The 57,671-nt window shown below is 67.0% G+C and carries 45 protein-coding genes and 2 pseudogenes (1 of these 47 only partly in view); 18 read left to right on the top strand and 29 right to left on the bottom strand.

Annotated features, from left to right (window positions below; genetic code table 11):
• Positions 1 to 200: 200 nt before the first annotated feature.
• The 5 genes from prpB to FKV23_RS04915 form a co-directional block, all read right to left on the bottom strand.
• The gene (gene prpB, locus FKV23_RS04935; protein ID WP_141622851.1) at positions 201 to 1,088 is read right to left on the bottom strand and encodes a methylisocitrate lyase; all 888 of its coding nucleotides are present in this window, start codon (positions 1,086 to 1,088) and stop codon (positions 201 to 203) included.
• A gap of 210 nt (positions 1,089 to 1,298) precedes the next feature.
• Positions 1,299 to 3,191, bottom strand: coding sequence for a propionate--CoA ligase (gene prpE / locus FKV23_RS04930; RefSeq protein ID WP_141622850.1), 1,893 nt, complete (start codon positions 3,189 to 3,191; stop codon positions 1,299 to 1,301).
• Positions 3,192 to 3,286: 95 nt separating this feature from the next.
• A complete protein-coding gene (locus tag FKV23_RS04925; RefSeq protein ID WP_141622849.1) occupies positions 3,287 to 3,910 on the bottom strand; it encodes a pseudouridine synthase in 624 nt (207 codons plus the stop codon).
• A gap of 38 nt (positions 3,911 to 3,948) precedes the next feature.
• Entirely contained in the window at positions 3,949 to 6,705 is a 2,757-nt protein-coding gene (leuS, locus tag FKV23_RS04920; protein ID WP_141622848.1) for a leucine--tRNA ligase, read from the bottom strand.
• Between the two features lie 167 nt (positions 6,706 to 6,872).
• Positions 6,873 to 7,415, bottom strand: coding sequence for a heme NO-binding domain-containing protein (locus FKV23_RS04915; RefSeq protein ID WP_141622847.1), 543 nt, complete (start codon positions 7,413 to 7,415; stop codon positions 6,873 to 6,875).
• A 239-nt stretch (positions 7,416 to 7,654) separates the two neighbouring features.
• Between FKV23_RS04915 and FKV23_RS04910 the strand changes: the two genes are divergently transcribed.
• A complete protein-coding gene (locus tag FKV23_RS04910; protein WP_141622846.1) occupies positions 7,655 to 8,989 on the top strand; it encodes a metal-dependent hydrolase family protein in 1,335 nt (444 codons plus the stop codon).
• A 110-nt stretch (positions 8,990 to 9,099) separates the two neighbouring features.
• Here the strand turns inward: FKV23_RS04910 and FKV23_RS04905 are convergent, their stop codons facing one another.
• Positions 9,100 to 9,726, bottom strand: coding sequence for a DUF998 domain-containing protein (locus tag FKV23_RS04905; RefSeq protein WP_141622845.1), 627 nt, complete (start codon positions 9,724 to 9,726; stop codon positions 9,100 to 9,102).
• 82 nt (positions 9,727 to 9,808) lie between these two features.
• On the opposite strand from FKV23_RS04905, the gene trxA reads away from it, so the two are divergent.
• Together trxA and FKV23_RS04895 are read left to right on the top strand one after the other, a co-directional pair.
• A complete protein-coding gene (gene trxA, locus FKV23_RS04900) occupies positions 9,809 to 10,705 on the top strand; it encodes a thioredoxin (RefSeq protein WP_141622844.1) in 897 nt (298 codons plus the stop codon).
• Positions 10,706 to 10,770: 65 nt separating this feature from the next.
• Positions 10,771 to 11,226: a DUF4442 domain-containing protein gene (locus tag FKV23_RS04895; RefSeq protein ID WP_141622843.1), complete on the top strand. Its 456-nt coding sequence runs from the start codon at positions 10,771 to 10,773 to the stop codon at positions 11,224 to 11,226.
• Between the two features lie 7 nt (positions 11,227 to 11,233).
• On the opposite strand, the gene FKV23_RS04890 is transcribed toward FKV23_RS04895, so the two are convergent.
• Positions 11,234 to 12,559: a hypothetical protein gene (locus tag FKV23_RS04890; RefSeq protein WP_141622842.1), complete on the bottom strand. Its 1,326-nt coding sequence runs from the start codon at positions 12,557 to 12,559 to the stop codon at positions 11,234 to 11,236.
• Positions 12,560 to 12,704: 145 nt separating this feature from the next.
• On the opposite strand from FKV23_RS04890, the gene FKV23_RS04885 reads away from it, so the two are divergent.
• Both FKV23_RS04885 and FKV23_RS04880 read left to right on the top strand, forming a co-directional pair.
• Positions 12,705 to 14,705, top strand: a complete 2,001-nt coding sequence (locus tag FKV23_RS04885; protein WP_141622841.1) for a bifunctional serine/threonine-protein kinase/formylglycine-generating enzyme family protein — start codon at positions 12,705 to 12,707, stop codon at positions 14,703 to 14,705.
• Positions 14,706 to 14,795: 90 nt separating this feature from the next.
• Positions 14,796 to 15,470 (top strand): DUF502 domain-containing protein, encoded by a 675-nt coding sequence (locus FKV23_RS04880; protein WP_141622840.1) that lies wholly within the window; start codon positions 14,796 to 14,798, stop codon positions 15,468 to 15,470.
• Between the two features lie 43 nt (positions 15,471 to 15,513).
• Here FKV23_RS04880 and FKV23_RS04875 read toward each other — a convergent pair whose 3' ends face one another.
• Both FKV23_RS04875 and FKV23_RS04870 read right to left on the bottom strand, forming a co-directional pair.
• Positions 15,514 to 16,245, bottom strand: a complete 732-nt coding sequence (locus FKV23_RS04875) for a LytR/AlgR family response regulator transcription factor (protein ID WP_141622839.1) — start codon at positions 16,243 to 16,245, stop codon at positions 15,514 to 15,516.
• Entirely contained in the window at positions 16,242 to 17,330 is a 1,089-nt protein-coding gene (locus tag FKV23_RS04870; protein WP_141622838.1) for a sensor histidine kinase, read from the bottom strand. Before FKV23_RS04870 ends, FKV23_RS04875 begins: the two co-directional genes overlap by 4 nt.
• 142 nt (positions 17,331 to 17,472) lie before the next feature.
• On the opposite strand from FKV23_RS04870, the gene FKV23_RS04865 reads away from it, so the two are divergent.
• From FKV23_RS04865 to FKV23_RS04850, 4 genes are all read left to right on the top strand, one after another.
• A complete protein-coding gene (locus FKV23_RS04865; protein ID WP_167284978.1) occupies positions 17,473 to 18,414 on the top strand; it encodes a TolB-like translocation protein in 942 nt (313 codons plus the stop codon).
• An 83-nt stretch (positions 18,415 to 18,497) separates the two neighbouring features.
• The gene (locus FKV23_RS04860) at positions 18,498 to 20,357 is read left to right on the top strand and encodes a DUF885 domain-containing protein (RefSeq protein ID WP_141622836.1); all 1,860 of its coding nucleotides are present in this window, start codon (positions 18,498 to 18,500) and stop codon (positions 20,355 to 20,357) included.
• Between the two features lie 266 nt (positions 20,358 to 20,623).
• Positions 20,624 to 22,189, top strand: coding sequence for a FecR family protein (locus FKV23_RS04855; RefSeq protein ID WP_244244103.1), 1,566 nt, complete (start codon positions 20,624 to 20,626; stop codon positions 22,187 to 22,189).
• Positions 22,186 to 23,862 (top strand): CHASE2 domain-containing protein, encoded by a 1,677-nt coding sequence (locus FKV23_RS04850; RefSeq protein WP_141622834.1) that lies wholly within the window; start codon positions 22,186 to 22,188, stop codon positions 23,860 to 23,862. Before FKV23_RS04855 ends, FKV23_RS04850 begins: the two co-directional genes overlap by 4 nt.
• 12 nt (positions 23,863 to 23,874) lie before the next feature.
• Here FKV23_RS04850 and FKV23_RS04845 read toward each other — a convergent pair whose 3' ends face one another.
• On the bottom strand, positions 23,875 to 25,191 hold the full coding sequence (locus FKV23_RS04845) for a DEAD/DEAH box helicase (protein ID WP_141622833.1): 1,317 nt from the start codon (positions 25,189 to 25,191) through the stop codon (positions 23,875 to 23,877).
• A 325-nt stretch (positions 25,192 to 25,516) separates the two neighbouring features.
• On the opposite strand from FKV23_RS04845, the gene FKV23_RS04840 reads away from it, so the two are divergent.
• From FKV23_RS04840 to FKV23_RS04830, 3 genes are all read left to right on the top strand, one after another.
• A complete protein-coding gene (locus FKV23_RS04840) occupies positions 25,517 to 26,890 on the top strand; it encodes an MBL fold metallo-hydrolase RNA specificity domain-containing protein (protein WP_141622832.1) in 1,374 nt (457 codons plus the stop codon).
• Between the two features lie 197 nt (positions 26,891 to 27,087).
• A complete protein-coding gene (locus tag FKV23_RS04835) occupies positions 27,088 to 29,166 on the top strand; it encodes a M13 family metallopeptidase (protein ID WP_244244154.1) in 2,079 nt (692 codons plus the stop codon).
• A 205-nt stretch (positions 29,167 to 29,371) separates the two neighbouring features.
• Positions 29,372 to 31,393, top strand: coding sequence for a M13 family metallopeptidase (locus FKV23_RS04830; protein WP_407067646.1), 2,022 nt, complete (start codon positions 29,372 to 29,374; stop codon positions 31,391 to 31,393).
• A gap of 91 nt (positions 31,394 to 31,484) precedes the next feature.
• Here FKV23_RS04830 and FKV23_RS04825 read toward each other — a convergent pair whose 3' ends face one another.
• Together FKV23_RS04825 and FKV23_RS04820 are read right to left on the bottom strand one after the other, a co-directional pair.
• Entirely contained in the window at positions 31,485 to 32,150 is a 666-nt protein-coding gene (locus tag FKV23_RS04825; RefSeq protein WP_141622829.1) for a rhomboid family intramembrane serine protease, read from the bottom strand.
• A 232-nt stretch (positions 32,151 to 32,382) separates the two neighbouring features.
• The gene (locus tag FKV23_RS04820; RefSeq protein WP_167284975.1) at positions 32,383 to 32,790 is read right to left on the bottom strand and encodes an MGMT family protein; all 408 of its coding nucleotides are present in this window, start codon (positions 32,788 to 32,790) and stop codon (positions 32,383 to 32,385) included.
• Between FKV23_RS04820 and FKV23_RS04815 the strand changes: the two genes are divergently transcribed.
• The gene (locus FKV23_RS04815) at positions 32,759 to 33,169 is read left to right on the top strand and encodes a hypothetical protein (RefSeq protein WP_141622827.1); all 411 of its coding nucleotides are present in this window, start codon (positions 32,759 to 32,761) and stop codon (positions 33,167 to 33,169) included. The two genes, FKV23_RS04820 and FKV23_RS04815, sit on opposite strands and share 32 nt — an antisense overlap.
• Before the next feature lies 1 nt (position 33,170).
• On the opposite strand, the gene FKV23_RS04810 is transcribed toward FKV23_RS04815, so the two are convergent.
• Positions 33,171 to 34,298 (bottom strand): inorganic phosphate transporter, encoded by a 1,128-nt coding sequence (locus tag FKV23_RS04810; protein WP_141622826.1) that lies wholly within the window; start codon positions 34,296 to 34,298, stop codon positions 33,171 to 33,173.
• Positions 34,299 to 34,310: 12 nt separating this feature from the next.
• Positions 34,311 to 34,937, bottom strand: coding sequence for a DUF47 domain-containing protein (locus FKV23_RS04805; RefSeq protein ID WP_141622825.1), 627 nt, complete (start codon positions 34,935 to 34,937; stop codon positions 34,311 to 34,313).
• Positions 34,938 to 35,246: 309 nt separating this feature from the next.
• Between FKV23_RS04805 and FKV23_RS04800 the strand changes: the two genes are divergently transcribed.
• Together FKV23_RS04800 and FKV23_RS04795 are read left to right on the top strand one after the other, a co-directional pair.
• Positions 35,247 to 36,578: a hemolysin family protein gene (locus tag FKV23_RS04800; RefSeq protein WP_141622824.1), complete on the top strand. Its 1,332-nt coding sequence runs from the start codon at positions 35,247 to 35,249 to the stop codon at positions 36,576 to 36,578.
• On the top strand, positions 36,565 to 37,269 hold the full coding sequence (locus FKV23_RS04795; RefSeq protein WP_141622823.1) for an exopolysaccharide biosynthesis protein: 705 nt from the start codon (positions 36,565 to 36,567) through the stop codon (positions 37,267 to 37,269). Before FKV23_RS04800 ends, FKV23_RS04795 begins: the two co-directional genes overlap by 14 nt.
• 80 nt (positions 37,270 to 37,349) lie before the next feature.
• On the opposite strand, the pseudogene FKV23_RS17770 reads toward FKV23_RS04795, so the two are convergent.
• From FKV23_RS17770 to FKV23_RS04780, 4 genes and pseudogenes are all read right to left on the bottom strand, one after another.
• A pseudogene (locus tag FKV23_RS17770) lies at positions 37,350 to 38,105 on the bottom strand (putative bifunctional diguanylate cyclase/phosphodiesterase); the annotation flags it as partial.
• Positions 38,106 to 38,180: 75 nt separating this feature from the next.
• Positions 38,181 to 38,894: pseudogene (locus tag FKV23_RS17765) on the bottom strand (diguanylate cyclase domain-containing protein); the annotation flags it as partial.
• 593 nt (positions 38,895 to 39,487) lie between these two features.
• Positions 39,488 to 40,426, bottom strand: coding sequence for a phosphate/phosphite/phosphonate ABC transporter substrate-binding protein (locus FKV23_RS04785; protein WP_244244102.1), 939 nt, complete (start codon positions 40,424 to 40,426; stop codon positions 39,488 to 39,490).
• A 109-nt stretch (positions 40,427 to 40,535) separates the two neighbouring features.
• Entirely contained in the window at positions 40,536 to 41,336 is an 801-nt protein-coding gene (locus FKV23_RS04780; protein WP_141622821.1) for an RNA methyltransferase, read from the bottom strand.
• A 231-nt stretch (positions 41,337 to 41,567) separates the two neighbouring features.
• Here FKV23_RS04780 and FKV23_RS04775 point away from each other — a divergent pair, with 231 nt between their 5' ends.
• Complete coding sequence (locus FKV23_RS04775) at positions 41,568 to 42,398, top strand: inositol monophosphatase family protein (RefSeq protein ID WP_141622820.1); 831 nt, start codon at positions 41,568 to 41,570, stop codon at positions 42,396 to 42,398.
• A 465-nt stretch (positions 42,399 to 42,863) separates the two neighbouring features.
• On the opposite strand, the gene secF is transcribed toward FKV23_RS04775, so the two are convergent.
• From secF to FKV23_RS04730, 9 genes are all read right to left on the bottom strand, one after another.
• Complete coding sequence (gene secF / locus FKV23_RS04770) at positions 42,864 to 43,826, bottom strand: protein translocase subunit SecF (protein WP_141622819.1); 963 nt, start codon at positions 43,824 to 43,826, stop codon at positions 42,864 to 42,866.
• A gap of 16 nt (positions 43,827 to 43,842) precedes the next feature.
• Entirely contained in the window at positions 43,843 to 45,708 is a 1,866-nt protein-coding gene (gene secD / locus FKV23_RS04765) for a protein translocase subunit SecD (RefSeq protein WP_141622818.1), read from the bottom strand.
• A 59-nt stretch (positions 45,709 to 45,767) separates the two neighbouring features.
• A complete protein-coding gene (gene yajC / locus FKV23_RS04760; protein WP_141622817.1) occupies positions 45,768 to 46,106 on the bottom strand; it encodes a preprotein translocase subunit YajC in 339 nt (112 codons plus the stop codon).
• Between the two features lie 250 nt (positions 46,107 to 46,356).
• Positions 46,357 to 47,484 (bottom strand): tRNA guanosine(34) transglycosylase Tgt, encoded by a 1,128-nt coding sequence (gene tgt, locus FKV23_RS04755; protein WP_141622816.1) that lies wholly within the window; start codon positions 47,482 to 47,484, stop codon positions 46,357 to 46,359.
• 214 nt (positions 47,485 to 47,698) lie between these two features.
• Positions 47,699 to 48,685: an ABC transporter ATP-binding protein gene (locus tag FKV23_RS04750; RefSeq protein WP_141622815.1), complete on the bottom strand. Its 987-nt coding sequence runs from the start codon at positions 48,683 to 48,685 to the stop codon at positions 47,699 to 47,701.
• Positions 48,682 to 50,373, bottom strand: coding sequence for an ABC transporter permease (locus FKV23_RS04745; protein ID WP_208543241.1), 1,692 nt, complete (start codon positions 50,371 to 50,373; stop codon positions 48,682 to 48,684). Before FKV23_RS04745 ends, FKV23_RS04750 begins: the two co-directional genes overlap by 4 nt.
• 9 nt (positions 50,374 to 50,382) lie before the next feature.
• Positions 50,383 to 51,468 (bottom strand): Fe(3+) ABC transporter substrate-binding protein, encoded by a 1,086-nt coding sequence (locus tag FKV23_RS04740; RefSeq protein ID WP_208543240.1) that lies wholly within the window; start codon positions 51,466 to 51,468, stop codon positions 50,383 to 50,385.
• Between the two features lie 89 nt (positions 51,469 to 51,557).
• Positions 51,558 to 52,601, bottom strand: coding sequence for a tRNA preQ1(34) S-adenosylmethionine ribosyltransferase-isomerase QueA (queA, locus tag FKV23_RS04735; protein ID WP_141622814.1), 1,044 nt, complete (start codon positions 52,599 to 52,601; stop codon positions 51,558 to 51,560).
• Between the two features lie 82 nt (positions 52,602 to 52,683).
• Positions 52,684 to 53,115, bottom strand: coding sequence for an Lrp/AsnC family transcriptional regulator (locus FKV23_RS04730; protein WP_141622813.1), 432 nt, complete (start codon positions 53,113 to 53,115; stop codon positions 52,684 to 52,686).
• A gap of 122 nt (positions 53,116 to 53,237) precedes the next feature.
• On the opposite strand from FKV23_RS04730, the gene FKV23_RS04725 reads away from it, so the two are divergent.
• Together FKV23_RS04725 and FKV23_RS04720 are read left to right on the top strand one after the other, a co-directional pair.
• Complete coding sequence (locus tag FKV23_RS04725) at positions 53,238 to 54,731, top strand: aminotransferase class III-fold pyridoxal phosphate-dependent enzyme (protein WP_141622812.1); 1,494 nt, start codon at positions 53,238 to 53,240, stop codon at positions 54,729 to 54,731.
• Between the two features lie 190 nt (positions 54,732 to 54,921).
• Positions 54,922 to 56,112, top strand: coding sequence for a hemolysin family protein (locus FKV23_RS04720; protein WP_141622811.1), 1,191 nt, complete (start codon positions 54,922 to 54,924; stop codon positions 56,110 to 56,112).
• A 25-nt stretch (positions 56,113 to 56,137) separates the two neighbouring features.
• Here the strand turns inward: FKV23_RS04720 and FKV23_RS04715 are convergent, their stop codons facing one another.
• On the bottom strand, positions 56,138 to 56,719 hold the full coding sequence (locus FKV23_RS04715) for an inorganic diphosphatase (RefSeq protein ID WP_141625050.1): 582 nt from the start codon (positions 56,717 to 56,719) through the stop codon (positions 56,138 to 56,140).
• Between the two features lie 50 nt (positions 56,720 to 56,769).
• Positions 56,770 to 57,671, bottom strand: the 3' portion of a protein-coding gene (locus FKV23_RS04710) for a fibronectin type III domain-containing protein (protein ID WP_167284972.1). 517 nt of this gene lie beyond the right edge of the window; the window shows 902 of its 1,419 coding nt (coding positions 518-1,419); its start codon lies off the right edge, out of view; the stop codon is at positions 56,770 to 56,772.

The following is a 57,671-nucleotide window of genomic DNA, read 5'->3' as shown; positions in this document are numbered from 1 at the left end:
GCCGGTATTCGAAGACCCGGGCGTTGTCCATCAATGACAGCGCACAGGCCTGGTTGCGACCCGGGGCAATGGGGCGCCGGCTGCGGAGATCCAGGAAGTCCCTGCCGCAGCCAATGGGGCGGATGGACGCGCCGGCGGAGATCGCGCAGGGGGCCCGCAGGTCGGGAATCTGTTCGCTCCGTCGGCCGACCGCCACCCGGCTACTTCCCCTCGCTGGCAAACAGCGCGTCCAGCTTGTCCTCGTAGGCGTGGTAGCCGAGAAAGTCGTACAACTCGGCGCGCGTTTGCAGGGTGTCGACGATGTTCTTCTGGGTCCCCTCGCGGCGTACTGTCTCGTAGAAATTCAGCGCCGCCTTGTTCATCGCCCGATACGCGCCGCAGCAATAGAGCGCGATGTCGACGCCTGCTTCGCGCAGTTCGTCGGTGGTGAAGAACGGAGTCGAACCAAACTCGGTCAGGTTGGCGAGGATCGGCACCTTCACCGCCGCCTTGAACCTGCGGTAGTCGTCGAGCGAATTCATCGCTTCGGGAAAGATCATGTCGGCGCCGGCCTCGACATAGGCCACTGCGCGCTCGATCGCGCTGTCGATGCCCTCGACCGCCGCGGCGTCGGTGCGCGCCATGATCACGAACCCATCATCGGTGCGTGCGTCGACCGCCGTCTTGACCCGATCGACCATCTCGTCCTTCGACACCACTTCCTTGCCGGGACGGTGGCCGCAGCGCTTCTGGCCGACCTGGTCCTCCATGTGCACGGCGGCGACGCCTATGTTGATGAACGAGCGGATCGTTCGGGCGATGTTGAACGCGCCGCCCCAGCCGGTATCGATGTCGACCAGCAGCGGCATGTCGGTGGCGTCGACGATGCGGCGGGCATCGGTCAGCACATCCTCCATCGTGCTGATGCCGAGGTCGGGCACGCCAAGCGAATTGGCGGCAACGCCGCCGCCGGACAGGTACAGCGCCTTGTAGCCGGTGCGCTTGGCCATCAGACCGGCGTAGGCGGTGATGGCACCCATCACCTGCAGCGGGGATTCCTCGGAGAGAGCAGCGCGGAAGCGGGCGCCGCGGGAGTTCGCGGTGGTCATGGCATCTCCTTTTGAACACGCCATTTTAAAGCAGGCCATTCTAGCCGAGGGGCGGGATTGCCGCGGCAACCCTCAACACTTGCCATCTCCCGGACCCAGCTCCGCCCCCCGGTTCTCGGGCGTAGCCTCCGGGCGCACTTTGGTGCGCCAGCCATCGGCTCTCAAACTCGTCTCATCGCCCCGAGGGGAGAGGGAGCCCGGAAGCTCCGCTCAGCTCCCCGCGTCCGCTCCCCGCGCCAGTGCGCGTCGCACCTCCTCCAGCGCCCCAGGATCGTCGAGGGTGGACAGGTCGCCGGGGTCGCGCTGCTCGGCCAGGGCCTGCAGCGAGCGCCGCAGCAGCTTGCCAGAGCGGGTCTTGGGCAGCGCGTTGACCACGTAGACCCGGGCCGGCCGCGCAACCGCCCCGAGTTGCTCGACCACCCGCGTCCGCATCGCCTCGGCCTCGACCGACGCGTCGGCATCGGCCTGCTTGAGGGTGGCGAAGACGACCGGCACCTGCCCTTTCAACTCATCCTGTACACCGATCACCGCCGCCTCGGCTACGCCGGGAAGGGTCGAGCACGACTCCTCGATCTCGCGCGTGCCCAGGCGGTGGCCGGCAACATTGATGACGTCGTCGGTACGACCGAGGATGAAGGTGTAGCCCTCCTCGTCGCGGATCGCCCAGTCCAGCGAGCTGTACAGCAGTTCGTTGAAGTGGCTGAAGTAGCTCTGCATGAAGCGGGCGTCGTCGCCCCACACCGTGGTCAGGCAGCCCGGTGGCAGTGGTGGTTCGATCACCAGCACGCCCTTCTCGCCTGGCCCGACCTCGGCACCGCTCACGTCATCGATCACACGCAGCCTGTAGCCCGGCGCGGGCAGGCCAGGCGAACCGAACCTGACCGGCTTCATGTCCAGCCCCGGCATCAGCGCCAGTACCGGCCACCCGGTCTCGGTCTGCCAGTAGTTGTCGATGATGGTCTTGCCGATGCCGTCGGTGATCCAGTGCGCGGTCGGCTCGTCGAGCGGTTCGCCGGCCAGGAACAGCCACTGCAGCTTCGACAGGTCGTGCTTCTTCAGCCACGACGTGTCCTGCTTCTTCAACACGCGGATCCCGGTCGGCGAGGAGAACATCGTGCGCACGCCGTATTTCTCGCAGATCGCCCACCAGATGCCGGGATCCGGATTCGTCGGCAGGCCTTCGTAGAGGATCGAGGTCGCGCCGGCAATCAGCGGCCCGTAGACGTTGTAGGAATGCCCGACCGCCCAGCCGACGTCGGATGTCGAGAACATCACCTGCCCCGCGCGCACGTCGTAGATCGACCACATCGACAACGCCATCGCGACCGCGTAGCCGCCGACGTCGCGCTGCACGCCCTTGGGCTTGCCGGTGGTGCCGGAGGTGTAGAGCAGGTAGCTGGGCTCGTTCGATTCCAGCCATTCGACCTCGACCTCGGCGCCTTCATGCCGTGCACGCAAGTCGGCGTACTCGACGTCGCGACCCGACACGCGCGCAGCGTCCGGGTCGAGCCCGCGACCGACGATCAGCAGGTGGGGCGGCGCGTGCTTCGCCTCCTCGCAGGCGGCATCGACCAGCGGCTTGTACGGGATTACCTTGCCGCCGCGCATGCCGGCATCGGCACAGATCAACAGCTTCGGTCTGGCGTCGTCGATGCGCAGCGCGAGATTGTGCGAGGCAAAACCGCCGAACACCACCGAATGCACCGCACCGATGCGCGCACAGGCCAACATCGCGAACACCGCCTCGGCCATGTTCGGCATGTAGATCACGACCCGATCGCCGCGACCGATGCCAAGCGACTTCAGTATCGCGGCAAAGGTGTTCACCTCGCGATGAAGCTCGCGATAGCTGACTTCGCGGGTGACATTGGTTTCGGTGGAGATCGCCACCAGCGCAAGCTGATCGCCGCGTTCTTCAAGATGGCGGTCGACCGCGTTGTAACAAAGATTGGTGGTGCCGCCAGCGAACCACTTGCGGAAAGGCGGGTCCGAATAGTCGAGGATGCGTTGGGGTGGCGTCTGCCAATGGATCGCTTTCGCCTGCTCGGCCCAGAAGCCTTCCGGGTCGTCGATGGAACGTTGGTAGAAGTCCTCGTAACGCATGGGCCTCGCCTCGACGGGGAATGTCCCAGCCTAGGCCCGGGCCGTGCGGGCTTCATTGGGACTTTGGTCTATGGCGGTCTCCGGCGCCGGGCGTTTCAGAACGGAGCGGCGGAGGCGAATTCCAGCCGCACGCCTTCAACCGGATGCATGAACGACAGCCGGCTTGCGTGCAGGCAGACCCGCGGCGCTTCGGCCGCACCGTAGAAGCTGTCGCCAACGATGGGATGGCCGATGCTGGCCAGATGAACACGCAACTGGTGGCTACGGCCGGTAACCGGCTCCAGCTCCAGGCGGGTCCGGCCGGATCCGGTGTCGTGCTGCAGCACTCGCCAACGGGTCAACGCATGCTTGCCGGCTTCGAAGCCCACCTTCTGCCGCGGCCGGTTCGGCCAGTCGCAGATCAGCGGCAACTCGACCTCGCCCGCTTCGCCTTCGACCAGTCCTTCGACCAGCGCTTCGTAGCGCTTGTCGATCTGGCGACGCTCGAACATTGAACTCAAGGCCGACTGCAGCATCTTGCCGCGCGCGAAAACCATCAGCCCGCTGGTGACCTGGTCGAGCCGATGCACGGTCAGCACATCCGGATATGAAACCTGCAGGCGCGATATCACGCAGTCCCTGTTTTCCGGCAGACGACCGGGAACGGACAGCAGGCCGGCCGGCTTCCCGGCCACCAGCAGGTGTTCATCGCAATAGTGGATGTCGATGGCTTCGGCCATGTCCGATGCCCGAAACCCGCTCCGCACCCGGTCGCCGGTTATCCGACAACGATGTTGACGATCTTCCCCGGCACCACGATCACCTTGCGGATGGTCAGGCCGTCGACGTGCTGGGCGACGTGCGGCTCGGCCAGCGCAATCCGTTCGGCATCCTCCTTCGACACATCGACCGGGACCTCGATCGTACCGCGCAGCTTGCCGTTGACCTGCACCGCCAGGGTGACCGCATCGCGGACCAGTGCGGCCGGGTCAACCACCGGGAACGGCACGTCTTCCAGCAGCTCCTGCGAATGGCCGAGCACCTGCCACAGCGCGTGGCTGACGTGCGGGGTGACCGGGTTGAGCATCAGCACCATTGCCTGAAGCGCTTCGTGGCGGACGGCGCGACCCTGGTCGCTCATGTCGTTGAACTTCGCCACGTGGTTGAGAAGTTCCATCAACGCGGCGATCGCGGTATTGAAACTGTGGCGGCGGCCATAGTCGTCGCCAACTTTCTGGATCGTCTCGTGAAGCTGGCGGCGCAGGGTCTTCTGTGCGGCGTCGAGTTGCGAAGCGTCAACCTCGGGATGGTCGGGCTGCGCGGCGTGGGTGGAGACCGCATTCCAGAACCGACGCAGGAAGCGCGCCATGCCCTCGACACCGGCCTCGTTCCACTCCAGCGATTGCTCCGGCGGCGCGGCGAACATCGAGAACAGGCGCACGGTATCGGCGCCATGCTTGCCGACCATGTCGCGTGGATCGACGCCGTTGTTCTTCGACTTCGACATCTTCTCGGTGCCGCCGATCACCACCGGCTGTCCGTCCGCCTTCAAGGTCGCACCGGCGATACGGCCCTTGTCGTCGCGGACGATCTCCACGTCGGCAGGGTTGATCCAGTCCTTCGAGCCGTCGGGGTTGTCGCGGTAGAACGTCTCGGCGATGACCATGCCCTGGGTCAGCAGGTTGTGCACCGGCTCGTCGCTGTCGACAAGGCCCTGGTCGCGCATCAGCCGGTGGTAGAAGCGGAAATACAGCAGGTGCAGGATCGCGTGCTCGACACCACCGATGTACTGGTCGATCGGCATCCAGTAATTGGCCCGCTCATCGACCATGTCCGCCGCACCCGGGCTGGTGTAGCGGTGCATGTACCAGCTCGACTCCATGAAGGTGTCGAAGGTGTCGGTCTCGCGCTCGGCCGCGCCGCCGCACTGCGGGCAGGTGGTCCTGCGCCATTCCGGGTCGGACTTGATCGGCGAGGCGACACCGCTGAACTCCACGTCCTCCGGCAACAGCACCGGCAACTGCTCCTCCGGCACCGGCACGTCGCCGCAGGACGGGCAGATGATCACCGGGATCGGGCAGCCCCAGTAGCGCTGACGGCTGACGCCCCAATCGCGCAGGCGGAAGTTGACCCGGCGACGGCCGCGGCTCTCGGCCTCGAAGCGTGCCGCCAGCGCGTCCAGCGCCTGCTGGAAGTCCATGCCGTCGAACTCGCCGGAGTTCACCAGCCAGCCGCGTTCGGTGTAGGCGCCCTCCTCGTCGATCGCGCGGACGAAGTCCTGCACCACTTGCACGGCGGCACCGATGTCGTAGACGTCGACTGCGGCACCGTTGCCGAGCGCGGCGGCCATCGCGTCGTCGTGCTTCTCGAGGTGTTGCCCGATCTCTGTCAGTGCGTCACGCACGGCATCGTTCACGATCACCGGCCTGATCGGCAGCTGGTAGCGCTTGGCGAACTCCCAGTCGCGCTGGTCGTGGCCCGGCACCGCCATCACCGCGCCGGTGCCGTAGCCCATCAACACGAAGTTGGCGACGTAGAGCGGCACCTCCTCGCCGGTGACCGGATGCAGCGCGCGCAGGCCGGTGTACATGCCGCGTTTTTCCTGCGTCTCCAGCTCGGCCTCGGACACGCCGCCCTGGCGCAGCTCGGCGATGAAACCGGCCAGTGCCTTGTTGTTCGCTGCCGCGTGCGTTGCCAGCGGATGTTCGGCCGCGATCGACACGAAGGTCACGCCCATCAGGGTATCGGGGCGCGTGGTGTAGACATCGACAGGGCCGACCGCGTTGCCGTCCTCGTCGACCACGTCGAAGCGGATCTCCAGGCCTTCGCTGCGACCGATCCAGTTGCGCTGCATGGTCTTGACCGCCTCCGGCCAGCCCGCGAGCGTGTCGAGGCCGTCGAGCAGTTCCTGCGCGTAGTCGGTGATCTTCAGGAACCACTGCGGGATCTCGCGCTTCTCGACCAGCGCACCGGTGCGCCAGCCGCGGCCGTCGATGACCTGCTCGTTGGCCAGCACGGTCCGGTCGACCGGATCCCAGTTGACCACCGCGTTCCTGCGGTAGGCCAGGCCCTTCTTCATCAGCCGCACGAACATGCGCTGCTCGTGCATGTAATAGTCCGGCTGGCAGGTAGCGAACTCGCGCGTCCAGTCGATCGCGTAGCCCATCTGCTGCAGCTGCGCCTTCATGTGCTCGATGTTGGCGTAGGTCCATTTCGCCGGCGCGGTCCTGTTCTTGATCGCGGCGTTCTCGGCCGGCAGGCCGAACGCGTCCCAGCCCATCGGCTGCAGCACGTTGTGGCCGGTCATCCGCTTGTAGCGGCTGATCACGTCGCTGATGGTGTAGTTGCGCACGTGGCCCATGTGCAGCGCACCGGACGGATACGGCAGCATCGACAGGCAGTAGTACTTGGGCTTGTCGGAAGTCTCGTCGACCTCGAACGCACGGCTGTCCGTCCAGTAGCGCCGGGCGGACGCCTCCACGGCTTGCGGATCGTAGGAGGCGTTCTGGTCGGTTTGGGCGGCTTCGGCGGACACGGTGGCGGCAGGCAGAGGGAGACCGGCAAGCCTACCGCAGCGCACAAACCCTGCCAATGAGCAGGCTCCGGGGTCGATAACCCGGCCCGTCGGGCCTGCAGCCGTTCGGGTCGGTGCCGGGAATTGCGAACAGCCTCTCCGGCTCTTGCGGCGGCGGGCGGCGGGGCCTAGGTACGCACCAGCTCGAAGCGACAGCAGTCGGCCCCGGAGTGCATGCACTGGGTTTCCTTGATGGAGACCGTCTCGCCGAAGTGGTCCTTGAGCCCGCGAATGATGCCCTTGGCGACCATGCAAAGCTTGCGCTCGGACTCATAGGTAAGGTTCAGGCGGTTCGGCTCCGGGCGTTCGGCGACCAGCTTCGGCGGCAGCCGCTTGGGGTTGTAGCGGTGGATCGCGTCGTGGATCCTGGCGCTGGCGTTCTCGAGCACCTCGAAGGTGCGCCATTCTGGGCGCACGAACATGTCGTAATAGGTGATCAGCTGCGGCCCGGCGTAATGCCCGAAATCCTCCAGCACCGCCGGCAACGGCGTCTTGAGCATGCGTGCGGCCGTGGTGGCGAGGGTGACGATTTCCTCGTCCGGATACTGCGCCACCGGGAAGTACACCTTGTAGCCGATGCCCGCCTCGTTGAGCAGTGTTTCCCAGGTATCGCGGCCACCATGACGTTCGATCACGTAGCTGCGAAGGAAATCGAAGATGACACCGTACATGGCCCGCCCCCTTGCAAGCGTTTGACGGTTGATGGAGCCCCTTCCGGGACCGATCCAGAGAACACCCGACCGTCACACTGCAACACCAGTCCCTGGCGGTGGGTCCGCACACTGTATGGAGTTTCCTTTCGGGATGGGTAAGCAGGCGATCACAGTTCCGCGCGATGCCTGAATGGAGTGTGCGAATATCGGCTCGACACTTCGGTGCAATCGTCCTTACGTCCCACCCGGATCCTGCCATGACCCGATTCGCTGTTGCGGCCTCCGCCACTCTCGCCGTTCTCGCCCTTCCTGCATCCATCGCATCCGCCCATACCTCGCCCGCATCGGATACGGCAACCGCACTGCACTGCGGCAAGCTGTTCGACGCCCGCAGCGGCAAGGTGCGGGGACCGCATACGCTGCTGGTGCGCGATGGCCGGATCGAGCAGATGATCAGCGGCGGCAATGCCGACATCCTCGGCGTGCCCGCGGTGGATCTGCGCGGCCACACCTGCAGCCCGGGCTGGACCGACCTGCATGTGCACCTGGCCAGCCAGTCCAGCCCGCAGAGTTATTCCGAAGGATTCCGCCTCGACCCGGTCGACTACGCCTACCGCTCGGTCGGCTACGCCAGGAAAACTCTGATGGCCGGCTTCACCAGCGTCCGCGATCTTGGCGGCGAGGTGGCGCCGCACCTGCGCGACGCGATCAACCAGGGCTTGGTCGAAGGCCCGCGAATCTGGGCGGCCGGCAAGTCGATCGCCACCACTGGCGGCCACGCCGACCCGACCAACGGCTGGAACGACATGCTCTCGCACCTGTCCGGACCACCCGGCCCGACCGAGGGCGTGATCAACTCCGTCGACGACGCCCGCCAGGCCGTGCGCCAGCGCTACAAGGATGGCAGCGACGTGATCAAGATCACCGCCACCGGCGGCGTACTCTCGTACGCGCGCTCCGGGGACGCGCCGCAGTTCACCGTCGACGAGGTCCGCGCCGTGGTCGATACCGCCAAGGACTACGGTTACCGCGTCGCCGCCCATGCGCACGGCGAGGAGGGCATGTACCGTGCGGTCGAGGCCGGCGTGACCAGCATCGAACATGGCACCTACATGAGCGACCGGGTAATGAAGCTGATGAAGGAGCGCGGCACCTGGTACGTACCGACCATCCACGCCGGTCGTTTCGTCGCCGACAAGGCCAAGGTCGATGGCTACTTCCCGGAGGTGGTGCGGCCGAAAGCGGCGCGGATCGGCGCGCTGATCGAGGAAACCGCGACCCGGGCCTACAAGGGCGGGGTGAAGATCGCTTTCGGCACCGACGCCGGTGTCGGTCCGCATGGCGACAACGCGCGCGAGTTCATCTACATGGTCGAAGCCGGCATCCCGGCGGCGGTCGCCCTGCAGGCGGCCACGATCCGGGCTGCCGAAGTGCTCGGCGTGGATGACCAGGGCGTGCTGGCGCCGGGCAAGCGCGCCGATGTCATCGCCATGCCGGGCAACCCGCTCGAGGACATCAACGTGGTGATGGATGTGGACTTCGTGATGAAGGACGGCGCGATCTACCGCCGACCGCAGGAACCGGCCAGGTAGCACGGACGAAGCCAGGCGCGATCAGGATTCCGCGGACAGGGTTCCGCAAATCGGAACATGCGCCCGCCCCGGATAACCCAGTCTGCGGCGGTTGCAAGGCGTTTCCGGCGCTACGCGCCTGGAACCGGGCCGGCGGATCGTGCCCGCCGCATCAGGGCACCGCAGGCCAGGTAGCCCGCCAGCCAGGCGACGATGGCCAGACGCCCGGCGAGGGCCGGCGACATTCCCGCTCGCGCTGCCAGCACCAGGGCCAGCACGGCTCCGGCCGACAGCACCAGCATCGCCCGGGCACGCCCGCTTCCCGGCGGGCTGCCGACAGCCAGCAGGCAGCCCCCTGTCACGTAGGCGATCCACCACAGCGTCCATGCCGCCGCGTGGTATCGGCTTCCGGCTCCGTCCAGATCTCCCGGATCAAGCGGCCAGACACCCTGCGCAGCAAAAGCCATCGCTGACAGCATGAGCATCCACGCCCCCATGCGTGCCGCGAATGCCCGTCCGCCAGACAGGCATTCGCGCAACAGCACTGCCTGCAGCGCCAACAGCAGGCCCGGAAGGCCCCAACCGAGCAGATTGAAGCCGCCTGCGCCCCGGACTCCATCCGCGCCGAGCAGGGCAAGCGGGTGCCGGGCGTGGGAGTATCCGTCCAGCGCGGCAGCGGCCACCAGCGCGGCGCCCAGCAGCAGCAACGCGGCCGGGATCGCGCTCCAGGACGCCATGAGGGCGAGACGTGTCTTCATCGGCACATGGTACGCGCTGACTTGCCTTGCCAGGCTCCGCCCCCATCTGCTCAGACGAACACTCCCGCCAGCGACCCAACCGATGACCACCGATACCACCGCCCCATCCCACGTCTTCGACGTCACCACCGACCGCTTCGAAACCGATGTCCTGCAGAAGTCGCTGCAGACACCGGTGCTGGTCGACTTCTGGGCCGAGTGGTGCGGGCCGTGCAAGACGCTTGGGCCGGTGCTGGAGAAGCTGGCGAAGGATTACAACGGCGCGTTCGAACTGGCGAAGGTCGACGTGGACAAGGAGCCGCAACTGGCCGGTGCGTTCCAGGTGCGCTCGATCCCGACCCTGTTTCTGCTCAAGGGCGGCCAGGTGGTCGACGCCGTCCCCGGTGCGCTGACCGAGGGCCAGTTGCGCGAGTTCCTCAAGCACCACGATATCGAGCCCGCTGCGGCGGCCCCCGCCATCGAAGGCATCGAGCGCGAGTCCGAGGCCACGTCCGAGGTACCTCCACCGGACCCGCACGCTGAGGTCGCACGCCTGCGCGACGAGATATCGGCGACGCCGGACAACGACGAGCTCAAGCTCGACCTGGCACTGGCCCTGCTCAAGACCGGCGCCACCGACGAGGCGGTGGGACTGCTCGACGCCCTGCCCGCCAACCTCGCCACCGATGATCGCACCCTGCGTGCCCGCGCCCGCCTCGACTTCGCCGCCCTGCTCAAGGACGCACCGCCGCCGGCGGCGCTGGAGACCGCCATCGCCAACGACCCGGCCGACCTGCGTGCCCGCCACCTGCTCGGTGCCCGCCGACTGGTCGATGGCGACAACGAAGCCGCACTGGAACAGTTCCTGGAAATGCTGCGCCACGATCGCGACTTCGACGGCGGCCTGCCACGCAAGGCCCTGATCGACGCCTTCCGGGTGGTCGAAGATGCAGCTCTGGTCAGCGCCTACCGGCGCAGGATGTCGTCGGTACTGTTCTGAGGGCCGACTTTTACAGTACGCATGCGTATGGCAAGCTGACACACCCTCGTTTCTGCGTGCACGGCATGAAGGCTTCCGTCCTGCGCCACGGCCTCAATTTCTGGCCGCCGTTCCTGTTCACCGGCATCCACGTCAAGTCGATCGGCGAGGATTACCGCCATGCCGAGGTCGAGCTGCGCCTGCGGCTGTGGAACCGCAACTATGTCCGCAGCCACTTCGGCGGCAGCCTGTTCGCGATGACCGACCCGTTCTGGATGCTGCTGGCGATGCATGCGCTCGGCCGCGACTACATCGTCTGGGACAAGGCCGGCGAGATCGAATTCGTCAAACCCGGCCGCAGCCGGGTTCGCGCCCGCTTCGACCTCGATGATGCCACGCTGGAACAGCTGCGCGACGCCGCCGCCGGTGGCGACAAGGTGCTGCGCTGGTTCGAAACCGATGTGATCGACGAAGACGGCGACGTGGTCGCACGGGTGCGCAAGCAGCTCTACGTACGACTCAAACCCCGCAAGCGCGGCTGACGCCACCTTAACGATCGGTCACCGAACGCGGCAACGGCACCTTCCAGTGGTCGCCGCGACTGTCGTCGTACATCGCCACCTGCAACCAACGCCCGTCATCGACCACCTCAAGTCCGCGCGTCGGGCTGCGCGTGCCCGCCGGGCGCGACGCCAGCCGTGTCGCCAGCGGACGAGGGTCGCGGGCGTTGCGATGCAGCCACAGCAGGGTCGCCATCAGCCTGAGCCGCGCGCCGTGGTCCTGGGCGCGTTGAAGGTAGCTGTCATAGACGACACCGGAAGTGAGCAGGCAGCCCGCGAAATTGGCAATGCACTCGATCTCGAAGCCATTCCGGCGTTGTCCACGCAGCGGACGATCCGCTAGGATCGCCCGCTGACCCGGCTCGCTGCATCCCGTGGAAAGATGCTCGGCGCTTCGTGCCACGGTAGCGTCGGCGTCGTACGCCCATCGCAGGTACCACGCCACACCTTCGCTTCCTGTCATTGCCGGATCCTGCATCGCGGCTCGCATCACTGCGAACTCGCCCTTCATCGCCATGCATACCGACGCCTCGCCCGGTTCCGGCGGGGCGTACGCGGCATCGCATTCGCGCGGAACTGCGGCACGATCGGGCAGTTCCGCCAGCATCTCGGCAAACAGGCGCGAATGGCCGTCGGCGGCGGCAATCGCTGCCATGGCGATCACCAGGGAGTCGGAAGCCGGCACCAGCCGGCGCCACATCGCCACGCTGCGGCAGGTACCTGCCAGTCCGCCTTCGATGTCGCCCTGAATGAAGGCCAGTGCATGAGCGGTCATCGGTGCGCGGAGCGCGTCATTCAGCCGTGGCGGGAATGGTGCGTCGACCCGTGGTGGAAACCCGTTGCGGTAATGACCGGCATCGGCCAACGCCTCCATCTGTCGCAACGGCACCGCCATCGATGCCAGCAACCGTTCGTATTCCCCTGGGGCACGGCGGACCTTCTGCAGGCAGCCGGGCTCACGCAGGGCGCACAGCATCGATTCCGCTTCGCTCGGCGCGGAAGCAGCACCGAAGCGCTCGACCGCCACGCTCACAAACGGGGCATCGCCCTCTGTCGCCGGCCACGGCGACCCCATGAAGCGCGCCACGTCCTCGGCCACCACTGCCTCGACCTGATCCTCCGCCACGTCATGGCCCAGCAGCCAGAACGTTGCGAAAGCGTTGCGACCGGGCAGATCATCCGGGCTCGTCATCAACTCGACCACGGCTTCCCGTTCCGGAGTCATGCCCTGGGTACGCGACACCCAGTACAGCCCCACCCCGGCAATCACTGCCAGGACCAGAATGCCGGCCAGCAACTTCAGCAAGATTCGCATTGGAACTCCTTTTCCTGTCTCAAACATGACAGCTGTCCCAGTCTAGCGGGTTCCCTTCCGGTAGCTGAACTGCCACCGTTCCCATGGGCGTCGTCGCGATCCCGATGACGGTATTCTTCATGGTCCGCAACAGGGGGCGGGCTTGGTGTCCTACGTTTCCAGCAACGATATCGGTTCGGTGCCATTCCCGGAGATCGAGGGGTACCGGCTGCTGCGTGTGCTCAACCAGGGCTCCACCTCGACCGTATATCTGGGCGAGCAGCCCGCGCTTTCGCGCGAAGTGGCGATCAAGGTGATGTTGCCGCAGGCGCTCGGCGACGAGGTCGGCCGACGCCGGTTCGAGAACGAGGTCCGCACCATTGCCCGGCTCGAACATCCGCATGTGGTGAGCATCCATGAAGTCGGCCGCACCCGCAGCGGGTTGCCCTACTACTCGATGCCCTACCTGCCACGCGGCCACGTGGGTCAGCGCAGCTTCCGCAAGCAGGTCGCCGCCGGTGACGAGAGCCGGGTGATCGAGACCGTCAACGCCTTGTTGTCGGCGCTCGAATACGCGCATGGCAACGGCGTCGTGCATCGCGACGTCAAGGCCGAGAACGTGATGTTCGACGACGCCGACCGGCCACTGCTGGTCGACTTCGGCATCGCCCTGCGACGCGGCTACGGGCCGCGCGTGACCGCCACCGGCCTGGCCGTCGGCAGCACCGCCTACATGGCCCCGGAACAGGCGCGCGGCGAGGACGTGGACGGCCGTGCCGACCTCTACAGCCTGGCGGTGCTGGTGTGGGAGATGCTGACCGGCGAACTGCCCTATCGTGCCGCGGACGCGCTGTCGATGGCGGTCATGCACGCCCAGAACCCGGTACCGAAACTCCCGCTGGGCCTGCGCCATTGGCAGCGTTTCATGAACCGTGCGCTGGCCAAGGCGCCCTCGGCACGCTTCCAGAACGTGGCGCAGATGCGCACCGCCATCGAACGCATCCAGGAACGCCGCAGCTGGCCCGGACAGAGCGCATTGCGGCAGGCGATCTCACCACTGGCCCGCCGCGCGGGCCTCCTTGTCAGCCTCGCCATCGCCACCGCGTTCCTAGGCTTGCTGGCATGGTGGATGGCCGGCAGGGACGGTGGTGGCTTGTTCGCCAACGAGCCGGGCCCGACCGAAGCCGCCGCCACCATCGACCCGACCCTATCGATGCTGCGGCCGTTGCCGGAAGCACCCTTGCAGGTTGCGCTCGACAACGCGCGCCAGCAGATCGACCGCCGCAACCTGACCGCACCGGCGGGCGACAATGCCCTGGCCAGCGTGCTCGACGCCGCCCGCATCGACACTGACAATGCCAATGTCCACGCCCTTGTCGGCGAGCTGTCGCAGGCATTGTCCGGCGAACTGCTGGCCAGCCTGCGCGCGGCCCGCTTCGATCGTGCGCGCGAGTACCAGCAACATCTGGCGACGCTGTCCGATGAAACCGGCCTCGTGGACCCCGAACTGGAGAAGGAGAGGATCCGCCAGGTGCTCGCGGCGCTGACAGCGCAGATCGACGCCTCGATCGCGCGCAGCGACCGCACCTCGGCACAGAGGATCGCCGCTCTCGCTCCCGATTTCGGCATTTCCAGTGCCGAATCGACCCGCCTGGCCGGACACGCCCGGACGGCGGCGTCAACCTCCGCGCCGGCCTCGGCCGTGGTTGCCGGAGACCGCCCGGGTGACACACTGCTGGAGCGCCGCCCGGTCAGCGTGGCCGACTACTCCCGCTTCGCCGAGGCCACCGACCGCAAGCCCACGCTCTGTCGCGAACGCGCCTCGCTGCTGCGAGCCCTGGCCCCGCGCGATTACCGCAACCCCGGTTTCGAGCAGGAGGCCAACTCACCGGTGGTCTGCGTCTCGATGGCCGATGCCGAAGCCTATGCGCTGTGGCTCGGCAAACAGACCGGACACAAGTACCGCGTCCCGACCAGCACCGAGTCGAAAGCCACCGCCGCGGTCATCATCGGTCGCGAGCTGTCGTTGTGGCAGCGCGACTGCGGCAGCGACTGCAACCAACGTCAGACTGCCGGCCGCTCGTGGCGCAACAGCAACGACGAACGCCTGCTGCAGGCTTCGCGCGGCTACGACGACGTCGGATTCCGGCTGATCCGGGAACATTGATCCGGGCGTGTTGGCCAGGCAGCGCGGGTCCGGAAACATCGACCCCCGATCGGCAAGCATGCGAACGGCTCTTGCCCCTACAATCCGCAGATGCGCCTCCATCACCTGCACCTCCAGAACCTGCGACGGTACTTCATCACCGGGCTGCTCACCCTGCTGCCGCTGTGGCTGACATGGGTGGTCATCAAGTTCATCTTCGTCCTGCTCTCGGACACCAGCCGCCCGTTCATCGCCCCTGTCCTGCATCAAGCGGCGGCAAGCGCACCGCAGGTGCTGGGTTGGCTGGACGCGTCCTGGGTGCAGACCGGCATCGCCCTGCTCGCCACCATTGCCGTGATCCTGCTGTCGGGGGTAATGACGCGACGGGTGTTCGGCCAGCGCATGCTGCGCTGGGTAGAGTCGATGATCGAGCGCATCCCGTTCGCCAATACGGTCTATGGCAGCGCGCGCAAGCTGCTCGACATCCTGCAGACCAAACCTGGCACCACCCAACGGGTGGTGCTGGTGGATTTCCCCCACACCGAAATGAAGGCGATCGGCTTCGTGACCCGGGTACTGAAGGAACAGGGCACCGGCCGTGAGCTGGCGGCGGTGTATGTGCCAACCACGCCCAACCCGACCTCGGGCTATCTTGAAATCGTGCCGGTGGACCGGATCACTCCGACCGACTGGAGCGTGGACCAGGCGATGAGCTTCATCATCTCCGGTGGCGCGGCAGCGCCGGAAACGATTCCGTTCTCGGCGCCGAAGGCGGACAAGGACTGACGACGGCCCCGATCCGGAGCGCGCCACCCGGCGTTCCAGCGTCCTATAGCCCCAGCGCGGACTGCACGCGTGTCCGATAGCCATTGCTTCCGGGGACACGCATGCCGTTGCAGAGCCGCAGCAGGCAGCGTCCGTCACCGAGGGGCTCGACGTCGCGCACTGCATCGATGCGAACGATCCGCGAGCGATGCACGCGAACGAAGTGACGGGGATCCAGGCGCCGCTCCAGCGAGGCCATGGTTTCCCGCAGCAGATGGCGCCGTTCGCCCACGCACAGTTCGACATAGTTGGCGCAGGCAAGGATGCAGTCGATCGCCGCCACATCGACCAGTTGCAGGCGTGGACCGAGCGGTACCGCCAGCCGCCGGGCGTAGCCTTCGGCGATTTCCGGCACGGGCATCCCGACGGCATCGCGCCTGGCTCGCACCCTCGTCAGCGACGCCTGCAGCCGCTCGATCGAATAGGGCTTGAGCAGGTAATCCACCGCACCAATGTCGAACGCGCGCAGGGCATGGTCGGCATGGGCAGTCACGAATACCACGTACGGCCGCTGCGACGGCGACAGGGTGTCGAGCACACCGAAGCCGCTCAACCCCGGCATCCGTATGTCCAGGAACACCACGTCCGGTTGCAACCGCCGGATCGACGCCAACGCGGCTTCGCCGTCGACGGATTCATCGACGATCTCGACATCCTGCTGGTTTCCAAGCAACCGGCGCAGCCGCGTGCGCGACATCACCTCATCGTCGGCCAGCAACGCGCGCAACCGGTTCATGCAACCGCCCCCGACATGCGGCACGGCATGCTCAGCCACACCCTCGTACCGCCGTTGTCGCGCGGGCCGACCTCGAACCCATGCTCGCCGCCATACAGGCACTGCAGCCGCGCACGGGTATTGCCGAGTCCGATTCCGGTCCTGGTGCCGGTCCCGACATCATGCCGGGACGACGCGCCGGCGCCATCGTCGAGCACTTCCATCACCAGCTGTCCATCGTCCCCGCGCGCAACCCGGATCTCGATCGTCCCGGGCGTGGTGCGGGCGGCAATCGCGTGCCGGACTGCATTCTCGACCAGTGGCTGCAGCAGCAACGGCGGCACATCCGCGTCCAGCAGGTCCGAGTCGATCGTCCATTCCACCTGCAGGCGTTCGCCGAGCCGGGCCTTCTCGATGCCGAGGTAGTGGTCCAGTGCGACCAGTTCCTCGCGCAACGGAACCTGCTTGCGGCGCGAACCGTCGAGGCTGTACCTCAGCATCGCGCCGAGGTCGACCAGCATGCGATCGGCCGCCTCCGGATCGCGATGCACGGTTTCGGCGATCGAGTTGAGCGCATTGAACAGGAAATGCGGGTGGATCTGCGCCGTCAATGCCTGCAGCCGCGCCTGTGCCAGCTGCGACTCCAGCCCGGCCGCCTCGCGCTCACGGCGCCGTGCACGACCGGCATAGAACCAGGCATGGGCGACGCCGATGATCAGCCAGCTCATCAGCAGGTTGTTGAGCACGCTCTTGCCCAGGATGTCGGTGAACGGCGGCAACTCCGGGTACCAGCCGATCGCATCGTTGAAAGCCAGTACCGCCAGCGCACGCAGCACGATCACCAGCGCCACCGCCAGCCACTGCAGCGCCAATGCCCGCAGGATCCGGCCCGGCTCGATCGGCCAGCGCCGCACCCACCAGAACAGTCCGAGCGTCAGCGGTGCCCACAGCCAGGCACTGGCCAGCTCCATCCGCAACACCGGTCCCAGCGGCAGGGTCTGGCCGGTGGACTCGGCCATGCCCATGACCTGCCCGGTCCAGACCAACCCGTTCAGGGTCCACCAGACCAGCACCAGGGCACACAGCAGCAGCAGGCGTGCAGCCATCCCCCGACGCTAGTGCGAGCACGCCGCGCTTGCAATCGCAAAAGCGGCATTGGTCCCGGCCTGGCCGCCATTCGTCCCTTCGATTGCGCAAATGCCCCCGATGACAGCCCAGGGTGCAGTCGACCCCAACGGAGATCGCGCCATGCCGACCTGCACCTCCCCCACCCTGCTGGCCGCCGCACTGATGGCGGCTGCCGCCATCACGTCGGCCCATGCAGGGAACAACCCGTCAGGCGAAAGCCCATGCCCGCCCGTGCACAAGTTCGCCGAAGGCACGATCTCGACCGAACGTTGGGAATGGCGCCTGAGCTTCACCCCGAGCCGGTTGCAGGCCTACTGGTCGACCACGACGGGCTGGTGGCCCGGCACCCGGGAGCAGGCGACGATCCTGACTTCACGCTGGTGGCCGTGGGGCTGGAGCGAACCGGAAGTCGCCCCCTTCTCCGGCATCCACAGCGACATGGACCCGCATGTGTCGCCGGATGGGCGCCTGCTCGTGTTCTCGTCCGAACGTCCGCTCCCGGACGGCACCCGCGCCAGGATGGACCTGTGGCAAGTCCACCGCACCGCGCGCGGCTGGAGCGAGCCGGTCCATCTCGGCGATGCGGTCAACAGCGACGGCGACGAGCTGTACGCCAGCGTGGACCGTTCCGGCACGCTGTATTTCGCCAGCGACCGCAGCGGCGAGTGGAACATCTATCGCAGCCGGCGCCTGGGGCATGGACGCTATGCACCGGCCGAACCGCTCGGTCCGGGCGTCAACAGCGACGAACGCTGGGAGTTCAACCCGGAGATTTCGCCGGATGGCCGCACCCTGCTGTTCACCCGCCTCCACTTCCCGGACTCGGAACTGCCGGACCCCGGGTACGGCTTCGGCGACCTGTACGTCAGCCATCTGCGCAATGGCGAGTTCACCCCCGCCCGTAACCTCGGGCCCTGCGTGAACACCGCCGCCGACGAGTTCCACCCGACCGTCCTGTGGGATCGGAAACTGCTGTTCTTCGCCCGCAGCACCGGGCTGCCGAGCGATTTTTACGTGACCCGGCTGGTGTTGCCCGAAACACAGCACGATCCCGACGAGTGATCGTTCCGGCATGACCTCCGGCCCATGCCGGGGCCGTCCAGGCGGTCCAGCCTACGGGTTGGCCCGCCTCCCATGCCCAATTCATGCGCCCGACCTCCCGTTCCAGACACTCCCTCCTGCCACTTTGCACCGCGCTGGCCCTCGCCATCGCAATACCGGGGCTGACCGCCTGCTCCAATGTGACAAGTTCCGATGGAACGAGCGTAACCTCCACCGAGGCCGCGACAACCGCCGATGCCGAAGCCAGGGCCGAACGGCTGGACGCGCTGTACGAGCAGTACTGGGAGGAAATGCTGGAGCTCAATCCGCTCTCGGCCACGTTCCAGGGCGACCCGCGCTACAACGACCGGCTGCCGAACTTCCTGTCGGAGGAATACCGGCAGCAGTCGCATGACTTCACCTCCCGCTGGCTCAAGGCCATTGAGGACATCGGGCCGGACGGCCTGCAGGGACAGGACCTGATCAGCTACGAGATCTTCGTGCGCAAGGCGCGCATCGAGCTGGAAGGCGAGCAGTTCCCCGGCTGGCAGCAGCCGGTCAACCAGTTCTACAACATCGCCTCCACCATCGTGCAGCTGGGTTCGGGCACTGGCGCGCAGCCCTTCAAGACCGTCAAGGACTACGACGACTGGGCCAAGCGTGCCTCGCAGGTGCCGGTGCTGTTCGACCAGGCCATCGCCAACATGAAGATCGGCGTGGAGAACGGCGTGGTGCAGCCGCGCGCGTTGATGGAGAAGGTGCTGCCGCAGCTCGATGCGCTGATCAAGGACGCGCCGGAAGACACCCTGTTCTGGGGTCCGATCAAGTCCATGCCCGAGTCGTTCGACGAGGCCGACCGCGAGCGTCTGGCCGCAGACTACAAGGCCCTGATCGGCGACAGCCTGATGCCGGCCTACCGCGAACTGCGCGAATACATCGCCAGCGAGTACCTGCCGCACACCCGCGACAGCGCCGGCATGGACAAGCTGCCCGACGGCGAAGCCTGGTACGCGTTCAACGCCCGCAACCGCACCAGCACCGACCTGACCCCGGCGCGGATCCACCAGATCGGCCTGGACGAAGTCGCACGCATCCACGGCGAGATCCGCGGAGTGATGGCCGAGGTCGGGTTCGAAGGCACGTTGCAGGACTTCTTCGAGTTCATGCAGAACGACCCCCAGTTCACCTTCGAGAGCGAGGACGCCCTGCTCGCCTACTACCGCGGTCTCGAGGACAAGATCAACGAGAAGGTCCCGGATCTGTTCTCGCTGACGCCGAAGGCGCCGTTCGAGATCCGCCCGGTCGAGCCGTTCCGCGCCCAATCCGCGGCCGGCGGCTCCTACATGCGCCCAAGCGAGGACGGCAGCCGCCCCGGCATTTTCTACGTCAACACCTACGACTTGCCGACCCGCAAGACCTGGGACGCCGAGGACCTCTATCTGCACGAAGCAATCCCGGGCCACCACTTCCAGCTCGCCCTGCAGCAGGAGCTGACCGACCTGCCGAAGTTCCGCCGCTTCGGCGGCGAGACCGCCTTCAGCGAGGGCTGGGGCCTGTATGCCGAATCGCTCGGCAAGGACCTGGGCGTCTATACCGACCCCTACAACTACTTCGGCTATCTGCAGAACGAGCTGTGGCGCGCGATCCGCCTGGTCGTCGACACCGGCCTGCACAGCAAGGACTGGACCCGAGAACAGGTGATCGCCTACATGCTGGAGAACTCGGCCGAATCCGAGACCCAGGCCACCGCCGAGGCCGAACGCTACATGGCGATCCCGGGCCAGGCACTGGCCTACAAGATCGGCGAGTTGAAGATCCAGGAACTGCGCGCGCGTGCCGAGAAGGCGCTCGGCGACGACTTCGACATCCGCGAGTTCCACGCCGAGGTGCTGAAGGACGGCTCGGTCCCGCTGGGCGTGCTGGAAGCCAAGATCGAGCGCTGGATCGCCGGCCGGAAAAGCTGAACCAAACCGCAGCGGCATCCCCCAGGGCCGGCCCGGGAACACCTGGGCCGGCCTCTGTTTTATGTGACCGGCGTCCTGACACGGCATAATCCGCCCTGCATCGCGTGGCCGACGGCCAGGGCGGGCCGTCCGTACCGTTCGAACAGGGAGACCCAATGCATCGCACGCCACTGCCGGCCCCAAACCGCCCTGGTCGTCCCCGTTCCCGGCTTCCCTGGTTCCGTCCCATCCTCACCGCCGTCCTGTGCCTGCTACCGCTGCTGGCTTTGGCCGCGGATTGGACCTACCGCGTTCGCCCAGGAGACAACCTCTGGGATCTGAGCGAGCGCTATCTGCGCTCCGACATCGGCTGGGAACAGCTGCAGGCGCACAATTCGGTCGACGATCCCTATCGGCTCCCGCCCGGTTCGCTGCTCAGGTTCCCGGTCCAGTGGCTGCGGGTCGACCCCGCCAAGGCCCGGGTGGTCGCCGTGCGCGGCGATGTCCGCGCCCAGCCCTCCGCGCGCCATCCGGCCAGCGATGCCGAGCACGGCATGCTGCTGGGCATGGGCGGCTGGCTGGAAACCGGAGACAGGGCCAGCACCACCATCGAATTCGCCGATCTCTCGCGGATGCTGGTACAGGCCAACAGCCGGGTGGTCTTCGACAAGCTCAGCCGCTACGGCCGGACCGGCATGGTCGACACCCGGCTGCGACTTTTGCAGGGGCGCACCACCAACCAGGTCACTCCGTCCAGGGGCCCGGCCTCGCGCCACATCATCGATACCCCGTCCGCGACGACCAGCGTCCGCGGCACCCGTTTCCGGACCAGTGCCGGCAACGCGACCACCCCCGACACCACCGAACTGCTGCAGGGTGCGGTCCATGTCGACAGCAACGGTACCGGGGTGCTCCTGTCGCCCGGTTTCGGCACCGTGGCCGGCGCCGGCGCCACACCGGGCACCCGGGTTGAGTTGCTGCCGGCGCCAGTCCTCGAGGATGCCGGCACTCGCCTGCAGTCGCTGCCGGTCACCGTCGCCTGGTCGCCCTTGGACGGCGCCACCGGCTACAAGGTCGAGGTGGTGAAGGAAGAAGCACCCGACGAACTGCTGTTCGAGGCCGAGACCGGCGACACCCGGCTGCGGATCGACGACCTGCCGCCAGGCCGGCACCAGTTGCTGCTGCGCGGGGTAGATCACCAAGGGTTGCAGGGCCACGATGCGAACCGCGACTTCGTCATCAACGCCGACCCGCCGCCGCCGCTGACGCTGCGTCCCCGTGTCGAGGAGACCGTGCACCAGGCACGGCCGCGTTTCGAGTGGACCCGCCCGGAGGGTGCCACCGCGGCGGTGTTCCAGATCGCCACCGAACCCGGCTTTGATTCAACGCTGGTCGACACCACAGTCAAACGCACGAAGCTGCGCCCGGATGCGGACCTGCCGCCCGGCCGCTACTACTGGCGCCTGGCCTCGCGCGATGCACAGGACCGCCAGGGCGCATTCGGCAGCCCTCTGGCCTTCGTGGTCAGCGATGAGCCACCCGACCCCGGGCTCGAAACCGAGGCGATCCGCGGCAAGGTCGTGTTGAACTGGGAAGAAGGCGAGCCAGGCCAGCGCTATCGCGTCCAGATCGCGCGCAAGCCCGACTTCGGCAAGATCGTCGTCGACGAGGTGGTCGACGTACCCAGGCTCGAACTCGATCGCCCGCTCGGCGGCCGCTGGTACCTGCGCGTCCAGGCGATCGACGACGATGGCTACGAGAATCCGTTCGGACCGACGCAGGAAGCCAGGTTCAGCTGCCGTCTCTGCTATGGCGCCGGCGCCACGGCGGTGTTGCTGCTGCTGGCGCTATGAAGGGCAGCGGGCTGCCTTGGCTGTGGCGCCTGATCGTCGCCACCATGGCGGCCTTCATTGCTGTCGCGCTATGCATGGACGTGACCACCCGGCGTGCCGACGACCTGTTCTACGACCTGCATCTGAAGCGCTGGGGCTATCCGGTCGATGGCGAAGTGGTCATGGTGACCATCGACGACACCAGCCTGCGCGAGATCGGCCAGTGGCCGTGGCCACGCAACGTGCATGCCACGCTGCTCGATCGGCTGGCCGAAGCCGGGGTCCGTGGCGCCGCGCTCGACCTGATCCTGGCCGAGCCCGATCGCAGCGACCCCGTGCACGATACGTTGCTGGCCGAAGCGATGCACCGGAACGAGCGGGTCGTACTGCCGGTGACACAGGCCATGCAGCACCAGAGCGGACCGCTGGTGGAGGTGCTGCCCAACCCGGCCATTGCCGGCCGTGTCGCCGCACTCGGCCATACTGACGTGGAACTCGACGAGTCCGGCACGGCCCGCGACCTGTACCTGTATGCCGGCCTTGGCGAGGCGCGTTGGCCGGCACTGGGCCTGGCCCTGCTCCAGCTCGAGCCGGAAACGACTCCCGCTGAAGTGCCGGGGCAACGCCTGCCCGACAATCTGCACACTTCACCCTACCAGTGGGTCCGCGACCATCACGTCCGCATCCGCTACGCCGGCCCGCCCGGCAGCTTCGCCGAGATTCCGTTCCTGGACGTGCTCGAGCAGCGGCTGCCGGCAGAGGCGCTGCGCGGCAAATGGGTCGTGGTCGGCGTCACCGCGACCGGACTGGCGCCGGGCATCCGCACGCCGATGTCGGGGATTCCCATGTCCGGCGTGGAATACCAGGCCAACGTGGTCGCGATGCTGCTGCAGCATCGCGCGATCGTCCCGCTGGCCGAACTGCCTCAGGCCGGCATCACCGGCCTGCTGGTGTTTCTTTCCATGGCGTTCGTGCTGTCGGCGGGGGTGTTACGCCCGTTGTTGGCCGTACTCGGTGGAATTGGAGCCGCGGTGATCGCGTCGGTGATGATGCTGCGCCTGGGCCACGCCTGGTTCGCGCCGATGGCCGCTGTCATGACCATCGGGCTGGGCTACATGGCCTGGATGGGGCGCCACCTGATGCACTGGCGTCGTCAGGCCCATATCGACACCCTGACCCGGCTCGCCAATCGCCGCCGCTTCGACGAGACGTTCGAACGCCGGCTCGCGATCGCCCAGCGTTCGCAGTCGCCGCTCTCGCTGCTGCTCATCGACGTCGACCACTTCAAGCAGTTCAACGATACCGAAGGCCACCTGGCCGGCGACCGGCTGCTGGCACAGGTGGCCCGGACCATCAGGCAACACGGACGGCGCGCAGGCGACCTTGCGGCACGCTACGGCGGCGATGAGTTCGTGCTGTTGCTGTCCGCCACGCCGGCGCGGGGCGCGGAACAGGTGGCGAAGGACATCCTCGCCGACCTGCGCGCCCAGGCCGTGCCCGCCTCTTTGAGCATCGGCATCTGCACCTGCGTCCCGGACCTGCAGACGTTGTCCGGAATGGTGTTCGAGCAAGCCGACGCGGCGCTGTATCGCGCCAAGCAGAACGGGCGCAATGGCTACGTGCTGGAGGAATATCCCCGGGAGCCGACCCGACCTCCGCGCAACCCGGGAGGAGGCCGGGACAGGCTCCGGTGATGTCCGTCGTCGTCAGCGAGGGGTAGCGCTGCCGCCCTGCCGGCGGCCGTTGCCACCGCGAGCGCCGCGGCCCTGCCTGGGGCCGGCGTGGGCGGGGCGCGCAGCCGGCTTGCCGTGCGGACGCTGGCCGGGCTTGCGGGCACCGCCCCGATTGGCACGCGGGTTGGGCAATGCCACGTCCAGACGCAGCGGGCGGGCCGGCGCATAGCCCTCGACCTCGACCAGTTCGACGTCCTTCTTCAGCACGCGCTGGATCTGCCGCAGCAGGCCACCCTCGTCGTGCGAAACCAGCGACAGCGCCTCGCCGGAGGCACCGTTGCGGCCAGTGCGGCCGATCCGGTGCACGTAATCCTCGGCGACCATCGGCAGGTCGAAATTGATGACCAGCGGCAGGTCCGGGATGTCGAGCCCGCGCGCTGCCACATCCGTGGCCACCAGCACCCGCGCCTTGGCCGCCTTGAACGCGTTGAGCGCTTTCTGCCGCTGGGCCTGGCTCTTGTTGCCGTGGATGGCGACCGCCTTCAGACCGGCCTTGTCGAGCTGCTCGGCGAGGCGGTTGCAGCCGTGCTTGGTGCGGCCGAACACGAGCACCTGGTCGGTATGGCGCTTGGTCAGGATATCGATCAGCAGGTCGCGCTTGCGCTCCGCGTCGACCGGATGCGCGCGGTGTGCGATGGTCTCGGCGATGGTGTTGTTGGCCGTCACCTGCACCTGCTTGGGTTCGTGCATGAACTCCAGCGCCAGCGCCTTGAGCTGGGCCTCGAAGGTCGCCGAGAACAGCAGCGTCTGGCGCTGCCTGGGCAGCTTGGCGAGGACGCGCTTGATCGCCGGCAGAAAACCCATGTCGAGCATGCGGTCGGCCTCGTCCATGACCAGCACTTCGATCGCATCGAGGCGGACGCTGCCGCGCTCCATGTGGTCGATCAGGCGGCCCGGGGTGGCCACCAGCACATCGACGCCACGACGCAGCGCATCGACCTGCGGGCCCATGCCGGCACCGCCGAAGATGGTGCAGGTGGAAACATGCAGGTGGCGGGCATAGCCGCGGATGTTGTCGTTGACCTGCACCGCCAGTTCGCGGGTCGGCACCAGCACCAGCACGCGCGGCTTGCGCGGTCCACGTACCGGGGTCTGCTTGGACAGTTTGTTGAGGATCGGCAGGCTGAACGCCGCGGTCTTGCCGGTACCGGTCTGGGCACCGCCCAGCAGGTCGTGGCCGGCAAGGACGAGCGGGATGGCTTCGGCCTGGATCGGCGTCGGCGTGGTGTAACCCTGTTCGGAAAGCGCGCGCAGCAACGCGGGCGCAAGCCCGAGGGATTCAAAAGACATTCTGAGCTCCAAAATCGTAGCCCCCGCATGGATACATGCGAGGTTACCCGGAGCCTTCCCTGAAGCCGCGCTGCGAGTAGTTCTTATTGACGGCACCGGATGTTCCGGGCCGTGTCGGCGCGACGAAAGACGTGCGGAGAAGGTGCGATGCCGGCCCTTGCGGGGCCCCGGCCATGGCCGGGACTGGCATCGCGGACTTGCCTGGGAAACGTACCCTTGCGGGAGGCAGCCGTGCGCTGGACGCGGCGCACTCTACGCGAATGCCCGCCGCGGCGCCAGCATCGTGGCCGACCTGCTACCGTGCCGTTCACACAGGAGGACGGTCATGCAGGTACGTTTCCACGGCGCCGCGGGTGAGGTGACCGGTTCGATGCACGAGGTACTCGCCGCCGGGCATCGGCTGCTGCTCGACTGCGGCATGATCCAGGGCAGCCCCGAGGCCGAGCGCCGCAATACGGACCCGTTTCCGTTCGACCCCGCCGGCCTCGATGCGCTGCTGCTGAGCCATGCTCATATCGACCACATCGGCCGGGTGCCGCTGCTGGTCAAGCGCGGCTTCCGCGGTCCGATATTCGCCCAGGCGGCGACTGCGGACCTGCTGCCGATCATGCTGCTGGACGCCGCGGGCATCGCCGAAAGCGAAGCCGCGCGTTTCAACCGCAAGCGCCGCCGCGGCGAGCCCGAGGCGGTCCCTGTGTACACACAGCAGGACGTGAACGCCACACTCGCCCTGTTGCGCCCGCTCGACTATGACGCCACCACCGAGGTGCTGCCGGGCGTGACCCTGACCCTGCGCGAGGCCGGCCACATCCTCGGCTCCTGCGTGCTGGAGCTGCAGGCCGAAGGCAGGACGCTGGTGTTCTCGGGCGACCTCGGTCCCAGGGGCGCGCCGATCCTGCGCGACCCGGCCACGATCGCCCGCGCCGATCTGGTGCTGATGGAATCGACCTATGGCGACCGCGACCACCGCGAGCGGGCCGCGACCGTCAACGAGATCGGCGACGTCCTGGAGTCGGCATGGCGCGCCCGCGGCAACGTGATGATTCCGGCGTTCGCGGTCGGCCGCACCCAGGAACTGCTGTACTGGTTCGCGCGTCATTGGGACGAATGGAAGCTCGAGCGCTGGCGGATCTTTCTCGACAGTCCGATGGCGGCGCGGGTTTCGGCGGTGTACCAGCGGCACCAGTCCCTGTTCGACGCCCATGCACGCGAAACCTGGGCGTCCCGCATCAGTCCGTTCCAGCTGCCCAACCTGCATTACACCGCCACCACCGAGGAATCGATGGCGATCAACCGGATCCAGTCCGGCGCGATAGTGATTGCCGGCAGCGGCATGGCCAATGCCGGCCGCATCGTCCATCACCTCAAGCACAACCTCGGCCGGCGCGAAGCGCACGTGATGTTCGTCGGCTACCAGGCCGCCGGCACGCTCGGCCGCCGCCTGGTGGAGCGCGCGCCGTGGGTGCGCATCCACGGCCGCGACCACCGGGTCGGTGCCCAGATCCATACCGTCGGCGGGTTGTCCGCGCATGCCGGCCAGCAGGGCCTGATCGACTGGTACGGCCACATCGAAGGGCATCCCCCGCTGGCCCTGGTACATGGCGAGGATCGCGCGCGCGAAGCCCTGGCCGGCGAGATCGGCGAGCGGTTCGGCGTGTGCGCCCACCTCGCCCGCCCCGGCGACACGCTGGAGGTCTGAGGGCCTGTTCATGGTCCCTGCGCGATTCCCCGGAGCTTCCGCGCGGCACAGCGGACGTCTGCGGCGGATCGCTCATGACCTTCGACACCCCCGGAACGCGCCAGCCCAAGGCTAAGGTGCGATCCTTGTCCCACCCTACTGTCAGTCCGGAGTCCACCGTGACCACCCAGAAACCCCATGCATTGAAACCACGTGCCGTGCTGCTGTCGCTCGCCATTGCCGCTGCCGTCTCGGCCTGTGGCCAGTCGCCGGCGCCTGCCGATACCGCCTCCAGCGCCGGCACGGGCGGGATCACCCTCGACGAAAGCACCCTGCCGCCGGTCAACCGCTTCCTCGCCAGCGACCTGGACAGCAGCAAGGACGCCTGCACCGACTTCGGCGGCTACGTCAACGGTCAGTGGCTGGCCGCCAATGAAATTCCGGGCGACCGCACCTCCTGGGGCGCGTTCGAGATGCTGGCCGAGCGCTCGCTGGCGGTGCAGCGCCAGATCGCTGAACAGGCCGCGGCCGACACCGACGCCACCGGGGTGAAGAAGATCGTCGGCGACTTCTGGGCCACCGGCATGGACGCGGACAAGATCAACGCGCAGGGGATCGAGCCGATCCAGGGCGTACTGGCCGAGATCGACGCGCTGGACGGCCAGGAGGCGATCGCCGGCTTCCTGCGCGACAGCGCCGCCAAGGGCCAGTTCTACGTGTTCGGCTTCGGACCCGAGGCCGACTTCAAGAACTCGTCGATGAACATCGCCTACGCCTTCCAGGGTGGCCTGGGCCTGCCCGACAAGACCTACTACGAGGACGCCGACAAGGCCGACAAGCTGGAGGCCTACCAGGCCCACGTCGCCAAGGTGCTCGAACTGTCAGGCGTGCCGGCCGATGACGCAGCAGAACAGGCCGCCGACGTGGTCGCGTTCGAAAAGCGCCTGGCCAAGGTGTCCAAGTCGCAGAAGGAGATGTCGCGCGACGTCTCGCTGTACTACAACCCGGTGTCGCCGGCCGACGCCGACAAGCTGGCGCCGAACTTCCCGTGGACCCGCTTCTTCGAGTCGCAGGGCCTGCAGGCGCCGGAGATGTTCTCGCTGGCGGTGCCGGCGTTCCATGAGGAGATCAGCCGGATGCTGGCCGACGTGCCGGCCGGCCAGTGGCGCAGCTATCTGCGCTTCCATGCCGTGGACGGTGCCTCGCCCTACCTCTCCGACGCCTTCGTCGAGGAGAACTTCAACTTCTACAACAAGACCCTGCGTGGCCAGAAAGAACTGAAGGAGCGCGGCAAGCGCGTACTCGGCACGATTGAAAGCGGCGCTGGCGAGGCGCTGGGCCAGCTGTACGTGGACGTGGCGTTCTCGCCCGAGTCCAAGAGCCGCATGCAGGAACTGGTCGGCCACCTGAGCGATGCGCTCAAGGTCCGTATCGAGAACCTGGCCTGGATGGGCGACGAGACCAAGGCCAAGGCGATGGAGAAATGGGCGAGCTTCACCCCGAAGATCGGCTATCCCGACAAATGGCGCGACTGGAGCGGCCTTGAAACCAGCCGTGACAGCTACATCGGCAACGTGCTGGCAGCAATCGAATTCAACCACAAGCACGAACTCTCCAAGGTCGGCGAGCCGGTCGACAAGACCGAATGGGGCATGAGCCCGCAGACGGTCAACGCCTACTACAACCCGCTGCAGAACGAGATCGTGTTCCCGGCCGCGATCCTGCAGCCACCGTTCTTCGACCTCGAAGCCGACGACCCGCTCAACTACGGCGGCATCGGTGCGGTGATCGGCCATGAGATGACCCACGGCTACGACGACCAGGGCAGCCGCTTCGGGCCCGATGGCAATTTCGTGCCGGACCCGGGCTGGTGGACGCAGAAGGATTTCGACTCGTTCAAGGGCCTGACCGACCAGTTGGTCAAGCAGTTCGATGGCTACAAGGCGACCGACGACCAGCACGTCGACGGCAAGCTGACTCTGGGCGAGAACATCGCCGACCTCGGCGGCCTGGCAACGGCCTACGACGCGATGAAGGCCGCCGCCGGCGACAGCGAGGATCCGATGATCGACGGCATGACCCGCGACCAGCGCTTCTTCGCCAACTGGGCCACGGTGTGGCGCCGCAATTTCACCCCGGAAGAGCTCAAGGTGCGCCTGGCCACCGATCCGCATGCGCCGGCCAACTTCCGCGCGATCGGCGCGCCGTCCAACCTGCCGGCCTTTGCCGCCGCGTTCGAGTGCAGGCCCGGCCAGCCGATGGTCCGCAGCGGCGACGACCAGGTGGTGATCTGGTAGGCAGCAATCTGTATCGCGGGCGCCTCGTCCGCGACACCGACCACGCGAAGGCCCGGCATCGCCGGGCCTTCGCCGTTGTGGGCCCCGTCTACGCGACCGCCGTCACCCTGCCTGCGTGGCCGCGGGCACGCTGCAGTGGCGAGGAAGCTGCCGCCGCACCACGGGCGCTTGCTACACTCCGCCGATCATCAGCATGGAACCTGATATGTCCGCTCCGCGCGCTTCATTCCCACGCTCCACTTCACTCTTTCCTGCCCGCCCCCTCATCTGCACCCTGACGCTGTGCCTGGCCGCCGCCATGGCGGCACCCGCCGGCGCCCAGGGCAAGCCCCCGGTCGCCTGCGCGGACTTCTACGGCAATGCCAACGCAACCTGGCTGCAGACACACCCGCTGGCCGCTGGACAGGGCAGCGTCTCGGCGATGGGCGAACTTGGCGGTCGTGCCCGCCAGCAGCAGATCGACCTGCTGCAGGCCGCGATGCAGTCGCCGCAAGGCAACGTGCAGAAGCTGCTGGGCGACTTCTGGGCCAGCGGCCTGGACGAGGCCGCGGTCGAGCGCGACGGTTCGAAACCGATCGCGCCACTGCTCGATCGCATCAACGCCATCCGCCGCAGCAAGGACATCGCTCCGGCGATCGCCGCCCTGCACCAGGTCGGCATCCCGGTGGTGTTCAATTTCGGTGCCGATGTCGATCTGTCCGACCTCGACCGCCATATCGGCTACTTCAGCCAGGGCGGCACCGGTCTGGTCGATCCGGCCTGGTACAGCCGCGACGATGAAGACACCCGCACCGTGCGGACGCAGTACGGCAAGTACGTCGAGCAGATCCTGGCGCTGACCGGCACCCCGGCCAACAAGCTCGAGGCCGAAGCACAACAGGTCATCGACCTGGAGACCCGCATCGCCCGTGCCTCGCGTCCGCTGCAGGACCTGCGCAACCCGCGCAACAATTACGCTCCGGTCACCGTGGACGGGCTCGACAGGCAATACCGGAACCTCAAGCTCAACGAGTTCCTGCAGGTTCAGGGCGTCAGCGACGACACCGTCTCGATCGCCAACCCGGCACTGTTCGCCGAACTCGACAAACTGGTCGACAGCCTGAAGCCGGCGCAGTGGAAGACCTACCTGCAGTGGCGGGTCGGCGATGCGATGGCGCCATACCTGACGAAATCCTTCCGCGATGCCAGCTTCGACTTCCGCGGCCGGGTGCTTGAAGGCCGCAGCGCGCCGGCGCCGCGCGAACAGCAGGTGCTCGATGCGATCAACCTCGCCGCCGGTCCGATGCTCGGCCGCGAGTACGCCGCACGCTACCTCGGAGCCGACAACCGGGCCCGCGCCGAAGGCATCGTCACCCAGGTCAAGGCGACCATGCGTTCGGCGCTCGAGCGCAACCCGCGCTTCGGCGATCAGGCCAAGGCGGTGGCGCTGGCCAAGCTCGACAATCTCAAGGTCGCGATCGGAACCCCCAGCCGCGAACTGGACTACAACGTGCAGCCGATGGGCCGCGGCAGCTTCGGCGGCAACATGCTGATTGCCTCGACCTGGCGCCACGCCTCCGAGATGAGCCGCATCGGCACTGCCGACAACCGCCGCTGGGGCATGCTGCCGCAGACCCCGGCACTGGCCTACGACATCGCCCAGAACCGCCTGGTCATCACCGCCGCGATGCTGCAGCCGCCGGCGTTCGACCTCGGCAAGGACGACGCCTGGCTGTACGGCTCGTTCGGCGCCCTGGTCGGCCACGAGCTGAGCCATGCCGTCGACAACCGCGGACGCCTGGTCGACGACAAGCTGGAAGTGCGCGACTGGTGGACCGCCCACGAGACCAATGGCTGGCAGGCATTGGCCAACCGGGTCGCGGCACAGTACTCCACCCTGCCCTACCCATCCCTGCAGGGCGTGAAGGTCAACGGCCAGCAGACCGTGGACAAGAACATCGCCGATCTCACCGGCATGGAGCTGGCCTGGGCCACGTTCAGTGCCGCACAGCCGAACGCCAACCGCCAGACCAAGGAGTCGTTCTTCCAGGGTTGGGCCTCGCTGTGGGCGCAGCAGCTCAGTGCCGAAGCGGCAACCGAGCAGGCATCGACCAGCGTCCATGCCCCCGGGCAATGGCGCACCAACGGCCCGCTGGCCAACCTCGACGCCTTCGGTGCGACCTACGGCTGCCGGGTCGGCGCGGTGATGCGCAACACGCCGGACAACCGCATCACCGTCCTGCCCTGACGGGGACCGGATAGCGGAAACGACAACGGCGCGGGAAACCGCGCCGTTGTCGTTCATGGAGTACAAACCTGTCCGGAAGCCGTGGATTCAATCAATGGATGCGTCGTGGCCCGGGGGGCTTGCGGCCTCCGCCGAACGGCGGTTGCCCGCGCCAGTAGCGGATCATCAGCCAGCCGAACAGCATGCCGCCAAGATGGGCGAAATGGGCCACCCCCGGCTGCCGCCCACTGACGCCCAGCAGCAGTGCGATCGCGCCATAGACGATCACCAGCGTGCGCGCCTTCATCGGAATCGGCGGGAACAGCAGCATCACCCGCTGGTGCGGGAACAGCATGCCGTAGGCCAGCAACAGGCCGAATACGCCGCCCGACGCCCCAACCGTCGGATACGGCGGCTCCCCGTTCGACATCGCCCACACGCCCACGCCCATCTGGAATATCGCCGCACCGACGACGCAGACCAGGTAGTAGTTGAGGAAACGGCGCTGGCCCCAGACGTGCTCCAGCGGCGCACCGAACATCAGCAGCACCAGCATGTTGACGAACAGGTGCATCCAGCCGCCATGCATGAAGCCGTAGGTGAGCACCTGCCAGGGCAGGAAACCACCGACCTCGAACGCACCGTCGCTGCCCGGCGGCCACAGCATGAACGGCGCGAGCGTCCGGTAGCCCGTATCGCCGAGTAACACCTGAAGCAGGAAGACCAGTCCATTGGCGATCAGCAGCGCCTTGGTGACGGGGGGAAGGTTGGAAAACATCGCGACTCCTTGTTTACGCGCACATGTTACCGCCGGTCAGGGCGCACAGGCGCAGGATGGCGGAACGGTCCATACCCGGTCGCGCCGTCGGCGCAGGATTGCGCAGGCGAGCAAGCCGCCTCCGCGATGCCTCCACGGATGGACTCACTGCGTGTCCTGCAAAGCCATGGCCACCGGCTTCCCGCTGCAATTGAGCGCAATGCGGTTCACTTTGCCTGCCGGATCTCCGGTCTCAGTCGGGCGGGCCCCAGACCTGCTCGTCGAACGTCGCCCGCGCCTTCGCGCCGATCACCCGCCCGTTCTCGACCCGCAGTCCTTCCGCGCGCAGCCGCTGGCACTGTTCCAGGAAGCCGGGCGAACCCTCCGGCAACGCAATCCGTCCGTCCGAGCGCAGCACCCGGTGCCAGGGCAGCGACGGGTCGTCGTTGTGGCTGAGCAGCCGCGCCACCAGGCGCGCCCGCCCGGGCAGGCCGGCGCGACGTGCGACCTCGCCATAGCCGGCGACCTCGCCCCGCGGGATGGCCCGGATCGTGGCAAGGATGCGAATCACGGTGTCATCGGCGCCCATCGCGGTAGCATACGGTCCAGGCCACGACAGGAACCGTCCCGTGCGCAATTTCGACTCGATCACCCGCCACATCCGAAAAGCCGGTTACCAGATGACCGAGCACGACATCGACGTGGTCTGCATCGAGCTTTCGCTCGATCACGGCACGCGCCACCAGGCGATCTTCCTGTCCGAACTCGACGACGACGATGGCCGCCCCTTCCTGCGGGTCAGCACCGCGGTGGCGCCGATCACCACCCTGGACATGAAGCGTGCGCTGGTCTTCAACTGGCAAAGCCGGGTCGGCTACCTGGCGATCGGCGACCTCGACGGCGTGCCGCACCTGCAGCTGTGCGAGAACCGCCCCTACGAAGGCCTGGACCCGGCCGAGGTCGACCGCCTGATCCTGGAGATCGGCGGCGTCGGCGACCGCATGGAGCGGATGCTGTCGGCAGGCGGGGACCTGTATTGATTTACACCCACCCCAGCGAACGCATGCCCATGAAGCTCAGGTAGGCGATACCGCCCGAGGCGGGGATGGTCAGGATCCACGCCCAGATCATCTTCTCGACCACCGTCCATTTGATCGCATTCAGGCGCTTGGCGGTGCCCACACCCATGATCGCCGAGGAGATGTTGTGGGTGGTCGAGACAGGGATGCCGAGCACGGACGCGCCCATGATCACCGATGCGGCACTGGTCTCGGCGGCAAAGCCGTGGATCGGGTGCAGCTTGACCAGCTTGTGGCCCAGGGTCTTGATGATTCGCCAGCCGCCGGCCGCAGTGCCGGCCGCCATCACGATCGCACAGGTGACCTTGATCCACAGGTCGATGTCCTGGTTGGCCATCGCGTTCTCGGAGGGGTGCAGGAAGCCCAGCCAGCGCGGCAGGTCGTCCAGGGTGCCGGCAGCCTGCGCGCTGAACAGGGTCAGGGCGATGATGCCCATGACCTTCTGCGCATCGTTGAGGCCGTGCGCGAAGCCCATGCCGGCGGCACTGACCAGCTGTGCCTTGCCGAAGAGGCTGTTGACCCAGCGCGGTCGTGCGATCCGCGCCAGCCGGCCGCCACTGTGCGCCATCATCGAAATGATGAAGAACAGCACGCCCATGACCATGAAGCCGGCTGCGAAGCCCAGTACCGGCGAGCTGACCATCGGCACGATCACCTTCCACAGCACGCCGGCGCTCCTGTAGAGCGGCTCGGCCGGCTGCGACCAGATGATCGCCTCGAAATTGTTCGACGCCGCCGCCAGCGCCGCGCCACACAGGCCGCCGATCAGCGCGTGCGAGGACGACGACGGCAGGCCCAGCCACCAGGTGATCAGGTTCCAGATGATGCCGCCGAGCAGCGCGCACAGGATCATCTGCGAGCCGACCTCGACCACGCCAACGTCGATCAGGCCCGAGGCGATGGTCTTGGCCACTGCAGTGCCGGCCAGCGCGCCGAGCAGGTTCATGCCGGCCGCCAGGCCGACCGCCTGCATCGGCGACAGCACCTTGGTCGCGACCACGGTCGCGATCGAGTTGGCGGTGTCGTGGAAGCCGTTGATGTACTCGAAGATGAGCGCGGCCAGGACGACAATCAGTACAAGCGTCAACATCGCGCCGGCGCCTTACGAATTCTTCAGCACGATCTGGTAGGCCACGACCCCGGCTTCGCGGCAACGGTCGATGGCCTTTTCCAGGATCTCGAAGAACTCCTTGAGCAGGAACATCTGCATGTGGTCGAGCTTGCCCGAATAAATGTCGCGGTACAGCTCCAGCATCAGCCGGTCGGCATCGTTCTCCAGCGCGCGCAACTCGTCGCTGAGCGCCTTCATCGGTTCCAGTTTCAGGTTGCGCAACTGGCGGACCATCTTCACCACCACCTCCGCGGCCTGCTCCAGCATCGCCGCGCGCGGAGCGAAATCGATGTGCTCCAGGTGCTGGGTCGCCAGTGCATAACGGTCGGCGAACTTTTCGATCTGCTTGGGGATCTTGTGCAGGGCCGAGGCCAGCGATTCGATGTCCTCCCGCTCGATCGGAATGATGAAACTGTCGACCAGTTCCTGGCTCAGCTGGATCGAGACGTCGCGCTCGCGCTGGCGGGCCAACTTGAAAGCGTCCAGCGCCGGCTGCCGGTCGGCTTCCTTCAGCATCGCGTGCAGGGCCTTGGCGCTGTCGTGGGCGGCGGCGGCGGCCTCCTCCAGCAGGGTATAGAACTGGTTGCCTTGGCCGAAGATGGTTTGCAGGGAGAACATGCGCGGGATGCCTTGCGGTCGGGTGCCTTGCGGCTGGATGGAGGCCGCGGCCGGAGAACCCGGGCCGGGCGCTGACGCGGGCGGCATTATGACTGTTTCGTGACAACCACGCAGTCCCGGCCCGTCCCTGCCATCCGGGGCGCAAGCGCTGGCCGTGCTGCAACCATCGTGCTGCTACCATTCGGCGACGCACCCTCGGAGCCTGCTCTCCCGCAATGGACGACGACCCGGAACCTTTCAGTAGCCCCACCGCCTCGCGCCCGCGCCCGGCCACACAACTTCCGGTGGGGGCGGCATGCCGGATCCGACATGCTTGAACTGAGCATCGTCCTCGCCCTGATCGCCCTCAACGGCTTCTTCGCGATGTCGGAGATGGCCCTGGTGACCTCGCGCAAATCGCGCCTGAAGCAGATGTCCGAGGAACCCGGCCGGACCAGCCGTGGCGCCGCGGTCGCACTTTCGCTGGCCGAGCACCCGGACAACCTGCTGTCCACGGTCCAGATCGGCATCACCCTGATCGGCATCCTGACCGGCCTGTTCGGCGGCGAGGGCATCGGCCTGCTGATCGCCGGCTGGCTGCAGGGCGTGTGGCCAACGGCGGCCGACTACGCGCGCCCGATCGGCATTGGCACTGCGGTCGGCCTGATCACCGCCGGTACGGTGATCCTCGGCGAACTGGTGCCCAAGCGGCTGGCGCTGACCAACCCCGAAGCGATCGCCAGCGTGGTCGCGATCCCGCTCAATGCCCTGTCCCGGCTGGCCAGGCCGGTGGTGGCCACGCTCGGTGCGATCAATCGTGGCGTACTGCGCCTGTTCGGCATCCGCGACGATGCCCGCTCGGCGATCAGCGAGGAGGAAATCCGCCTGCTGGTCAGCGAGAGTCACGAGCAGGGGGTGATCGACGCCGACGAACGCAAGATGGTCCATCGCGTACTCGGCCTCGGCGACCGCACTGCCGAGAGCCTGATGACCCCACGCCCGCGGATCGTCTGGCTGGATGCCGAGGCCCCCTTCAAGCGCAATCTGGCGACGATGCGCGAGACCCCGTTCTCGCGCTACCCGGTCTACAAGGGCGACGACAGCGAGGTGCTCGGGATCATCGAGGCCAAGTCGCTGCTCGACGCGCTCGAACACCCCGGCGTGCCCCGGATGTTCGAGCGCCTGCGCGAGGCGCTGTTCGTGTCCGAGTCCACCCATGCCTTCAAGCTGCTGGAGATCTTCCGCGAAGAGCAACAGTCGCTGGCGCTGGTGGTCGACGAGTACGGCGACGTCACCGGCCTGGTCACGGTCAACGATCTGCTCGGCGCGGTGATCGGGCGCATCCAGGGCAGCGAGTCCGAGGCCGGCGACGCCCCGGTGGTGCAGCGCGACGACGGCAGCTGGCTGCTCGACGGCAGCCTGTCGCTGGACGACCTGCGCGAACTGGTCGACGGCACGCGCCTGCCAATCGAGGACGAGCCGGACTTCCACACCGCCGCCGGCATGGTGATCAGCCACTTCGGCCGCATCCCCCACATCGGCGAGTACCTGGACTGGGACCGCTGGCGGATCGAGGTCGTCGACCTGGATGGTCCACGCATCGACAAGCTGTTGTTGCAGCCGCTCTCCAGCCACGACAAGGACGACGATGACGACATCTGACCCCGAATCTGACCCCGACGATCGCGCCGATCCCGCGCCACTGGAAGGTCTGCCGCCACCGAAGCGGGTGTCCGAGGCCGGCACCCGCGCCCTGCTCGACGCCTTCGCGGTCGGCGATCCGGACACCATCCTGCGCCTGGGCGACGTGTTCGCCGGACTGGGCAAACGCTCGTTCGGAATGTTGCTGTTCATCGCCACCCTGCCCGCCTTCGTCCCGATCCCGGGCTTCGGAGCGGTCAGCGGGCCGTTGGCGATGCTGCTTGGCGCGCAGCTGATGATCGGCCTGCGCAAACCATGGCTGCCGGGCTTCATCTCCCGTCGTGGACCGACCCGCCATTCGATGGTGCGTTTTCGCAACCGGTTGTCGCCCTGGCTGACGCGACTGGAAAAGGTGGTGCGCCCACGCGCCTCGTTCCTGCTCGACCATCGCCTCGCCAGCATCGTCACCGGCCTGCTGTTGATCCTGCTCGGAGTGCTGCTGTCGCTGCCAATCCCGTTCACCAACCTCCTGTTCGGCGCCCTGTTGCTGCTGTTCGCGCTGGCACTGATCGAACGCGACGGTTACCTGATGGCCGTCGCCTGGGTCATCGGCGGCGTCGCGGTGGCGGTGTTCGGAATACTGTCCGGCAGCCTCGCGGCGATGGCCGCCGACGGGCTGCAGATGCTGGGGTTCGGCCAGGCGACGGGATGACGGCCGGCTCCGGCCAGCCGCCTCCCTCCATGCCGGCAGCGATCAGGCCGCGGCCCGGAGTTCGGGTTCCAATCGGGCCGTCACCGCACCCCGCTCAGCAACGCGCGAAACTCGCCTGCTGGCAGCGGCGCCCCAAGCCAGTAGCCTTGGGCCTGGTCGCAGCCGCGTTCGCGCAGCAGGGCGTACTGGCCGGCTTTCTCGACCCCCTCGGCGATCACGGTGATGCCGAGCGAACGCGCCATCGCGATGATCGCGCTGGTCAACGCAAGGTCGTCGGGGTCGCGCAAAATGTCGGCGATGAAGCTGCGGTCGATCTTGACCCCGTCCACCGGCACCCGCCGCAGGTGGCTCAGGCCGGAGAATCCGGTACCGAAGTCGTCCAGCAGTACCTTGACCCCGGTCTCGCGCAGGCGGGCCAGCATCTGGCTGGCGTGGACCTCGTCGCCGAGTACCGCGGTCTCGGTCAGCTCTAGGTGCAGGCGGGAAGGCTCCAGGCCGGTCTCGCGCAGGCAGTCGGCCACTATCTGCGCCAGCTCGCCGCCGTGACGGAGCTGCCGCGACGACACGTTCACCGCCACCGACAACGGCGCGCCCCGCGGCTGCAGCTTCTGCCAGTGCATCGCCTCCAGGCAGGCCGCGCGCAGCACCCGCGGACCGAGCGTCTCGATCAGGCCGCTCTGCTCGGCCACGTCGATGAACACCGATGGCGCGACCTGGCCGTGGACCGGGTGATTCCAGCGCAGCAGCGCCTCGGCGCCGACCAAGGTGCGGTCGGCAAGACGGTAGACCGGCTGATAGACCAGGCTCAGTTCTCCACGCTCCCAGGCACCGCGCAGTTCGTGCTCCAGATTGACCCGGCGCTCCACCGCCAGGTCCATCGCCCGGCTGTAGAAGCGATGGCAGTTCTTGCCGGCGACCTTGGCCTGATACATGGCGATGTCGCCGTTCTTCATCAGCGAGGTGGCGGTGGAGGCATCGTCAGGGAACAGGGTGATGCCGATCGAGGTGCCCAGGAACACCTGCCGGCCCTGCACCTCGAGGGGCTTGCCCAGTTCCGCCACCAGCACATCGGCCAGTTCCATCGCCAGCGTACGCACATCCTGTCCGTCCCTGGGCGTGTGCACCAGGATCACGAACTCGTCGCCACCGAACCGGGCCAGCAGCGCGTCGTCGTCGGCATGGCGGGCAATGGCGTCGCGGATGCGGGTCGAGCACTGCACCAGCACGTCATCGCCGGCATCGTGGCCAAGGGTGTCGTTGACGCGCTTGAAATCGTCGATGTCGGCGAACAGCAACGCCAGTTGCCGGCCACCACCGCGTATCCGCAACAGCCTTTCGTCGAGCGCCTCGCGGAACGCCAGGCGGTTGGCCAGACCGGTCAGGGCGTCGGTGTAGGCCATCCGGCGAATCTCGCGATCGTGCCGGGCCAGACTCTCGCTCATCCGGCTGAAAGCGCGGATCAGCTCGCCGACCTCGTCGCGGCGACGGCTGGTGGGCGGGTGCACGCCGAAACGCCCGGCCTCGATCTGGCGCGCGGCGTCGGCCAGCTGGCGTATCGGCTGTATCAGCCAACGTTGCAACAGGTACAGGGTCAGTCCGCCGAGCAGGAGCACGCCTGCGGCCATGGCGCCGACCCAGAACAGCTGGCGACTGCCGAGGCGATCGAGCCGGTCGCGCATCTCATCGACCGCGCGATCCTGGAAACTGCGGGTCATGGCCAGGTCGAAGCCGACCCTCACCCCGCCGAGGCGTTCGCCGCCAATCAGGATCGGCATCGACACGTCCATCAAGTCCTCACTGAACTGGACCAGCAGCGAGTCGGAGGCGATCACCTCATCGGCGAATGCGTCATCCATGCGCTTGCCGTAGCTCGGGATCACCTCGCTTCCGTCATGGATGACATTGCCGGCGGTGTCGTAGACCAGGACGTAACGCGCATCGCCCTGGTCGAGTGCGGAACCCGCCAATACGCCGATCGCATCGAGGTCGAAGTAATACAGCGGATTGGTCAGCGCGACCTGCAGCTGGGCCACCATGCCTTCGCCGTGGCGGCGCAGGCTTTCGCTGGCAACGCCGGTCATCGCATCGCGGGTGACCTCGATCACCTCCTCCTGGGTACGCTCCTGGCGCTGCATCAGCACGCTCAGCAGCAACAGCAGCACGGCCAGCGCCAGCGCGATGATCAGCAGGAACCTCGCCTGCAGGCCGCCAGCAAGCTTCATTCAACGTCCGTCCGCACCCGCCGCACGCCATCACCGATCCGTTCGAGCGCACGTGCGGAGTCCGCGTCGACCGGAAGGAACCGGGTGGTGCGGAAGAAACGCTGCAACGCATCGGCGGCGGCCGGATCCGAGGCGGCCTCGACCAGCACCTCGTGCAGACGATCGCGTATCCGCGGATCCAGATCGGACCTCACCAGTTCTAGCGCCCGGGGGAAGTCCGACGACTTGCCGATCACGATCAGGTCGTCCTTGAATGCGGGCGGCATCCGGCGCGGATTGTCCCAGTCCAGATTGCTCATCACGCCGACATCGACCAGTCCCTTGTGCACCCAGGTTGCGATGTTCAGCTCCGATCGAGCGAACAGGTAGCCGACCGCATCGCCACCGGCGGAGTCGTTCGGCGACAGCAACATTTCAAGCCGCAGCCCGCGGCCGAGAAGCTCTCCCGCGGGCACGAAATAGGCACTGGTCGACGAGGCGCGCTGGAACGCCACGCTATGTCCGCGCATGTCGTCGAGCGAGCGCAGGCCACTGTCGTCACGGGCGAAGAACAGACTGTGGTAATGGCTGCTGCCATCGCGCTCGGTCAGCACCAGCGGTACCGCACCGGCGCGTTCACGCAGCACCATGCCGGTGCCGGCGGTCTCGGTGATCCAGTCGACCCGGCCGCGGCGCAGGTAGCTGGCCATCTGCTGCGGATCCTTGGCCATCAGTATCCAGCCTTTGCGGATACCGACATCGGCCATCCGCGGCACTACGTAGTCGAGCAGCGGCTTGAGCTGTTCGTAATGCGAGCGAGGGTCGTCGCTGATACGCCCCAGCACCAGCACGCCGCTGCCCTCGCCCCCGGCTTCAGGCATGTCGGTGGCCGCACCCGCCTGTGGAAAGATCAGGCCGATCAGCGGGAGCACGAGCCACAAAAGGCGTACGGTCAAGAGCGATGGCACCAGACGGAAACCTGCCGGTCAGCCTAATCGAAGCCGGCCGGGCGAGGAAGTGGCGACTTTCGCGACGATTGCCGGGAAAGCCATGCCGTTCCTACGCTCAGCTGTCGGTCTCCGAGCCATTCATCCCGGCCAGTCTTGCGGTGCGTTCGACGTCGGCCAGCATCCCGCGCAGCAGGCGAACCTCGCGGGCATCGAGACCGGCACGCAGGAACAGCCGGCGGAACTTGCGCAGGGCCGACTCCGGCGCCCGCCCCTTGTGGAAGTCGATCATGTCCAGTACCCCGCCGAGCTGAGTGAAGAAGCCCTCCAGTTCGGCATGGGTCGCCGGCGGTTCCATGCGCTCTGTGGCGGCCCCGCCGTCCCCGGTCGCCAGCAGCGCCAGCCGCAGCTCGTACGCCAGCACCTGCACCGCTGCGGCCAGGTTCAAGGAACTGTAGTCGGGGTTGGCCGGGATGTGGACGGCGGCATGGCACAGCTGCAGCTCCTCGTTGTCGAGGCCGGTGCGCTCGCGACCGAACACCAGCGCGACCTCGCCACCGGCCATGGCGCTGGCGACCGCCCGCGCCGCGGCATCGCGCGGCATCATCTCGTCGAGGGCGATCCGCCGGCTGCGGGCGGTACAACCCAGCACCAGCCGGCAGTCGGCGACAGCCTCGGCCAGGGTCGCGCACGTGACAGCGTCGGACAGCACGTCGTCGGCACCGGCGGCCAGGGCCTCGGATTCATGGTTCGGCGCCCTTTCCGGCGCCACCAGCACCAACCGATGCAGGCCCATGGTCTTCATCGCCCGGGCGGCGGAACCGATGTTGCCGGGGTGCTGGGTACCGACCAGCACGATGCGCAGGCGTCCGGCCAGCGATTCGGGGGTATGCAATTCAGGAAGCGTCCGGGTCGTCATGGGCGGCAATGGTAAGGGAACCTCAAAGAACTTCGTGGCAAGGCCGATCCGGGCATGCGTCGGAGCGGCGGTTCCGAAAACGGCCCAGATGGCCGTTCTTCGAGGTCTACGGTAAACTTCGCGCCCCGGCCACGCCCAGACGTGCCCCTGCCGGATCGCTCTTTAACCTTCCCCAGTCCCGGTCCCGCGCCTGCCCGCGGTCCCATCCTCTTCGCCCGAGGCCCTACCGCCATGCAGAAACCCGCCGTCACCCTCATGGTCAAGGCCGCCCGTGCCGCGGGCAACGTCCTGCTCCGTCACATGCATCGCCTCGACGCATTGAACGTGGTCGAGAAGGACCGCCAGGACTACGCCAGCGAGGTCGATGAGGAAGCCGAGAAGGTCGTCATCCGCGAACTCAAGCGCGCCCACCCGGACTACGCCTTCCTTGGCGAGGAAACCGGATTCAACAAAGGGGGCGGCAGCGGCGGTCGCTTCACCTGGGTCATCGACCCGCTCGACGGCACCAGCAACTACCTGCGCGGCTTTCCGCATTTTTGCGTCTCGATCGCCCTGGTCGAGAACGGCGAGCCGGTCCACGGGGTGATCTTCGACCCGATCCGCAACGACCTGTTCACCGCCAGCAAGGGCAGCGGCACCCAACTCAACGAGAAGCGCGTGCGCGTTGCAGACCGCAAGGACCTGGGCGGTGCGATGATCGTCACCGGTTTCCCGCCGCGCGAACGCAGCCGCGCCAGTGCCCAGTTGAAGACGGTCGACAACCTGCTGCTGGAAGCCGAGGACATCCGCCGTACCGGCTCGGCCGCGCTCGACCTGGCCTACGTTGCCTGTGGCCGCGCCGACGCCTACTTCGAAGCCGGGGTGAAGCCCTGGGATATCGCCGCCGGTGCACTGATGGTGCGCGAAGCCGGCGGCAAGGTCTGCGACTTCCGTGGACGCACGACGGGCCCGATGGATGCGCGCGGGATCCAGCCGCGGGCGCTGGTAGCCGGCAACATCAAGGTCTGCGAACTGCTGCAGAAGAAGATCGTCGACACCGGCTACGCTGCGGCATTCGACTGACGCCTGGCTTCGAAAGAACCGGTTCTTCTCCCAAGTGAGGGGGAGTTCGCCTTCAGCGAAGGCGTGGACGCTGCCGCTTGCGCTCTATCGCCGGTTATCGCCGCGACCTGGCTGTTCCGACGCGACCTGCCGGCCTTGACGGTGAATGTCCCCCGGCCGCCCCCGGGCGGCGGCCTCCTCCTTGATTTCACCGTCAAGGCCGGCAGGCCACGTCGGATCGCGCGGTTACGCTGGAACGCGAAGCCGGTCCTCCTGGGAGTGCGCTTCTGGAACCACCGGTCATGTCCGAACGCCGGGGGCGAAGGCCCTTGGGTGCGAAATCAAGGAGGAGGCGCCGGCCCTGGCCGGTGCCGGGGGACATTCGCACCCAAGGGCCTTCGCCCCCGGCGCCACGGTCACCCTACAGATCACAAAAAAAGGCCGCGCAGCAATGCGCGGCCTTTTTGCTGGATCGGCAAAGCTCGCTTACGGCCGCCGCGCCAGTGCTTCCTCATCGCGCGCCTTCGGCATCAGGTCCTGCTTGGTGACCTTCAACGGACCAAAGGTCAACAACGGCGCCGCCACGAAGATCGACGACAACGTGGCGACCACCACGCCGATCAGCATCGCCTCGGCCAGGCCCTTCAGCGAGCCGCCGCCATACAGGTACAGCGCGAGCATGCTCAGGAACGACACGAACGAAGTGATGACCGTACGCGACAGGGTCTGGTTGATCGCCGCGTTGATCACGCTCAGCGAACCGGTGCGCATCGAGCGGAAGTTCTCGCGGATGCGATCGAACACGACGATGGTGTCGTTGATCGAGAAGCCCATCACCGACAGGATGCCGGCCAGCACCGTCAGGTCGAACTCGCGCCCGGTCAGCGCGAACCAGCCGGCCACCAGCACCACGTCATGCATGGTGGTCAGGGTCGCGGCGACGGCGAACTTCTTCTCGAACCGAAACGAGATGTAGATCATGAAGCCGACGACCACGAAGATCAGCGCCCAGATGCCGTTGACGGCGATCTCCTTGCCGATCTGCGGGCCGACGTAATCGCTCTTGAGCACGGTACCGGGGTTGCCCGGGATTGCCAGCGCCTGCTGCACCTCGCGCGCGGTGTTCTGGTCGGCGCCACCCTCGACCTCGCCTTCGGTCTGCGGCTGGACCCGGACCAGCAGGTCGTTGCCGGAGCCGAAGGTCTGCACCTGGGCGTTGCCGTAGCCGGCATCGCGCAGGCGCGCACGCACGTCATCGACATTGACCGGCTGCTCGAAGCGGATCTCGGTAACCGCGCCGCCCGTGAAGTCGAGGGCGAAGTTGAAGCCCTTGAACGCGATCGCGCCGATCGAGACCGCCATCAGCAACGCGGCCACAAGGACCGACACCGTGCGCAGGCGCATGAAGTCGATGTTGCTGCCGTACGGGAACAGATTGAAAGGTTTCATCGTCTACGGTTCCCGGTCAGATGGCGAGGGACTTGAGCTTGCGGCGGCCGCCATAGATCAGCGTGGCGATGCCGCGCGAAGCCGAGACCGCGGAGTACATGGAGGTGGAGATGCCGACGATCAGCGCGATCGCAAAGCCCTTGACCGGGCCGGTACCGAACGCAAACAGGGCCACGCCGGCAAGGATCGAGGTGATGTTGGCGTCGGCGATCGTGCTCAGCGCCTTGTCGTAGCCGCCCGCGATCGCCGCCTTGGCCGGTACCCCGGCGCGCAACTCCTCACGTATTCGTTCGTTGATCAGCACGTTGGCATCGACCGAGAAGCCGACCGTCAGCGCGATGGCGGCCATGCCCGGCAAGGTCATGGTGGCATTGAACAGCGACATGATCGCCACCACCATCAGCAGGTTCAGCAACAGCGCGACACAGGTGATCACGCCGAACACGCGGTAGTAGACGAGGAAGAACGCAAGGATGAACATGAAGGAGTACTTGATCGCGGTCATGCCGCGTTCGACGTTCTCGCGGCCCAGGCTGGGACCGACGATGCGCTCCTCGATGAAGTCCATCGGCGCGGCCAGCGAGCCCGAGCGCAGCAACAGAGCCAGGCTGGCGGCTTCCTTGCGGCTTTCCAGGCCGGTGGTCTGGAATTCCTTGCCGAACACGCCGCGGATGGTGGCGACCGAGATCACCTCCTGGTTGATGCGGGTGCTGCGGACTTCCTCTCCGTCGACGATGCGGACTTCGGGCACGCGTTCGATGTAGACCACCGCCATCGGCTTGCCGACGTTCTCGCTGGTGAACTCGAACATGCGCTGGCCACCGGCACCGTTCAGGCGCACGCTGACCGCCGGGGTGCCCGACTGCGGATCGTTGCCGGCAGAGGCATGGACCATCTGCTCACCCGATGCGATCACCCGCTTGCTGAGCAGTATCGGCACCGGCTTGCCATCGACACCGAGCTCCTTGCGCGAGTAGAGCAGGGCCTCGGGCGGGACGATGCCGCTGTCGCGGGCTTCATAGGCATTGCCCTCGACCACCGCCCGCCATTCCAGGGTCGCGGTGGCGCCCAGCACGCGCTTGGCCTGGGCGGTGTCCTGCACGCCCGGCAGCTGCACGACGATGCGGTCGTCGCCCTGGCGCTGGATGATCGGCTCGGCCACGCCGAGCGCGTTGACGCGGTTGCGCAGGGTGCCGACGTTCTGTTCGATGGCGTCGAGCATCAGCTGCCTGAGCTCGGCATCGCCCATCTGCACGGAAACGGTGTTGCCCGCGATGCTGGTCTGCAGGGACGGGTCGCTGCGCAGGATTTCCTCGCGCGCCTTCTCGGCCGCGGCGGCGTCGCCGAGGGTGGCGACAACACCGGTTCTGCCGCGGCGCTCGACCGAGTCGTAGCCGATGCGCTTCTCGCGCAGCAACATTCGGACGTCCTCGGCAGTGGCCTCCATCCGCTTGTCGACCGCGGCCTGCTGGTCCACCTGCATGGTGAAGTGCACGCCGCCCTGCAGGTCCAGACCCAGCAGCATCGGCTTGCCGCCGAGCTCGGCCAGCCACCCGGGCACGGTCTGGGCCAGGTTCAACGCGACGATATAGTCGCTGCCCAGTTCCGGGGTCAGCACATCGGACGCCTTGACCTGCAGATCGGGATCCGGCAGCCGCACGAGCAGGTTGTCGCCGGCGAGCTCGACCGACTTGGCGGTCACGCCGGCCTGCCGCAGGCTGGCCTCGACACGTGCCTTGAGCGCCTCATCGACCACCGCGCCACGGCTGGCGCTGATCTGCACCGAGGGATCCTGGGGGAACACGTTGGGCAGTGCGTACAGGGCACTGAGCAACACGATGACCAGGAGGAGGACGTACTTCCAGCGAGCGTAAGTCAGCATCGAACGGATCCCGCGGCGGCCGTCGGGCCACCAAGACTAGACAGAGGGGTGGAGACGGCTCAGGCCGCCTTCAAGGTGCCCTTGGGCAGGACGTTGGCGATTGCGCCCTTCTGCACCCGGACCTTGACGTTGTCGGCAATCTGCACGGTGACGAAGCTCTCGCCGATGTCGGTGACGGTGCCGGCGATGCCGCCGTTGGTGATCACCTCGTCGCCCTTGCCGAGCTTCTCGAGCATGGCGCGATGCTCCTTCTGCCGCTTCATCTGCGGGCGGATCATCAGGAAGTACATGATCGCGATCAGCGCGATCGGGAACAGCAGCGACATGCCCATGCCGCCGGCCGGGGCCGCGGCAACCTGGGCGTGCGCGGGGGAAATCAGGAGGTCGAGCAGGTTCATGTGGTCGTCTCTGGGTCGGCAAACAGCTGGGCATTATGCCACGGGTGGGGTGGCAGGCTTTTCCGTCTTTTCCGGGCTTCGGATGGGGGCGACGGATTCCTTCTGCGATCGCCGGCCAACTCTCCAGAAGCCGGTGGCCATGGCGTTGTGTGGCCGTCCGCGGCATGGATGCCGCGGAAGAGCCCCATGGACGGGTTCACGCGTGCCACGCGGCGCCATGGCCACCGGCTTCCCTAGGAAACAGCCCGGGTCAGTCCTTCTGCCTTGCGGCATGGAAAGACTCCCGAAAGGCCTCAAAGGTTCCCGCCTCGATCGCCGCACGCATCTGCGCCATCAACCGCTGGTAGTGGCGCAGGTTGTGCAGGGTGCCCAGGATCGGGCCCAGCATCTCGTTGCAGCGGTCCAGGTGGCGCAGGTAGGCGCGGCTGAAGCCGTTGGAACAGGTGTAGCAGTCGCAGCCCTCCTCGATCGGGCGCAGGTCGTGCTCGTACTTGGCGTTGCGGATGCGGATGGTGCCGGTGGAAACGAAGAAGTGGCCATTGCGGGCGTTGCGGGTCGGCATCACGCAATCGAACATGTCGACCCCGCGTGCGACCGCCTCGACCAGGTCCTCCGGCCGCCCCACTCCCATCAGATAGCGTGGCCGGTCCTGCGGCAGCTGCGGGCAGGTGTGGTCGAGCATGGCGTTGCGCTGCTCCTCGGTCTCGCCGACCGCAAGGCCGCCGATCGCGTAACCGTCGAAGCCGATCTCCTTCAACCCCTCGGCCGAGCGCGTGCGCAGCCCGTGGTGGACGCCGCCCTGGACGATGCCGAACAGTGCCGCGTCGTTGCCCTCATGAGCCTTCTTCGAACGCTCGGCCCAGCGCAGCGACAGTTCCATCGAACGCTCGATCACGCGCGCATCGACCGGTTTGCCATCGACCTGCACCGGCGGGCACTCGTCGAAGATCATCACGATGTCGGAATCGAGCACCTTCTGGATGTGCATGCTCTCCTCCGGCCCAAGAAACACCTTGCGACCGTCGGTCGGCGCAGCGAAGTGGACGCCGGCCTCGGTGATCTTGCGTTTGTGCGCCAGCGAAAACACCTGGAAACCGCCGGAGTCGGTGAGGATCGGTCCGTCCCAGCGGGCGAAGCCGTGCAGGCCGCCATGCGCCTCGATCACTTCCAGCCCCGGGCGCAGGAACAGGTGGAAGGTGTTGCCGAGAATGATCTCGGCGCCCATCTCGCGCAGCTGGTGTGGCAGCACGCCCTTGACCGTGCCGTAGGTACCGACCGGCATGAACGCCGGGGTTTCGATGGTGCCGCGCGGGAAGGTCAGGCGACCGCGGCGGGCGGCGCCGTCGTTGCCGAGGAGTTTGAAGTTCAATCTGGACATGGAAGCCTGTCTTTGCTTGCCATCCCGGCAAACGCCCTGGTTTCGTCAACCCGGCGAAAGCCGGGATCCATGTTGATCCTGATCCGGGTGCCGTCTTGCACCGGGAGACAAAAAATGGATCCCGGCTTTCGCCGGGATGACGGAATACGGAGCGCGGCTGGAGCATGGCGCCAATCGAGACGGCCATTGTCGCGCATCCGGCCGCGCCCTGCCCTCAGAACCTCGGCAACTCCTCGTCCAGCAACTGGAACCGCAACTCATCACCCGCTGCCGCCACCACGCCAAGCGGCAGGTCGGCCTCGCAATGCCCACCGCCAGCCAGCTCCAACAGGCAGACGCTGCCCGGGCCGCGGAAGGTCCGCTCCAGCAGACGCGCACTGATCGGGCCGTCCGGGGCGAAGCGCAGATGCTCGGGGCGCAGCAGCACCTCGCCCTCCCCCTCCAGCCCCAGCGCGGCGGCCGGGACCAGCCCGCCACGGCCAATGAAACCGGCCACGAAGCGGTCGGCCGGCTTGCGGTACAGGGTCGCTGCATCGGCCCATTGCAGGATCCGGCCCTGATGCATGACGCCGACGTGGTCGGCCATCGCGAACGCCTCGGCCTGGTCGTGGGTGACCAGCAGCGCAGTGGTGCCGGCCGCCCTGAGCAGTCCGCGCAGTTCGCCGGCCAGGTGCTCGCGGGTGTGGATGTCGAGGTTGGAGAACGGTTCGTCGAGCAGCAGCAGTGCCGGTTCCGGCGCCAGCGCGCGCGCCAGCGCCACCCGCTGCTGCTGGCCGCCGGACAGTTCGTGCGGCCAGGCGCGGGCCTTGTCGGTCAGGCCGACCAGTTCCAGCAGCTCGCCGACCCGGGTCTGGCGGCGGTCACGCGGCGACCGGCGCAGGCCGAAGGCGACATTGGCGGCCACGTCCAGATGCGGGAACAGCGCATAGTCCTGGAACATCATCCCGACCCGGCGCCGCTCCGGCGGCAGTACGGCATCGGTGCTCGCCAGCACGGTACCGTCGAGCACGATGCGGCCCGCGCGTACCGGTTCGAAACCGGCGATCGCACGCAACACCGTGGTCTTGCCACAGCCGGAGCGGCCGAGCAGGCAACCGATCTCGCCGCGCCGCAACTGCAGCGACAGGCCATCGATGACCCCGAGCAGGCCACCGGGCGTGGGATAGGCAACCCGGATGCGGTCCAGCTCCAACTGACTCACAAACGCCCTCCTTCGGGACGGAACCCGCGCGCCAGCAATATCACCGGCAGCAGCCCCGCCAGCACGATCAGCAATGCCGCAAGCGCGCCATCCTCATACGCTCCGCGGGCCGCATCGGCGTACAGCCAGGTGGCGAGGGTGTCGAAATTGACCGGGCGCAGCATCAACGTGGCCGGCAGCTCCTTCATCGCATCGACGAACACCAGCAGCGCCGCCGCGGCCAGCGAGGGCCGCAACAGCGGCAGGTGGACACGCCACAGCGCGCCACCCGAGCGTTCGCCGAGGCTGCGTGCGGCCTGGTCCAGCGACGGCGGGATCCGTGCCAGCCCGGCGTCGGCGCTGCCGGCGGAGATCGCGAGGAAGCGCAGCATGTAGGCGATCACCAGCGCCGATACCGACCCCATCAGCAACATCCGCGGCTCGATGCCGAACGGCTGCAGCAGCCAGCCAGCGCCGATGTCGAACCAGGCCAGCGGCACCAGCAGCCCGATCGCGAGCACGGTACCGGGCACCGCATAACCGAGGCTGGCGGTGCGCAGGCAGACCGCCGCCAGCTTCGGCCGCCGCCGCGCCTGCGCCAGTCGCAATGCCCACGCCAGCGCCAGGCCGGCCAGCATGGTCACCACGGTGGCGATGGCCGCGATGCGCAGGGTATTCCAGGCACTGTCTATCAACTGCGTCGATATGCCATCGGCAAGTTGCATGCGCTCGATGCCTGCCCACAGCAGGTGCATGGCCGGCAGCAGGAACCCGGCCAGCACCGGCAGCAACCCCAACACCAGCGCCAGAAACGCTGCCGCACCGCCCAGACGCTGCGGCTGCATCGGCCTTGGCCGCTGTCCGGCGGCATAGCGCTGGCGACGTCTGCCATATCGTTCCAGCACGATCAGGGCCAGCACCAGCGCCAGCATCACCAGTGCGATCTGCGCAGCGCCCGGCAGGTCGCTGCGGCTGACCCAGGTGGTATAGACCGACACGGTCAGGGTCTGCACGCCGAGGAACTCGGATGCGCCGATGTCGTTGAGGGTTTCCAGCAACGCCAGCGCCACGCCCACCGCGATCGCCGGCCGCGCCATCGGCAAGGCGACCCGGAAGAACTGCGCCACCCTCCCCGCCCCGAGCGTGCGCGCCGCTTCCAGCAGGCTGCCGGCCTGGGTCGCGAACATCGCCCGTGCGGTCAAGTAGACATAGGGATACAGCACCAGCCCCAACAGCAGGATGCAGCCGATCAGCGAACGGATGTCGGGCAGGCGGAAGTCGCGCGGGCTGTCGATGCCAAGCAGCGCGCGCAACCCGCTCTGTAACGGACCCAGCGGATGCAGCAGGTCGAGGTAGGCGTAGGCGACGATGTAGGTCGGCATCGCCAGAGGCAGCAGCAGCGCCCAAGACAACATTCCACGACCGGGAAAATCGTAGGCGGTCACCAGCCAGGCGCCGCCGGTGCCGAGCGCGATCACCATCGCCCCGACCCCGGCCAGCAGCAACACCGTGTTGAGGCTGGCCCGCGGCAGCACATGCACGGCGATGTGCGACCACAGGCCGCTGCTGCCCTGCAGCGCGGTGAGCGCCAGTGCCAGCAGCGGCGCCAGTGCCAGCAAGGCGAGCGCGACGGCGGCAATGCTCCAGCCGCGTTCGCCGCCGACGGCCGCCACGCTCATGCCTGCGCCGACCTCACTGGCCGGGCTCACTGGTCAGGTTCACTGATCAAAGCCGACCCGGTCGACCAGTTCGCTGGCCAGCTTGCGGTTGGCCGCGATCTCGGCCAGCGGCAGCGGATCGACCTTCAATTCACCGAAGCTCGCCACCACCGGGTCCAGCTCGACCCCGGCCTTGACCGGGTACTCGTAGTTGGCCTTCGCATACAGGCTCTGCGCCGCGTCCGAAACCAGGTACTCGAGCAAGGTCACCGCGTTGTCGCGATTGGGCGCATGACGGGCCAGGATCGCGCCACTGATGTTGACGTGGGTGCCACCGTCCTCGGCTCCGGAGAACACCGGCCGCACGACCTTGATCGCATCGCCCCACTGGCGCTGCTCGGAACCTTCCTCGCTGTTCTTCATCCGGCCGACGTAATAGGCATTGGCGATGCCGATGTCGCAGATGCCGCCGAGGATGTCCCGCGCCACTTCCCGGTCGCCGCCGGCGGCCTTGCGGGCCAGATTGGCCTTGACCCCGCGCAGCCACTGCTCGGTGGCGGCCTCGCCGTGGCGGGCGATCATCGCCGCGATCAGGCTGATGTTGTAGGGATGCTGACCGGAACGGATGCAGACCTTGCCTTTCCACTGCGGATCGGCCAGGTCCTCGTAGGCGAAGCCGTCCAGCTCGAGGTCCTTTTCCGCATACAGGACCCGGTCGCGCAGCGACAGGGCGAACCAGCGCCCTTCCGGATCGCGCAGGTGGGCCGGGATCGCCGCCTCCAGCACCCCGGATTGCAACGGCTGGGCGTGGCCGGCCTCGACCAGGTCGAGCAGGTTGCCGGTGTCCACCGTCATCACCACGTCGGCCGGCGAACGTTCGCCTTCGGCACGCAGGCGTTCATTCAATCCGTCGCGGACGAACACGGTGTCGACGCGGATGCCGGTTTCCTCGCTGAAGGCATCCAGCAGCGGCTGGATCAGTCCCGGCTCGCGGGTGGTGTAAAGGGTGACGTTGCCGGCGTCGTCGACACCGCTTTCTGCAGGCTGCTGCGATTGCTGGCCGCAGGCTGCGACCGCGGCGACGACCGCCAGGGGCATGATGATGCCGCGCAGACAACGCGCGGCAAGAGCGAATCGAGTCTTCATCGGGAGAACTCCTCGGAATGTGACAAAGGGGAAGCTCTGGCGATGGTGCTGGACCGGCTTGAGCAGACACACTTTATCGAAGTCGGATGTCAGGTGCCCGGAAACAGCAGCATCGCGTCCCCATAGCTGAAAAAGCGGTAGCGCTCGCGGATTGCGTGGGCATAGGCCTCGAACACCCGGCCCTTGCCTGCAAAGGCGGAGATCATCATCAACAACGTGCTTTCCGGGAGATGGAAGTTGGTGATCATCGCGTCCACCGAGCCGATCCGGTAGCCCGGCAGAATGAACAACCGGGTCTCCCCGGCGAATGGCCGCAGCTCGCGCCGGCCGGTGCCGTCGTCGCGCATCGCCGACTCCAGCGCGCGCACCACGGTGGTGCCGACGCCGATCACCCGGCCGCCATTGGCGCGGGTGCGTCGGACCCGTTCGACCAGCTCGGCGCCGACGTTGAGCCATTCGCTGTGCATCACGTGCTGGTCGAGTTGCTCGACCCGCACCGGCTGGAAGGTGCCGGCGCCGACGTGCAGGGTGACGTGGCCGGATTGCACGCCGCGCAGCTTCAGCGCCGCCAACAATGCCTCGTCGAAATGCAGGCCCGCGGTGGGCGCCGCGACCGCGCCGGCCTGGCGGGCGAACACGGTCTGGTAGCGTTCGCTGTCATCCGCTCCGGGCTCGCGCTCGATATACGGCGGCAGCGGCAGCTTGCCGGCCTTGAGCAGCCAGCTTTCCAGCGGCTCGGAGAGGTGGAAGCGCAGGTGGTAGAACTCGCCGTCGCGACCGAGCACCTCGGCCTCGCCACCGGAATCGAGCGCGATCACCGCGCCCGGCTTCGGCGATTTGCTTACGCCCAGTTGCGCGCGCGCCTCGGCCCCGCCCAGCAGTCGTTCGATCAGGATTTCGACCCGGCCACCGGTGCTCTTGTGGCCGAACAGTCGCGCCGGAATCACCCGGGTGTCGTTGAACACCAGCAGATCGCCCGGCTGCAGCAGCCCGGGCAGCTCGCGGAACATGCGATCGTCGAAGGCTCCCGGGGATGGCGGCACGACAAGCAGCCGGCTTGCCGAGCGCTCGGCCAACGGCGCCTGCGCGATCAGCTCGGGCGGCAGGTCGTAGTGGAAGTCGGACTTCTTCAAGGGCGAGGCAGGCGACGACGGGGGACCGGGCATTGTAAAGGCCGACGTCGGCAGCCAGGCACCAGGAGCCTGAAGCCCGCCCCTACCTTTCGAACTTCGCCGACAGGATGATCGACGAAGTGGTGCGCTCGACCCCGTCGATGGCGCCGATGCGGTCGGTCAGCTCGTCCATCTCGGCCACCGTCGGCACCATGCCCAGCGCGACCAGATCGAACGGGCCGCTGACCGAATGCAGAACACGCACTTCGGGCATCGCGTGCAGGGCCTCGACGACGGACGACATCTGCTTGGGCAGCACCGTGATCATGATGTGGGCACGGATATGGCCGCGCTCGGCCTGGTCGTGGACGCGGACGGTGTAGCCGCTGATCACGCCCTGGCGTTCCAGCCGCTCGATCCGGCTCTGCACCGTGGTCCGCGACAGTTTCAGCCGCCGCGCGATCTCGGCGGCGGAGGCGCGGGCGTTCTCGCGAAGGACGGACAGCAATTGCTGGTCGGCAGGTGTGATTTTCATCGTCTCGATGGGATGATTCGTCGATTCGACGAAATGTAACGATATTTCGATCAAATCAACACTGTCTATCGACGAATTAATCCCGATAATGGATCGATAACGATTTGATCTGGAGGATTTCCATGGCCGTGACCGACACCCTCGTCCCTCTGCGCGCCCGTGCCGGCGTGCGCCGCACCGTGGGGCTGGACGACGCCACGATCGAGCGCTTCGCTGCCGGGCATCCGGAGCTGGCGGAGGCGATCGAGGCCGCCGCGGCCGAATACGCCCGCATCAGCGAGGAGTTCGCCGAACTGCTCGACCTCGACGAGGACGCGCAGATCCACGCGGTGCAAGCCGGCTACGTCAACTTCTACCAGGACGACGCAGTCAATCCGTATGTGGCGCTGGCCGCGCGCGGGCCATGGATCGTGACCCTGAAGGGCGCGGTGCTGCACGACTCCGGCGGCTACGGCATGCTCGGCTTCGGCCATGCGCCAAAGGCGATAATCGAGGCGATGGCCAAGCCGCAGGCAATGGCCAACATCATGACCCCGAACCTGTCGCAGTTGCGCTTCGAGCGCCTGCTGCGCGACGCGATCGGCCTCGGCCGCGAGTGCCCGTACAGCAAGTTCCTGTGCCTGAACTCGGGTTCGGAGTCGGTCACCCTCGCCGCCCGCATCGTCGATGCCAACGCCAAGGCGATGACCGACGCCGACGCCCGCCACGCCGGCCGCACGATCAAGCGCGTCGTCGTCAAGGGCAGCTTCCACGGCCGCACCGACCGCCCGGCGCTGTATTCGGACTCGACCCGCAAGACCTACGCGCAGTACCTCGCCAGCTACCGCGGCGAAGAGTCGGTGATCGCGGTGCCGCCGTACGACACCGAGACGCTGAAGCAGGTTTTCGCCGAGGCCGACAAGCATGGCTGGTTCATCGAGGCGATGTTCCTGGAGCCGGTGATGGGTGAGGGCGATCCCGGCCGCAGCGTGCCGGTCGACTTCTACAACGCCGCGCGCGAACTGACAAAGGCCCATGGCTCGCTGCTGCTGGTCGACTCGATCCAGGCCGGGCTGCGCGCCAACGGCGTGCTGTCGATCATCGATTACCCCGGTTTCGAGCAGGCCGAGGCACCGGACATGGAGACCTACTCGAAGGCGCTCAATGCCGGCCAGTACCCGCTGTCGGTGCTGGCGGTCAACGAGCGCGCCGCCGGCATCTACAGGAAAGGCCTGTACGGCAACACCATGACCAGCAACCCGCGCGCGCTCGACGTCGCCAGCACGGTGCTGTCGCAGGTCACGCCGGAACTGCGCGAGAACATCCGTGCGCGCGGCGCCGAGGCCATCGAGAAGCTGGAGAAGCTCAAGACCGCGATGGACGGTGCGATCACCAAGGTCCAGGGCACCGGCCTGCTGTTCTCCTGCGAGCTGTCGCCGGAGTACAAGTGCTACGGCGCCGGCTCGACCGAGGAATGGCTGCGCGAACACGGCATCGGCGTGATCCACGGCGGTGCCAACTCGTTGCGCTTCACCCCCACCTTCAACATCAGCAGCGACGAGATCGACATGCTGGTCGCCATGGTCGGGCGGGCGTTGAAGGAAGGTCCGCGCCAGAAGCAGGCCGACGCAGCCTGAAACACCAATCCAGTCCACGGAAGAAAAGGGTGGCAGCGATGCCACCCTTTTTTTTGTGCACCTTATCCCATGCGGACAGCACGGGCTCCCGGAGCCCGGATGGCAACCATCATGGATACTCGGCGAGGCGGCTTCGAACGAGAGGCCCGCGAACGGTTATTGTGGAAGTCTTGAACGATCCGTTGGAATCATGAATACCGCCCCTTCTGCCCGTACCGCGGGATTGACCTCACTCGCCCTGCTGGCGATACCGCTGTCGGTTGCCGCCTCAGCCGAAACAGGTGCGGCAGCGACGACCTACGACGGCACCGACGTTCTCCTCCTCGTTGCTTATCTGGGCAGTGCGATCGCGCTCTCGTTCCTGTGCTCGGTCGCCGAGGCGGTACTGCTCAGCATCACCCCTTCCTACATCGTCGACCTGAAGGCAAAACGTCCCAAACTCGGGCTTGCGATGCAGCGCCTGCGCCAGGACAACGTCGACCAGTCGCTGGCCGCCATCCTCACCCTCAACACCATCGCCCATACCGCCGGCGCGGTCGGCTCCGGAGCCAAGGCGACCGTGGTCTTCGGCAGTGCGTGGGTGGGCGTGTTCTCGGCTATCGCCACGCTGCTGATCCTGTTCCTGTCCGAGATCATCCCGAAGACCCTGGGTGCGGTGCACTGGCGGCAGCTGGCGGCGCCGACTGCTTTCTTCGTCCGCGGACTGATCGTGATCCTGTACCCGCTGATCCGGGTTTCGGAGCTGTTGACCCGCCTCGTCTCGGGCGGCAAGCAGACCCACGTGTTCAGCCGCGACGAGTTCATCGCCATGGCCGGCGTCGGCGAGGAATCGGGCCAGATCGACCCGCGCGAATCGCGCATCCTGCGCAATCTGTTCCGCATGTCCACGCTGCGGGCGCGCGACGTGATGACGCCGCGCCCGGTGATGGTGGCGCTGCAGCGCGACATGAGCATCTCGGAGGCACTGGAAACCACGTCTGCGGATCCGTTCTCCAGAATCCCGATCTACGCCGCCGACATGGACGGCATCACCGGGTTCGTGCTCAAGGACGAAATGCTGCAGGCGGAGGCCAACGATGAAGGTGGCAGAGCGCTGCACACCCTGAGCCGCGAGTTGCCATCGGTACCCGACAGCATGCCACTGTCCAATCTGCTGGAGTTCCTGCTCGATCGGCGCCAGCAGATCGCCCTGGTGGTTGGCGAGTACGGCGATACCCAGGGGTTGGTGACCCTGGAGGACGTGGTCGAAACCCTGCTCGGCAACGAAATCGTCGATGAGATGGATCGCGTTACCGACATGCGGCACCTGGCGCGCCAGCGCTGGAAACGGCGCGCCGCCGCTCGCGGGCTGCAGTTGCCACCGAATACGGAACCGGACTGATCCGTTCCCGTTGCCGCGGACGGCTTCAGTCGACCGCAGCGCGCGAAAAACTCTGCAATGAGCGTTCGATCAGGCTCCGGGCTTCCAACGCGTTCGCGAACCCTTCCAGCTGCACCAGGTTCCCGCCCTGCGCGAGGTCCTTGTAGACGCGGAAGAACGCTTCGATGCGCCGGCGCTCGATCTCCGGCAGGTCCGACAGATCGCGGATGTCGGCATACGAAGGGTCGATCCGTTCCGTCGGCACGCCTATGATCTTCTCGTCTCGCTCGCCTCCGTCGAGCATCTTCAGATAGCCGATGGGCCTGAACGCGATCAACGTGCCCGGATGCAGCGGGACGCGGGTCAGCACCAGCGCATCGAGCGGATCACCGTCGCCACCCAGTGTCCGTGGAATGGAACCGTAGTTGGCCGGATAGGCCATCGGCATCGACAGGAATCGATCGACGCGGATCAGTCCGTCCCCGCCGATCTCATACTTGATCGAGCTGCCAGCCGGGATCTCCACGGCCAGAAGCATCTCGTCCGGTGCGGCCGCCGGTTGTGCGGCATGCAAAGGATGGCGAACAGGCTCGGACGCTGCCACGACGGCCATCGACGACGACCACATAAGCCCGAGGACCACGACACACCACCCATAGCGGCAACCGTTCACGCCCATCACTCCCAGCAACGGTCTTTGCGGCCCTTGAGGGTCTGCTCGCGGGCGCAGAAGCGTTCGTCGATGCGACCGGGCTCGATCTCGATCCGGCGCTTGCCACCCTTTCCTTCATCGATCAGCTCGAAGGCGTCGTACAGGCGCCCGGTGGCGGTGCGGGCTTCGTAGCGCAGGCGCCCGCCATCGACACGGATGACCTGGAACAGCTGGGTGTCCTCGCCGACCGGTTTCATCGTCGCCCTGGCCTCGTCGGAGAGGCGGTACTGCTTGGCGCCGACGACCGATACGGTGAACACCGGTGTGCCGGCGCCGTCGTCGGGACCGCGCCGGCCGTAGGTGTGGTCATGGCCCTGCAATACCAGGTCGACCTTGTGCTTTCCGATCACCGGCAGCAGGTGCTCGCGCAGCAGGACGTTGTCGCGGCCTTCGCGCGGCGAGTAGAACGGCTGGTGGGTGACCACCATGCTCCAGCGATTCGGGTTGGAGGCCAGCACGCCTTCCAGCCATCGCGCCTGTGCCTGCGCGGTGCCCAGGTCCAGCGCCGAGGTACCGTCGATGACCGCCACCCGTACGCCCTGGAAGTCGAACCAGTAGGTGGTGAGTTCCACGCCCGGCGCGCCGTTGGCTGGCAACGCGAACTGCACCGGCCAGTGTTTGCCGAGTACGCGGCGTTCCTGCGGTGTGTCCTCATATTCCTCGAAGTATTCGTGGTTGCCCGGCGCGGGCGCAGTCAGGATGGACGGCGAGATCACGTCGGTGGCATCGAACCACTCACCCCATTCGTTGTCGTCCTCGCCATCGCCGCCGCTCACGAGGTCACCGGCGTACAACGCCAGGCGCGCGTGCGGGGCATGGCGCGCGGCCTCGCGCATGACGCGCGTGGTCAGGCTGGCGTTCTTGTTCT

Origin of the sequence: Lysobacter alkalisoli, assembly GCF_006547045.1 — a bacterium.
Lineage (GTDB): Bacteria > Pseudomonadota > Gammaproteobacteria > Xanthomonadales > Xanthomonadaceae > Marilutibacter > Marilutibacter alkalisoli.
The sequence above is the reverse complement of the archived record's forward strand: the minus strand, read 5'-3'. Positions and strand labels throughout refer to the sequence as shown.

Excerpts from the sequence above, each read along its gene's own strand:
- prpB (WP_141622851.1), bottom strand. The coding sequence starts at position 1,088 with ATGACCACCGCGAACTCCCGCGGCGCCCGCTTCCGCGCTGCTCTCTCC.
- prpE (WP_141622850.1), bottom strand. The coding sequence starts at position 3,191 with ATGCGTTACGAGGACTTCTACCAACGTTCCATCGACGACCCGGAAGGC.
- FKV23_RS04925 (WP_141622849.1), bottom strand. The coding sequence starts at position 3,910 with ATGGCCGAAGCCATCGACATCCACTATTGCGATGAACACCTGCTGGTG.
- FKV23_RS04915 (WP_141622847.1), bottom strand. The coding sequence starts at position 7,415 with ATGTACGGTGTCATCTTCGATTTCCTTCGCAGCTACGTGATCGAACGT.
- FKV23_RS04910 (WP_141622846.1), top strand. The coding sequence starts at position 7,655 with ATGACCCGATTCGCTGTTGCGGCCTCCGCCACTCTCGCCGTTCTCGCC.
- FKV23_RS04905 (WP_141622845.1), bottom strand. The coding sequence starts at position 9,726 with ATGAAGACACGTCTCGCCCTCATGGCGTCCTGGAGCGCGATCCCGGCC.
- trxA (WP_141622844.1), top strand. The coding sequence starts at position 9,809 with ATGACCACCGATACCACCGCCCCATCCCACGTCTTCGACGTCACCACC.
- FKV23_RS04895 (WP_141622843.1), top strand. The coding sequence starts at position 10,771 with ATGAAGGCTTCCGTCCTGCGCCACGGCCTCAATTTCTGGCCGCCGTTC.
- FKV23_RS04890 (WP_141622842.1), bottom strand. The coding sequence starts at position 12,559 with ATGCGAATCTTGCTGAAGTTGCTGGCCGGCATTCTGGTCCTGGCAGTG.
- FKV23_RS04880 (WP_141622840.1), top strand. The coding sequence starts at position 14,796 with ATGCGCCTCCATCACCTGCACCTCCAGAACCTGCGACGGTACTTCATC.
- FKV23_RS04875 (WP_141622839.1), bottom strand. The coding sequence starts at position 16,245 with ATGAACCGGTTGCGCGCGTTGCTGGCCGACGATGAGGTGATGTCGCGC.
- FKV23_RS04870 (WP_141622838.1), bottom strand. The coding sequence starts at position 17,330 with ATGGCTGCACGCCTGCTGCTGCTGTGTGCCCTGGTGCTGGTCTGGTGG.
- FKV23_RS04865 (WP_167284978.1), top strand. The coding sequence starts at position 17,473 with ATGCCGACCTGCACCTCCCCCACCCTGCTGGCCGCCGCACTGATGGCG.
- FKV23_RS04860 (WP_141622836.1), top strand. The coding sequence starts at position 18,498 with ATGCGCCCGACCTCCCGTTCCAGACACTCCCTCCTGCCACTTTGCACC.
- FKV23_RS04850 (WP_141622834.1), top strand. The coding sequence starts at position 22,186 with ATGAAGGGCAGCGGGCTGCCTTGGCTGTGGCGCCTGATCGTCGCCACC.
- FKV23_RS04845 (WP_141622833.1), bottom strand. The coding sequence starts at position 25,191 with ATGTCTTTTGAATCCCTCGGGCTTGCGCCCGCGTTGCTGCGCGCGCTT.
- FKV23_RS04840 (WP_141622832.1), top strand. The coding sequence starts at position 25,517 with ATGCAGGTACGTTTCCACGGCGCCGCGGGTGAGGTGACCGGTTCGATG.
- FKV23_RS04830 (WP_407067646.1), top strand. The coding sequence starts at position 29,372 with ATGTCCGCTCCGCGCGCTTCATTCCCACGCTCCACTTCACTCTTTCCT.
- FKV23_RS04825 (WP_141622829.1), bottom strand. The coding sequence starts at position 32,150 with ATGTTTTCCAACCTTCCCCCCGTCACCAAGGCGCTGCTGATCGCCAAT.
- FKV23_RS04820 (WP_167284975.1), bottom strand. The coding sequence starts at position 32,790 with ATGTGGCGGGTGATCGAGTCGAAATTGCGCACGGGACGGTTCCTGTCG.
- FKV23_RS04810 (WP_141622826.1), bottom strand. The coding sequence starts at position 34,298 with ATGTTGACGCTTGTACTGATTGTCGTCCTGGCCGCGCTCATCTTCGAG.
- FKV23_RS04805 (WP_141622825.1), bottom strand. The coding sequence starts at position 34,937 with ATGTTCTCCCTGCAAACCATCTTCGGCCAAGGCAACCAGTTCTATACC.
- FKV23_RS04800 (WP_141622824.1), top strand. The coding sequence starts at position 35,247 with ATGCTTGAACTGAGCATCGTCCTCGCCCTGATCGCCCTCAACGGCTTC.
- FKV23_RS04795 (WP_141622823.1), top strand. The coding sequence starts at position 36,565 with ATGACGACATCTGACCCCGAATCTGACCCCGACGATCGCGCCGATCCC.
- FKV23_RS04780 (WP_141622821.1), bottom strand. The coding sequence starts at position 41,336 with ATGACGACCCGGACGCTTCCTGAATTGCATACCCCCGAATCGCTGGCC.
- FKV23_RS04775 (WP_141622820.1), top strand. The coding sequence starts at position 41,568 with ATGCAGAAACCCGCCGTCACCCTCATGGTCAAGGCCGCCCGTGCCGCG.
- secF (WP_141622819.1), bottom strand. The coding sequence starts at position 43,826 with ATGAAACCTTTCAATCTGTTCCCGTACGGCAGCAACATCGACTTCATG.
- secD (WP_141622818.1), bottom strand. The coding sequence starts at position 45,708 with ATGCTGACTTACGCTCGCTGGAAGTACGTCCTCCTCCTGGTCATCGTG.
- yajC (WP_141622817.1), bottom strand. The coding sequence starts at position 46,106 with ATGAACCTGCTCGACCTCCTGATTTCCCCCGCGCACGCCCAGGTTGCC.
- tgt (WP_141622816.1), bottom strand. The coding sequence starts at position 47,484 with ATGTCCAGATTGAACTTCAAACTCCTCGGCAACGACGGCGCCGCCCGC.
- FKV23_RS04740 (WP_208543240.1), bottom strand. The coding sequence starts at position 51,468 with ATGAAGACTCGATTCGCTCTTGCCGCGCGTTGTCTGCGCGGCATCATC.
- FKV23_RS04730 (WP_141622813.1), bottom strand. The coding sequence starts at position 53,115 with ATGAAAATCACACCTGCCGACCAGCAATTGCTGTCCGTCCTTCGCGAG.
- FKV23_RS04725 (WP_141622812.1), top strand. The coding sequence starts at position 53,238 with ATGGCCGTGACCGACACCCTCGTCCCTCTGCGCGCCCGTGCCGGCGTG.
- FKV23_RS04720 (WP_141622811.1), top strand. The coding sequence starts at position 54,922 with ATGAATACCGCCCCTTCTGCCCGTACCGCGGGATTGACCTCACTCGCC.
- FKV23_RS04715 (WP_141625050.1), bottom strand. The coding sequence starts at position 56,719 with ATGTGGTCGTCGTCGATGGCCGTCGTGGCAGCGTCCGAGCCTGTTCGC.